47 protein-coding genes and 1 pseudogene (2 of these 48 running past the window's edge) are annotated in these 57,671 nt (G+C 39.0%); 27 read left to right on the top strand and 21 right to left on the bottom strand.

The features are described from left to right. On the bottom strand, positions 1-90 hold the 5' portion of the coding sequence (locus tag AC1M9A_RS08220; protein ID WP_035265329.1) for a 3'-5' exonuclease. The gene continues 732 nt to the left of window position 1, outside the view; the window shows 90 of its 822 coding nt (coding positions 1-90); its start codon is at positions 88-90; the stop codon falls past the left edge of the window. A 16-nt stretch (positions 91-106) separates the two neighbouring features. Continuing rightward, positions 107-1,027 (bottom strand): cysteine synthase CysM, encoded by a 921-nt coding sequence (cysM, locus tag AC1M9A_RS08215; RefSeq protein WP_035265328.1) that lies wholly within the window; start codon positions 1,025-1,027, stop codon positions 107-109. A 151-nt stretch (positions 1,028-1,178) separates the two neighbouring features. Between cysM and AC1M9A_RS08210 the strand changes: the two genes are divergently transcribed. The 6 genes from AC1M9A_RS08210 (at position 1,179) to AC1M9A_RS08185 (ending at position 7,807) form a co-directional block, all read left to right on the top strand. Then, positions 1,179-3,983, top strand: a complete 2,805-nt coding sequence (locus AC1M9A_RS08210; protein WP_481610008.1) for a GacS-like sensor histidine kinase — start codon at positions 1,179-1,181, stop codon at positions 3,981-3,983. 110 nt (positions 3,984-4,093) lie between these two features. Then, positions 4,094-4,882 carry a crotonase/enoyl-CoA hydratase family protein gene (locus AC1M9A_RS08205; protein ID WP_092768311.1) on the top strand — a complete coding sequence of 263 codons (789 nt, stop codon included), beginning with the start codon at positions 4,094-4,096 and terminating at the stop codon, positions 4,880-4,882. Positions 4,883-4,917: 35 nt separating this feature from the next. Further along, positions 4,918-5,793, top strand: a complete 876-nt coding sequence (locus AC1M9A_RS08200) for an NAD(P)-dependent oxidoreductase (RefSeq protein WP_481590400.1) — start codon at positions 4,918-4,920, stop codon at positions 5,791-5,793. 12 nt (positions 5,794-5,805) lie between these two features. Continuing rightward, positions 5,806-6,579, top strand: a complete 774-nt coding sequence (locus tag AC1M9A_RS08195) for a hydroxypyruvate isomerase family protein (protein WP_481610007.1) — start codon at positions 5,806-5,808, stop codon at positions 6,577-6,579. Positions 6,580-6,678: 99 nt separating this feature from the next. Further along, entirely contained in the window at positions 6,679-7,086 is a 408-nt protein-coding gene (rsfS, locus tag AC1M9A_RS08190) for a ribosome silencing factor (protein ID WP_481610023.1), read from the top strand. A gap of 103 nt (positions 7,087-7,189) precedes the next feature. Next, positions 7,190-7,807, top strand: a complete 618-nt coding sequence (locus AC1M9A_RS08185) for a GNAT family N-acetyltransferase (protein ID WP_481590354.1) — start codon at positions 7,190-7,192, stop codon at positions 7,805-7,807. 41 nt (positions 7,808-7,848) lie between these two features. On the opposite strand, the gene AC1M9A_RS08180 is transcribed toward AC1M9A_RS08185, so the two are convergent. Genes AC1M9A_RS08180 through AC1M9A_RS08170 form a run of 3 tightly spaced genes read right to left on the bottom strand, consistent with a single transcriptional unit; the run spans position 7,849 to position 10,760 of the window. Beyond that, positions 7,849-9,294 (bottom strand): NAD(P)(+) transhydrogenase (Re/Si-specific) subunit beta, encoded by a 1,446-nt coding sequence (locus AC1M9A_RS08180; RefSeq protein ID WP_481610006.1) that lies wholly within the window; start codon positions 9,292-9,294, stop codon positions 7,849-7,851. A gap of 3 nt (positions 9,295-9,297) precedes the next feature. Beyond that, positions 9,298-9,621 carry a proton-translocating transhydrogenase family protein gene (locus tag AC1M9A_RS08175; RefSeq protein ID WP_035265316.1) on the bottom strand — a complete coding sequence of 108 codons (324 nt, stop codon included), beginning with the start codon at positions 9,619-9,621 and terminating at the stop codon, positions 9,298-9,300. A gap of 11 nt (positions 9,622-9,632) precedes the next feature. Further along, the gene (locus AC1M9A_RS08170) at positions 9,633-10,760 is read right to left on the bottom strand and encodes a Re/Si-specific NAD(P)(+) transhydrogenase subunit alpha (RefSeq protein WP_035265315.1); all 1,128 of its coding nucleotides are present in this window, start codon (positions 10,758-10,760) and stop codon (positions 9,633-9,635) included. 798 nt (positions 10,761-11,558) lie between these two features. Between AC1M9A_RS08170 and AC1M9A_RS08165 the strand changes: the two genes are divergently transcribed. Beyond that, positions 11,559-12,482 carry a DMT family transporter gene (locus tag AC1M9A_RS08165; RefSeq protein WP_481610005.1) on the top strand — a complete coding sequence of 308 codons (924 nt, stop codon included), beginning with the start codon at positions 11,559-11,561 and terminating at the stop codon, positions 12,480-12,482. Between the two features lie 53 nt (positions 12,483-12,535). Here the strand turns inward: AC1M9A_RS08165 and soxR are convergent, their stop codons facing one another. After that, a complete protein-coding gene (gene soxR / locus AC1M9A_RS08160) occupies positions 12,536-13,036 on the bottom strand; it encodes a redox-sensitive transcriptional activator SoxR (RefSeq protein ID WP_035265311.1) in 501 nt (166 codons plus the stop codon). Positions 13,037-13,102: 66 nt separating this feature from the next. Here soxR and AC1M9A_RS08155 point away from each other — a divergent pair, with 66 nt between their 5' ends. The 6 genes from AC1M9A_RS08155 to AC1M9A_RS08130 all read left to right on the top strand — a co-directional run bounded on the left by AC1M9A_RS08155 (position 13,103) and on the right by AC1M9A_RS08130 (position 17,675). Continuing rightward, positions 13,103-13,555 (top strand): RidA family protein, encoded by a 453-nt coding sequence (locus AC1M9A_RS08155; protein ID WP_481610004.1) that lies wholly within the window; start codon positions 13,103-13,105, stop codon positions 13,553-13,555. After that, positions 13,548-14,750 carry an MFS transporter gene (locus AC1M9A_RS08150; RefSeq protein WP_481610003.1) on the top strand — a complete coding sequence of 401 codons (1,203 nt, stop codon included), beginning with the start codon at positions 13,548-13,550 and terminating at the stop codon, positions 14,748-14,750. Before AC1M9A_RS08155 ends, AC1M9A_RS08150 begins: the two co-directional genes overlap by 8 nt. A 152-nt stretch (positions 14,751-14,902) precedes the next feature. After that, positions 14,903-16,072, top strand: a complete 1,170-nt coding sequence (locus AC1M9A_RS08145; RefSeq protein WP_481610002.1) for a zinc-binding dehydrogenase — start codon at positions 14,903-14,905, stop codon at positions 16,070-16,072. A gap of 153 nt (positions 16,073-16,225) precedes the next feature. Next, positions 16,226-16,705 carry a GFA family protein gene (locus AC1M9A_RS08140; RefSeq protein ID WP_481610001.1) on the top strand — a complete coding sequence of 160 codons (480 nt, stop codon included), beginning with the start codon at positions 16,226-16,228 and terminating at the stop codon, positions 16,703-16,705. 150 nt (positions 16,706-16,855) lie between these two features. Next, on the top strand, positions 16,856-17,170 hold the full coding sequence (locus tag AC1M9A_RS08135; RefSeq protein WP_092768287.1) for a helix-turn-helix domain-containing protein: 315 nt from the start codon (positions 16,856-16,858) through the stop codon (positions 17,168-17,170). A 28-nt stretch (positions 17,171-17,198) separates the two neighbouring features. Then, positions 17,199-17,675, top strand: coding sequence for a transposase (locus AC1M9A_RS08130; protein ID WP_481610000.1), 477 nt, complete (start codon positions 17,199-17,201; stop codon positions 17,673-17,675). Between the two features lie 668 nt (positions 17,676-18,343). On the opposite strand, the gene AC1M9A_RS08125 is transcribed toward AC1M9A_RS08130, so the two are convergent. Further along, positions 18,344-18,610, bottom strand: coding sequence for a hypothetical protein (locus AC1M9A_RS08125; RefSeq protein WP_092768375.1), 267 nt, complete (start codon positions 18,608-18,610; stop codon positions 18,344-18,346). A gap of 116 nt (positions 18,611-18,726) precedes the next feature. On the opposite strand from AC1M9A_RS08125, the pseudogene AC1M9A_RS08120 reads away from it, so the two are divergent. Next, positions 18,727-19,588 (top strand): annotated as a pseudogene (locus AC1M9A_RS08120) (IS5 family transposase). A 176-nt stretch (positions 19,589-19,764) separates the two neighbouring features. Next, a complete protein-coding gene (dusA, locus tag AC1M9A_RS08115; RefSeq protein ID WP_035265303.1) occupies positions 19,765-20,775 on the top strand; it encodes a tRNA dihydrouridine(20/20a) synthase DusA in 1,011 nt (336 codons plus the stop codon). 55 nt (positions 20,776-20,830) lie between these two features. On the opposite strand, the gene AC1M9A_RS08110 is transcribed toward dusA, so the two are convergent. From AC1M9A_RS08110 to AC1M9A_RS08080, 7 genes are all read right to left on the bottom strand, one after another. Continuing rightward, positions 20,831-21,604: a tRNA threonylcarbamoyladenosine dehydratase gene (locus AC1M9A_RS08110; protein WP_481609999.1), complete on the bottom strand. Its 774-nt coding sequence runs from the start codon at positions 21,602-21,604 to the stop codon at positions 20,831-20,833. Between the two features lie 67 nt (positions 21,605-21,671). Beyond that, positions 21,672-22,505, bottom strand: a complete 834-nt coding sequence (locus tag AC1M9A_RS08105) for a TatD family hydrolase (protein ID WP_481610022.1) — start codon at positions 22,503-22,505, stop codon at positions 21,672-21,674. Positions 22,506-22,512: 7 nt separating this feature from the next. Further along, the gene (locus AC1M9A_RS08100; protein WP_481609998.1) at positions 22,513-23,460 is read right to left on the bottom strand and encodes an RsiV family protein; all 948 of its coding nucleotides are present in this window, start codon (positions 23,458-23,460) and stop codon (positions 22,513-22,515) included. 130 nt (positions 23,461-23,590) lie between these two features. Beyond that, the gene (locus AC1M9A_RS08095; RefSeq protein WP_481596249.1) at positions 23,591-24,415 is read right to left on the bottom strand and encodes a hypothetical protein; all 825 of its coding nucleotides are present in this window, start codon (positions 24,413-24,415) and stop codon (positions 23,591-23,593) included. Positions 24,416-24,498: 83 nt separating this feature from the next. Beyond that, positions 24,499-26,091: a peptide chain release factor 3 gene (locus AC1M9A_RS08090; protein ID WP_035265298.1), complete on the bottom strand. Its 1,593-nt coding sequence runs from the start codon at positions 26,089-26,091 to the stop codon at positions 24,499-24,501. Between the two features lie 120 nt (positions 26,092-26,211). Beyond that, on the bottom strand, positions 26,212-28,278 hold the full coding sequence (locus AC1M9A_RS08085) for a putative bifunctional diguanylate cyclase/phosphodiesterase (RefSeq protein WP_481593311.1): 2,067 nt from the start codon (positions 28,276-28,278) through the stop codon (positions 26,212-26,214). Positions 28,279-28,491: 213 nt separating this feature from the next. After that, positions 28,492-30,675 (bottom strand): carboxy terminal-processing peptidase, encoded by a 2,184-nt coding sequence (locus tag AC1M9A_RS08080; RefSeq protein ID WP_481609997.1) that lies wholly within the window; start codon positions 30,673-30,675, stop codon positions 28,492-28,494. Between the two features lie 196 nt (positions 30,676-30,871). On the opposite strand from AC1M9A_RS08080, the gene nagZ reads away from it, so the two are divergent. Together nagZ and AC1M9A_RS08070 are read left to right on the top strand one after the other, a co-directional pair. Then, the gene (gene nagZ, locus AC1M9A_RS08075; protein ID WP_481609996.1) at positions 30,872-31,891 is read left to right on the top strand and encodes a beta-N-acetylhexosaminidase; all 1,020 of its coding nucleotides are present in this window, start codon (positions 30,872-30,874) and stop codon (positions 31,889-31,891) included. 73 nt (positions 31,892-31,964) lie between these two features. Next, positions 31,965-32,810: a class I SAM-dependent methyltransferase gene (locus AC1M9A_RS08070; protein WP_481608971.1), complete on the top strand. Its 846-nt coding sequence runs from the start codon at positions 31,965-31,967 to the stop codon at positions 32,808-32,810. Positions 32,811-32,873: 63 nt separating this feature from the next. Here AC1M9A_RS08070 and AC1M9A_RS08065 read toward each other — a convergent pair whose 3' ends face one another. After that, positions 32,874-34,196, bottom strand: coding sequence for an alpha/beta fold hydrolase (locus tag AC1M9A_RS08065; protein ID WP_481591556.1), 1,323 nt, complete (start codon positions 34,194-34,196; stop codon positions 32,874-32,876). 287 nt (positions 34,197-34,483) lie between these two features. Between AC1M9A_RS08065 and AC1M9A_RS08060 the strand changes: the two genes are divergently transcribed. The 3 genes from AC1M9A_RS08060 (at position 34,484) to pta (ending at position 39,564) form a co-directional block, all read left to right on the top strand. Continuing rightward, positions 34,484-35,749 (top strand): glutamate-5-semialdehyde dehydrogenase, encoded by a 1,266-nt coding sequence (locus AC1M9A_RS08060; RefSeq protein ID WP_035265287.1) that lies wholly within the window; start codon positions 34,484-34,486, stop codon positions 35,747-35,749. Positions 35,750-36,134: 385 nt separating this feature from the next. Beyond that, positions 36,135-37,358, top strand: a complete 1,224-nt coding sequence (locus AC1M9A_RS08055) for an acetate/propionate family kinase (RefSeq protein WP_481591557.1) — start codon at positions 36,135-36,137, stop codon at positions 37,356-37,358. A 64-nt stretch (positions 37,359-37,422) separates the two neighbouring features. After that, complete coding sequence (gene pta, locus AC1M9A_RS08050) at positions 37,423-39,564, top strand: phosphate acetyltransferase (RefSeq protein WP_481591558.1); 2,142 nt, start codon at positions 37,423-37,425, stop codon at positions 39,562-39,564. A gap of 184 nt (positions 39,565-39,748) precedes the next feature. On the opposite strand, the gene AC1M9A_RS08045 is transcribed toward pta, so the two are convergent. After that, positions 39,749-40,579 carry an alpha/beta fold hydrolase gene (locus AC1M9A_RS08045; protein WP_481609995.1) on the bottom strand — a complete coding sequence of 277 codons (831 nt, stop codon included), beginning with the start codon at positions 40,577-40,579 and terminating at the stop codon, positions 39,749-39,751. 223 nt (positions 40,580-40,802) lie between these two features. Beyond that, positions 40,803-41,813 (bottom strand): AraC family transcriptional regulator, encoded by a 1,011-nt coding sequence (locus AC1M9A_RS08040; RefSeq protein WP_481609994.1) that lies wholly within the window; start codon positions 41,811-41,813, stop codon positions 40,803-40,805. Positions 41,814-42,222: 409 nt separating this feature from the next. On the opposite strand from AC1M9A_RS08040, the gene AC1M9A_RS08035 reads away from it, so the two are divergent. Continuing rightward, positions 42,223-43,749 carry a fumarate hydratase gene (locus AC1M9A_RS08035; protein WP_035265279.1) on the top strand — a complete coding sequence of 509 codons (1,527 nt, stop codon included), beginning with the start codon at positions 42,223-42,225 and terminating at the stop codon, positions 43,747-43,749. Positions 43,750-43,820: 71 nt separating this feature from the next. Further along, positions 43,821-44,363 (top strand): DUF2059 domain-containing protein, encoded by a 543-nt coding sequence (locus AC1M9A_RS08030; protein WP_035265277.1) that lies wholly within the window; start codon positions 43,821-43,823, stop codon positions 44,361-44,363. A 27-nt stretch (positions 44,364-44,390) separates the two neighbouring features. Here the strand turns inward: AC1M9A_RS08030 and AC1M9A_RS08025 are convergent, their stop codons facing one another. From AC1M9A_RS08025 to tig, 4 genes are all read right to left on the bottom strand, one after another. Further along, the gene (locus AC1M9A_RS08025; RefSeq protein ID WP_481609993.1) at positions 44,391-45,143 is read right to left on the bottom strand and encodes a DUF2846 domain-containing protein; all 753 of its coding nucleotides are present in this window, start codon (positions 45,141-45,143) and stop codon (positions 44,391-44,393) included. 138 nt (positions 45,144-45,281) lie between these two features. Then, on the bottom strand, positions 45,282-46,592 hold the full coding sequence (gene clpX, locus AC1M9A_RS08020; RefSeq protein WP_035265272.1) for an ATP-dependent protease ATP-binding subunit ClpX: 1,311 nt from the start codon (positions 46,590-46,592) through the stop codon (positions 45,282-45,284). Between the two features lie 33 nt (positions 46,593-46,625). Continuing rightward, positions 46,626-47,237, bottom strand: coding sequence for an ATP-dependent Clp endopeptidase proteolytic subunit ClpP (clpP, locus tag AC1M9A_RS08015; RefSeq protein WP_035265270.1), 612 nt, complete (start codon positions 47,235-47,237; stop codon positions 46,626-46,628). 192 nt (positions 47,238-47,429) lie between these two features. After that, positions 47,430-48,761 (bottom strand): trigger factor, encoded by a 1,332-nt coding sequence (gene tig / locus AC1M9A_RS08010; protein ID WP_180028337.1) that lies wholly within the window; start codon positions 48,759-48,761, stop codon positions 47,430-47,432. A gap of 266 nt (positions 48,762-49,027) precedes the next feature. Here tig and AC1M9A_RS08005 point away from each other — a divergent pair, with 266 nt between their 5' ends. From AC1M9A_RS08005 to metX, 5 genes are all read left to right on the top strand, one after another. Further along, complete coding sequence (locus tag AC1M9A_RS08005; protein WP_035265267.1) at positions 49,028-51,166, top strand: TonB-dependent receptor domain-containing protein; 2,139 nt, start codon at positions 49,028-49,030, stop codon at positions 51,164-51,166. Positions 51,167-51,447: 281 nt separating this feature from the next. After that, entirely contained in the window at positions 51,448-53,739 is a 2,292-nt protein-coding gene (locus AC1M9A_RS08000; protein ID WP_481609992.1) for a TonB-dependent receptor, read from the top strand. Between the two features lie 64 nt (positions 53,740-53,803). Continuing rightward, complete coding sequence (locus AC1M9A_RS07995; protein WP_481610021.1) at positions 53,804-54,487, top strand: Fe2+-dependent dioxygenase; 684 nt, start codon at positions 53,804-53,806, stop codon at positions 54,485-54,487. Between the two features lie 317 nt (positions 54,488-54,804). After that, entirely contained in the window at positions 54,805-56,502 is a 1,698-nt protein-coding gene (gene leuA, locus AC1M9A_RS07990; protein WP_035265262.1) for a 2-isopropylmalate synthase, read from the top strand. Positions 56,503-56,603: 101 nt separating this feature from the next. Further along, a protein-coding gene (metX, locus tag AC1M9A_RS07985) for a homoserine O-succinyltransferase MetX (protein ID WP_035265259.1) crosses the window boundary here: on the top strand, positions 56,604-57,671 show its 5' portion. The gene runs 93 nt beyond the window's last position; only the first 1,068 of its 1,161 coding nucleotides appear in the window; the start codon lies at positions 56,604-56,606; its stop codon lies off the right edge, out of view.

Genomic DNA, 57,671 nt, shown 5'->3' with positions numbered 1-57,671 from the left:
ATCTTCTGGTAAATCTAAGCCATATAGATGCGCTCCTGATTTAAGATCGGTCAATGTTTCAATATCAAACACTAAAACAGGTAAGCGCATATAGATTTACTCGAATTTATTGTTCATCTTCTACAGAGAATAACCCCGTAGAGAGATAACGATCACCACGATCACACACGATACATGCAATCACAGCACTAGGATGTTGTTCAGCGATTTTTATTGATGCCCAAACTGCACCACCAGAAGAAGTACCAGCACTAATTCCTTCCTTACGTGCCAATTGACGAGCCATTTTTTCAGCTTCAATTTGTGGAATATCCATAATTTGATCAACACGAGAAGCATCAAAAATCGTCGGTAAATATTCTTGAGGCCAACGGCGAATACCTGCAATATTCGACCCTTCAGATGGCTGTAAACCAATAATTTGAATATTTGGATTTTGTTCTTTGAGGTATTTTGAAATCCCCATGATGGTTCCCGTTGTTCCCATCGAACTTACAAAATGCGTAATTTTACCGCCAGTTTGTTGCCAAATTTCTGGACCAGTTGTCAAATAGTGTGCTTGGACATTGTCTGGATTACCAAATTGATTGAGTACTAAACCTAGACCATCTTTTTCCATTCGCAATGCGATATCACGAGCTTCTTCCATATTCTCGGATTCAATAAGCTCAGCACCATACGCACGCATTGCATCTTTGCGCTCTTGACTAGAGCTTGCAGGCATAATCAATTTCATTTTATAGCCACGCATTGCCGCAACCATGGCTAATGCAATACCTGTGTTACCGCTAGTCGCTTCGATCAGCGTATCACCTGGCTTAATGTCACCACGTTTTTCAGCTTGCATGATCATGTTATATGCTGGGCGATCTTTGACAGAGCCCGCTGGATTATTACCTTCCAGTTTTGCCAATACAGTCGCTTGAGTATGACTTGCCAGACGCTGTAACCTAACCAATGGGGTTTTACCCACATAGTGGTCTAATAAAAAATCGTCTGATTGAAAATCTACTTGTGTATTACTCATTATTTGCACCCATATTGAGGTGCAGGTATTGTATGAAAAAAAGTATCTCACTGCATCAATTTCAAAGGCTTTTTAATGAGGGTGATTAAAGCACCATCATTTTTTTAAAGCGTGCTAATATGCCCAACATGGGGAATGAGTCACTCTGCACATGTCGAATTTGAATAAAAAAATCTTCAATCGCTTAAAACTAAACCATGCTTATGGGCAATTGATTGCCCTCATTTTTGTACCCATTGCGGTACTGGCAAGCGTCGGCTCTGCACTGGTGCTCACAGAAACGTCTAATTCCGCAAAATCAGAACAACGCTTTGCCGCAAATGCAATTTTAAGTCGTTATAAATACACGACAGAAAACCTACTTATTGCGCTTGAAAAAAACCCCTCACAAGCGCAACAAGACCGCGCTAAAAGCATCTTACAAAAGATGTTTAATGAAAAATATTTACTCAGTGTCGCAGTCCTAGACCAACAACAAAAACCTTATTTTGGGTTAGGCTATCGCAATGAAAAACCTTGGCCTAGCTTCCCGACCAATGTACAAACATTTGGTCCGATTAAAGATCAACATAATCATATTTATGGCTTAGCATTAAATACGCCTGATCAAAGTAAAAAATGGCTTGTTATCGAGCTAGATAATCAACCTCTCGCCATCTCTCAATATCGTGTTTTCATTGTACTGATCACGACGGGTTTGTTGACACTTTTACTCTTATTACTGTGCTTGAACTTTTATTCACGACGTTGGATTGCACCTATGTACGAAATACGTATGCAATTACAGCGACTCAATGCAGACACACTCGACCAACACATGGTCATCAATAGTACTGGCGAGTTAAGGTTACTCCAACGTGATATTGCGAATGTCGTGAAGCGTCTACATTTCAGCTTTTTAGAGCTGAAGGAACATACCGAGCAGACCGAAGACGATTTAAGACGTACGCTTGATACACTTGAAGTGCAAAATATTACTTATAAACAAGCACGCGATCAGGCCATTTCATCCAATCAGGCAAAATCTGTTTTTCTTGCCAATATCAGTCATGAGTTGCGTACCCCGCTGAATAGTATCGATGGTTTTATTCACTTGTTATTGCGCCAAGAGAATCTCAGCAATGATCAAAGCCTGTATTTGCAAACGATTCGCAAATCATCAGCACATCTTCTAGCACTGATCAATGACGTCTTGGACTTTTCAAAAATTGATGCCGGTAAACTTGAATTAGAAACCGCATCATTTGATTTAGAAGAAGCGATCTTCGATGTTATGGACATGTTGTCGCCATTAGCCGCCCAAAAAAATATCGACATGGCCTTCTACTATGCCGATAATATTCCAAAGTATGTGATTGGCGATGCTTTACGTTGTAAACAGATTTTGACTAACCTGATTTCAAATGCCATTAAATTCACCCCTGATGGTGAAATTATTGTACGTGTTCGCATGGAGCATGACGATCTAGAACATTGCCTATTACATTTCAGTGTTCAAGATAGTGGTATTGGATTAAGTGGTACAGATCGGAAACGGTTATTTGAATCTTTTTCTCAAGGCGATGCTTCCGTCACTCGTCAATTTGGTGGCACAGGTTTAGGCTTAGCAATCTCAAAACAATTGGTTAATCTGATGCATGGCCAAATTGGCTTTGAAGATAACCAAGAACGCGCCCCAACTGAAAAGGGTTCAACATTCTGGTTTACTGCGAAATTTGCGGTTGATGAATATGAAATTATTCATCCGCAATTCCATGACATGCGTGTCATCTCCTATTTAGCCCACCCTGCAACTGCGAATGTTTTACGTCATTATTTAGAAAATTATGGTGTTGAACACACAGAAGCTCAATCCATTCTAGATTTATTCAGCCGTCTAAATGGTTTGACACATCAACCTGAAAATACGTGGTTGATTGTAGATCACAGTGGTGATCCAGAGGCTTTATTAAAAGAGATTCGCGGACGTTATCAAGGTCACTTAGCCGTATATGGCTATCAGATGGCGCTCGACCTCAACATGTTGAATGAATACAAAGCGAGACCACTGTATCAACCTCTGAGCCGTTCATCATTAATTCAGCTTTTGGAAAATCAGCCAATATTTGAAGTAGAACCTCATGATAACTTTAAAGCCCTTAATTTACATGTGCTTGCAGTAGACGATCATCTACCAAACTTAATCGTTTTAGAAGCTTTGCTCGGCGAAATTAATGTTCAAACAACTAAAGCGCAAAGTGGACAAGAGGCACTACAAATTTTACAACAACAGATTCAAAATGATGAAAAGCCGTTTGATCTGATATTTATGGACATTCAAATGCCAGTGATGTCTGGCATCGATACGACTCGTGCGATCAGATCGTTAGAATCCACCATCGAGGGACGTCACACACCAATCATTGCACTCACAGCACATGCTTTAGCAGATGAGAAACAAAAATTACTTAAAGTCGGCATGGATGACTATGTCACCAAACCAATCCAAATGGATCAGATTATTCAGATTCTGACCCATTGGAGCAGTGATAAGTTTATTCATCCAATTAAATCCCAAGAAAAAACTTTACGTATCGAAACCTTAGATCATCAGGTTTTAGATTGGAAACAGTGCGTTCAATTGGCAGCGAATAAAGACGACTTAGCACAAGATTTATTGAAGATGCTGGTGGACAGCTTCCCGAATGAACTTGCTGAAATAGAACAACTCATCGAACTTGAAGATTATCCGCAGCTCGAACATGTATTACACCGTTTATATGGGGCAACACGCTACGTCGGCACTCCGAATTTACAAAGCATCACAGGTGAATTTGAACAGTTCGTTTCAACGCTGCGTAAAGAGCGTAGAAAAGCAGATGAGCAATTTATTGAAAATGTGATGAAACGGCTGGATGAATTAAAACATGCGATTGGACAAGTGAAAGAAGCAGCCGAGTCTATTCTGAATCATTAATAGACGATCAACACACTGTATTAGGCAATACGTGATGACTCTACTGTCACGACAGTCTATTTTGGACATGTTATGCTTAAAACAAGGAACAATAAAATCGAGTCACAATAATGGCTGTAATACGTGTAGAAAAAAATAATGGAATTGCGACGGTTTTTCTGAATCGTCCCGACAAACGTAACGCGATGAGCTTTCAACTTTTGAAAGAGTTGGTGCAAGTCGCAAAAAAAATTAAATCTGATCGTACTATCCGCTGTGTGATTCTCACTGGTGAAGCCAACGTATTTAGTGCAGGTATTGATTTAACAGACCTGAATAATCCACAAAATCGTGCTTATGCCGCATGGGAACTCATCAAGCCTGGTCAAAGTCTATTTCAAAAAGCTTTTTTAATCTGGCAAGAACTCCCAGTTCCAGTCATTGCAGCTATTGAAGGGTATTGCTTCGGTGCAGGTATGCAATTGGCTTTAGCGGCTGATATTCGAATTGCTCACCCCAACACCCAAATGTCGATTATGGAAACCCGTTGGGGCTTAGTTCCAGATATGGGGTTAACACGCTCAATCAAAGGTATTATTGGAGTCGACCTAGCCAAAGAATTATCATTAACAGCACGTGTATTTGATGGTCAATATGCCAAAGAAATTGGATTGATCACACATGTTGATAACGCGCCGATGCAAAAAGCTCAACAGCTTGCCGACGAAATGTTGCAGCGCTCACCTGATGCCTTAGCTGCAGTAAAACAAGTCTTAGATGCGATGGAGCACGCACCCAAAAAATCACTTCGTCTTGAGAAAATTTGGCAACTCAAATTACTCCTTGGCAAAAACAGTCAAATTGCGCGTAAAAAAGATAAAAATCCAGATTTGGAATTTCTACCACGTCAATTCAAATAAATTGGTTTTCAAACTTAGATCAGGGATTAGCTTCAATAATGATTAACGGTCAAACTAAAATCGCATTCTTAGGTATGGGTTTAATGGGTAGCAGAATGGCGACTCGATTGATACAGGCTGGGTTTTACACTGCTGTCTGGAACAGAAGCCCCAACGCATGTGAGCCGTTAATCCAGCTTGGGGCACATCCCCTTCAACTCTCTGAGATAGCACAATTTGATCTGATCCTAACTTGTTTAGCCGATGACAATGCGGTAGAGGCTGTTTTTTCTCAAATTGAATCACTGATTCAACCCGAGCAGATTATTGTGGACTTCTCGAGTCTATCTGTGGATAAAACTAAAAATCTTGCACAACGTGCAACTGCTAAATCAGCGCATTGGATAGATTCTCCTGTGTCAGGTGGAACAGCTGGTGCTGAAAATGGCAGTTTAGTTATTTTTGCTGGCGGACCATCGAGCATCATCGAATCTTTACAACCAATGTATCAAGTTCTTTCACAACGTGTAACCTGTATGGGTGGAACTGGAACAGGACAAGCCACCAAAATTTGTAATCAACTCATCGTTGCTGCAAATAGCACACTCATCGCAGAAGCTGTTGCTTTAGCAGATCAGGCGGGTGTTGATACTCAACTGCTTGCACCTGCCTTAGCAGGTGGATTCGCCGACTCTAAACCTTTTCAAATTTTAACACCACGTATGGCAACGCATGAGTTTGAGCCTGTGCAATGGAAAGTTCAGACCCTGTCTAAAGATTTAAATAACGCCTTGAGTTTGGCTCGACAATTTGACCTTAATATTCCTGTCGCTCAACAAGCCTTAGAACAATTGAAAGCGCATCAATCCAATGGCTTTTCTGAATCAGACCTTGCCTCAGTCATTCTGCAAGTTGAACAAAACAATAAATAGGTCGCATTCAATATGAAGCTCGCTGTTAATTTATCGATGATCTTTACAGAAGTTCCACTCATTGAACGCTTTGCGCTGGCTGCTGAATATGGGTTCCAACATGTAGAAATTCAATTTCCATATGAGCTGAGTATTGAGCAAATTCAGCATGAACTTAATGAACATCAACTTAGCTTGTGTCTCATCAACGTTCCTGCCGGAGATTTAATGCAAGGCGGATGCGGATTAACAAGTATCCCAAGTAAAACTGATGAATTTAAACAAGCTGTTGACTTAGCGATTGAATATGCATGCTCACTCAATATACCTCGAGTGAATATTTTGGCTGGCAAGCAACCAGATAATGTTGAATATCAGGTCTGCTATGAAACCTTAGTCTCAAATCTTAAATTTGTCAGCGAGATCTTCACAGCGCATGGGATTCAACCCGTTTTTGAGATGATTAATGGCTTTGATATGCCCAACTTCATGATTCAAACAATGCATCAAGCCAAAGAGTTACTGAAAGACGTCAATCATCCAGCTCTAAAAATGCAATTCGATTGCTATCACATGGCTAGAATGCAAGAAGACCTGATTCTGTCACTCAAAGAAAATATGCAACACATTGGGCATATCCAATTTGCAGATGTACCAGGTCGCCATGAACCACTCACAGGGATAATTGACTATCCCGCTATTTTTGAATGCATTGCAAATAGCATGTATGAAGGATTTGTCGCAGCCGAATATCGCCCCCAATCTCATTCAACAGATTCTTTCGAATGGAAAAATAAACTTCTTTAATATCATCATATTGTGGTATAAAATTTGTTCAAAGTTTGAATTTTCAAGCAGAAAGCGCTATAGTAAAAGATGAGTTATAGTCAGGAAAATACACTTCTCATGAATTTAGAACCATCGCCCGGCGCTTCTAATTCTCACGAACTCTCTTTGAATTCTCCAAAACAAGACGTTCAAGCTTGCTTAAAAGTTGTTCAAGAAGCATTGCTTGACGTTAAAGCAAAAGAAATCACAACGATTGATGTTAGCGAAGTGAGCAATGTTGCAGATGCAATTGTCATTGCTTCAGGTACTTCTACACGTCACGTGAAAGCGCTTGCAAACAACGTCGCTGATGAAGCACGTAAAGCAGGTTTTCGCCCTATCGGTATTGAAGGCGAAAGCGATGCAGAATGGATCCTTGTTGATCTTGGCGCTGTTGTAGTACATCTGATGTTACCTACAGCACGTAAGTTTTATGATTTAGAAAACTTATGGCGTAATGCTTCAACTACAGAGTCTGTAGCATAAACATATTAAAGCGACCTTCTTGGTCGCTTTTTTATACTGTGCATTTTAAATTTATAACAATAAAGCCAACAAAAAAGAACTCACTAATTTGGTTTACCTTGATATGACCATGATAAAAGCCACAAGAACAGATCACGATGCATTAGTAGAAACATTAATGCAATCCTTTTGGAACGAAGAGTTTTGCAACTGGGCGATCCAAGCTGAAAAACTGAGTTTCCAACAAAAACATGAAAAACTAGAGCAATTCTTTAGTATTCAATTGAAAGATATCGCTCAACCATATGATGAAGTCTATACCAATCCCGATCGCTCAGTTGCTGCACTTTGGATTCCGCCAAATCAGTGGGATTTAAACCTCATTCAGCAGGTTAAACTACTCCCTCAATTAACGAAGATTATCGGTTTAAGACAACTGGTGAAATTTATTCACATCATTAATCTGGTGCAGAAACATCATCCCAGTGAGGCGCATTATTATTTACAACTCATAGGTGTAAGTCCTGACCACCAAGGACAAGGCTTAGCCAGCAAAGTTTTAACACCTATTCTCACCAAGAGCGATCAACACGGTATCCCATGTTATTTAGAAACTGCAACACCAAGCAATGTTGGACTCTATCGTCATTATGGATTTGAAGTGATCTTTCACCTTCGCGATCTGCCCTACGATGCACCTGAAATTTGGGGAATGTGGCGAAAACCTACACATGAAAAATAAAAAAACCACCCGAAGGTGGTTTTTTTAAAACAGTCTATAAATTAGTGACCTGTACCATTAATGGCTTTCGTCATATCTTCAACAACTTTCTTCGCATCACCAAAGATCATCATTGTTTTGTCGTTATAGAACAAGTCATTATCAAGACCCGCATAACCTGTCGCCATAGAGCGCTTGATCACCATAATGGTACGAGCTTTATGTGCTTCAAGAATAGGCATACCATAAATTGGCGAGTTTGGATCATCTTTCGCTGCAGGGTTAACGACGTCATTCGCACCGATGACCAACACCACATCTGTTGCTGGGAAGTCTGAGTTAATCTCATCCATCTCTAAGATGTCTTCGTACGGAACATCTGCTTCAGCTAAAAGGACGTTCATGTGACCAGGCATACGACCTGCCACTGGGTGAATCGCAAAACGTACAGTTACACCTTGCTCTTTCAATAAATTTGCAAGTTCTTTCACCGCATTTTGAGCACGACCTTGCGCCATACCATAACCCGGTACAATTACAACACTGTCTGCATTTGACATTAAGAAACCAGCATCGTCAGCAGAACCAGAACGGTAGTTGCGTTGAACTGCTGCACCAGCTGCTACTGTCGGTGCTGCAGCACCACCCATTGCACCACCAAACAATACGTTGATGATTGAACGGTTCATTGCTTTACACATAATATAAGACAGAATTGCACCTGACGAACCTACAAGCGAACCTGCAACAATTAACATGTTGTTTTCAAGCGTAAAACCAATCCCTGCTGCCGCCCATCCAGAGAATGAGTTAAGCAAAGACACCACAACTGGCATATCACCACCACCAACAGGCGCAATCCATACCCAACCAAAGGCTAAAGCAAGTGCTGTCATTGCCCAGAACGAGGTCATGTTACCCGTCAAGAAGAAGTGAATCCCTGCTGCTAGCATAGCAATAAAAATCAAAGCTTGAACAGGTTTAACCCATGCACCTGAAATCGTTTTTGCCCATTTCTTTGCCGCCAATTTACCATAAGCAAATACCGATGCAGTGAATGTAATGGCACCAACGAAACATCCTACGAATAATTCGAATAAATGTACGCGACTCATTTCATGGAAGTTCACACCATTTGCAGCCAGTAAGTCTGGCCCAAGCTCGACGAGCTTGTTGTTGTGAATAATTGCAGCGATCGCAATCAACACTGCAGCAAGACCCACGAGTGAGTGCATGAGAGCAACTGTTTCTGGCATTTGTGTCATAGGCACTGTACGAGCTCGAGCAATACCAACAATCGCACCCAATACCATTGCACCGACAATCATCCATACCACAGGATTATCAGCAACAAAGAAAGTTGTTAACACGGCGATTGCCATTGCAATCATACCGTAACGGTTACCTGCAATTGCTGTCTTAGGACCAGACAAGCCACGCAAAGTTAAGATAAAAAGAACGGCACCGATTAGGTAAAACCAATCCGCATACTCACGAATAAATTCCATGTATTAACCCTCTTTTTTCTTTTGCTTTGGCTTAAACATTTCAAGCATACGAGCGGTTACAGCGAAGCCACCGAAAATATTAATGCTTGCTAAGAAAACAGCGATCGCACCTAATACACTCACCACATTGATGGTTTGAAAATCAACAGCCCCCTCAACACCCATAACAGGTAGACCAACTGTTTGGATCATCGCACCGACAATAATAATTGAAGACAATGCATTCGTTACGGCCATCAGCGGCGTGTGAAGCGCAGGTGTCACTCCCCAAACAACGTAATAACCTACGAAGATTGCGAGGACAAAAATTGTAATAGTTTCAACCATGATCAGTCTCCTTAACCACGCTTCAACAGCACTTGACCACCATGAGTGACAAGCAATGCTTTTTGGATTTCATCTTCTTGATTAATGCTGTAGTTTTTGTCTTGATCAAAAAGCGTTTCAACAAAGTTATAAACGTTACGTGCATATAGCGCTGAAGCTTCTGTAGAAACGGTCGCTGGAATATTTGGAATACCCAAAATTTTCACGCCATTATCAGTCACAACAGTTTCACCGCATTTTGAGCCTTCAACGTTACCGCCAGTTTCAACTGCCATATCGAGGATGACTGAACCTGGTTTCATTTTGGCAACTGTTTCAGCTTTAATTAAGCGCGGTGCATCACGACCTGGTAAAAGCGCCGTCGTGATCACGATGTCAGCATTCGATACCGCTTTGTCTACAATTGCAGCTTGGTCTTTAATATATTGTTCACCAGGCATCCAACCATAACCATTTTTTGCAGCTTCATCGGCACGCGCTTGCTCTTCTGCTGACATTGGTACGTCTAACCATTTACCGCCTAAAGATTCAACTTGATCTTTGGCTGTTGGACGTAAGTCTGTCGCTTCAACAATAGCACCTAAACGTTTGGCTGTTGCAATCGCTTGTAAGCCTGCTACACCAACACCCATAATGACTACACGAGCTGGTTTAACCGTACCCGCCGCTGTCATTAACATTGGGAACATACGTTGGTACTCTGCCGCCGCAAGAAGCACAGATTTATAACCTGCCAAGTTTGCTTGTGATGACAACACGTCCATATTTTGGGCACGAGATAACGTACGTGGTAATAACTCAAGTGCAAATGCAGACACTTGCTGAGCAGCGAATTGATCAAGTTCCGTATTACGGTACGGATCAAACATCGCAACCACTGTGGTGTTTGGGGCTAATTTTTGTATTTCTTCGCCTTTAGGTGCGCGAACTTTTAAAACCAATTGACTGCCGGTATAAGCATCATCAACAATTTTTGCACCAACCTGTTCATAGGCACTATCAATATAAGCAGCTTTAACACCTGCATTACGTTGGATAACGACACTGTGACCAGCACCAATTAACTTCTTTACTGTTTCTGGTGTCGCAGCTACACGACTTTCACCAACTACAGTTTCGGTAGGGATTCCGATCTGCATGAGCATTCCTCAAGCTAATTTTTCTTAAAGTAGATATCGCATTCCTGCGATATACCCCTGGATGTATTCATGTGAATTTTTTGGATTCTAATTGAACTTTTTTAAATTACCACCCAATATTTATTTAATAAATACCCTCATTTTGAACTCATGATTCACGATCATCACAAAATTTCATGGTACTTGATCTATCATTTTCATAAAAAATAGTTCCAGTTTCGTTTAATTTTCGATCCATTTTTTAACAAAAAAGAAACTTTTTTCTAATTTATCGTCAGTATAGGGAGCTTGACTTTATTAAGCTTTGATCATTCTGACATTTTTTAGCTTTCTTTTTATCCCTTTTGATTGTGTTAAAGCGCCGTGCATGTCACATTTTTAGTTGCTTCTTTCATTCTCATAAATTTCAATTTGCCGAATTGACAAAAAATCAGACTAATCGATTCAAATTCTCACGACATTCTTAAAAATTATAAATAAGACAAAATTTAGATAAATCTAGGTTTACACATTGGGCTTAGATTTTGGCTTAAAGACGAAATACAAGATGACAGATTCTTGAAAAGAATGCTTACAAACCGTGCAAAAAAAATTTGAAATATTTTTTTGATGTATTTTTTGGGTTGATAGACCACTGTTTTTTTCATATTACGCACCACAATGATGCATTTAAACAAAAAATCAAAACTTCTTATGTCGCTAGGTAGGTGATTTAGCGAAAATTAGAGATTGAATTTTAGAGCTTACAATGAAGATTGGCTTATACTTCCATTACTTAAAAATTGATTTTTAACATTTATGGTACTTAAGCTGACTCCCACTCAGTTAGGGAGTTTATGTGCGCTGTTGGCAGCATTCTTGTTTAGTAGTAAAGCGATCTTAATCAAACAAGCTTATGCAGTTTCTGAAGATGTTGATGCAACATTGCTGGTTGCCTTAAGGATGCTCAGTGCCTTACCCGTTTTTCTTTTTATTTGTTGGTTGAACCGACACCGTAATCGTGGATTTTCAGCGCAGGATTGGGCCCTACTCCTCGTTGCTGGTTTGATTGGATATTATTTTTCAAGTTGGCTCGATTTTATGAGTCTGATGTACATCAGTGCCTCTTTGGAGCGTATTATCCTATTTCTATATCCTACCATGACAGTAATTGCATCAAGTGTAATTTTCAAACATCCTCTTTCACTGAAGACTATTTTTGCAATTGGACTAAGTTATGGCGGCACGCTTATGGTGATGCTCCAAGAACAAAGCAATGTGCCTCATGAAAGTAATTTTTGGCTAGGTGTGAGTTTAGTTTTCGCAAGCGCGATTTGCTTTGCGAGTTATCTATTGATGACTCCAAAATTAATTCAAAAATTTGGATCGTGGAATTTTACGGGCTTAGCGATGTCTATCGCCTGCTTAGGGACGATTCTTCACTATTTTATTGCTCAGCCAAGCCCTGTATCCAATATCCTTGAACAACCCATGGAAGTAATCGGATATGGTGTTGCATTAGGCATTGGGGTAACGGTGATTCCAACTATTCTCATTGCGCAAGGTATTGCTCGTTTAGGTGCTTCTCAAACAGCCATGATTGGTTCACTTGGTCCAATTCTGACCATTATATTGGCAACTATCTTTTTAGGGGAATCAATGAATATGATTCAATGGTTTGGTTGTGCGCTGAATATATTGGGTGTGATGATGATTACGCTTTCCAAAACTAAACTGAAATAAAGACAACATTAACCTCACAGTTCAAATTTCAAAATAATGCTTCACGATGAAACTTAGTCTTCATAGTGAATTTCTATTTTCCCTTGATCATCGTCAAATTTAATGTCGAGTGGAACAAAGTGGGACCCCGACGATGTAGACCCCATTTGATCATTTTCATTTCTTAGTGGGCATTCAGTTAAAGATAAGCACCCACAACCAATGCACCAATCCAGTTGTTGACGAAGTTGAAGCATATTTAAAATTTTTTGATCTAAAATTTTCTGCCACGCACTTGATAATGCGGTCCAATCTGATTTAGTCGCGGTTTTATTCTTAGGGAGTATGTTAAATGCTTGCTTCACTTCAGAGAGTGAAATCCCTACCTGCTGTGCCACTTTGATGATGGCAATCCTCCTCAGCATATATCGAGGATATCGCCGTTGATTTCCTTCCGTCCGCACACTCCAAATAAGTGCTTTGTCTTCATAAAATCTGAGTGCTGCGACCGATACACCACTTCGAGCAGCTAACGCGCCTATACTGAGCCACTGTTGTAATTTTTGTTCTTCCATGCTCTTGACCTCAAGTTAAGTTGAGCTTTCATAATTCTTTTCTAAGCTTAATCCAGAGAAGATAGAATGACAAAACCAAATAAGCCAACGTTTAGTTTAACCACTAAAAATCCGCCTCAGCTTTATTCTCCAAGGCAACTTGGATATAGCCACATCTGTGAGGTCAAACACTTCAACACAGTCGTTCATATATCAGGTCAAGGTGGTGAAAATGCCGACGGACATTATTCCACTGATTATGCAGAACAACTCAACCAAGTCTTCGAAAATCTCAAAATTGCTCTCAGCTATGCACATATCGACTTTTATAACATTGCTGTTCTAAGCGTATTGATTGTCAATTTTGACCAACAAAAACATCACCTGTTAAATCTGAAAATGAATACAATATGGAAAGATCAAAATTTCCCAGCATGCACACTAATCCCTGTGTCTCGCTTGGCATTAGACGCCATGCAAATTGAAATCGAAGCCACAGCTTACTGCTCCTCATCCTCTGAGCCATTTATTCATGTATAACGATCTTGACGATTTAAATAAAAAAGACATCACGAATGACACTGCTTTACTTTGGTTGATGGCCATTGCTTGTGGTATTTGTGCAGGCGCTAATTATTATTCGCAGCCCTTAATTCACTCTGTTCAACTTTACTTTAATGCCCCTGCAACAGATGTGGCATTAACTGTTACTTTGGCTCAAGTCTCTTATGCTGTCGGACTACTTTTTATCGTACCACTTGGTGATATTCTCAATAAAACGAAATTAATCCCATTTTTAATGTTCTTTGCAGCAGTGGGATTATTTATTTGTGCTTTTTCGCTCAACCTTTATATGTTATGGGCTGGCACAATTATCACTGGGCTTTTCTCGGTTGCAGCACAAATTTTGATTCCGTTTGCCACGATGGCGGTTCGACCAGAACGAACAGGCGAAGTCGTCGGGTTACTGATGAGCGGATTATTGGTCGGCATTTTGATTTCGACCAGTTTAGCTGGTTTGTTATCCAACTTATTTAATTGGCAGCTCATTTATATCGTCAGTGGAATTTTGATGTTAATGGTCGCTGTGGTACTTAATATTCGTCTGCCTTATATTCCTAGCTCTAAAATTAGTTATTTTGCTGTGTTTAAATCCATGGGGCTGCTACTCAAAGAAGAGCCTCGTTTAATTTATCGCTCTATCATTGGTGCCTTTGCATTTGCAACGATGAGCATCCTCTTCTCGACCATTTCTATTTTACTTAAATCCTCTTTTTCTCTTGAAGATGTCATGGTGGGTTTAGTCACTTTGGTTGGCGTATTTGGCGCCTTGTCCACCAAGAAAATTGGTAAGATCGCCGACCGTGGTTACGTCAAACAAATCACTTGGTTTGGCATTTTAATCCTAGGTAGCGCATGGATATTCCTTTATTTAGGTGGATTCTATTTAAGTTGCTATATCATCGGTTTTGGACTGATGAATCTCGGTCTAGCATTGGTGCATAGTAGCAACCAGAATGTGATTTTTAATTTAAGACCGGATGCTAAATCTCGTGTAAATTCACTTTATATGACCAGCTATTTTATTGGTGGCGCAAGTGGTTCCGCGCTAGGAATTTATGCTTGGGATCATGGTGGATGGGCAATGGCGTGTATCGTAGGATTAATCTTGGTCAGTTGTACGGCACTATTCACGCTAGTGGATCAACGTTATCATCGAACCCAACTCAGCTAGCTCATAAAATATGCATATTAAGCCTCTATAAATGGAGGCTTTTTCAATAATTTAGCCTCTGCAGTCATCATTCAGTCCTCTAAAGCTGTGTATCTCTTGTGCGTAATCACACACACTGTTCACTATCATTATAAGAATATTCGTGGACAAGAATGAAAGCAGTTGTATGTCATCAAAATGAATTAACACTTGAAGATGTCAGCCATCTAACACCATCACAAGGACAAACTTTATTAGAGGTTGTGCGATGTGGTATTTGTGGCAGTGACTTACATATGCAGCATAGTTGTGACCACATGCATGAACTTACGGCTAAAGTGGGTCTAAAAGGTGTTGCAAAGTCAACAGACCGTTTTGTCATGGGGCATGAATTTTGCGGTCGTGTTCTAGATTATGGTCCTAAAACCAGAAAAAAATTTAAAACAAATACCTTAGTTTGTGCAATGCCACTATTGAAAGTTGATCAGTGGGGTTATCAAGCGACTGGTCTTTCCCCTCAAGCTTCTGGTGGTTATGCCGAACAAATCTTGGTGCAATCTCAACTCATGTTTGCGGTGCCAAATGGATTACATCCCGATCTTGCGGCAATGACCGAGCCAATGGCGGTTGCTTTACATGCAGTACGTCGGAGCAGAATAAAGAAATCAGAACCTGCAATTGTTATTGGTTGTGGTCCAGTAGGCTTAGGTGTCATTTTAATGCTCAAAGCGATTGGTGTTAAAAAAATTATTGCCAGTGACTTTTCACCAAATCGCCGTCGGCTGGCTCAACTTTGTGGCGCAGATGTCGTCATTGATCCTAAACAATCATCGCCTTTTGAGAGTTGGAAAGAATACGGTTTATTGGGTGATGCTTCTGAAGCGATTAACTATGGGATCGGTATTTTTGAAAAGATTCAGTCTATGCATATTCCATGGTGGCATGCGTGGCGTGTGGCTGACAAATTAGGTGCTTTACCCAAACGTCCTGTGATTTTTGAATGTGTCGGGATGCCAGGCATCCTTCAACAGATTATTAACGGTGCGCCATTATTTTCTAAAATTATCGGTGTGGGTGTATGTATGCAATCCGACAGCATCGAACCCGCTTTGGCTTTAAACAAAGAAATCGAAATCCAGTTTGTGATTGGTTATACGCCACTGGAGTTCAGAGACGCGCTCCATATGATCGCTGAAGGTCAAATTGATTGTTCTCCTCTGATAACGGGCGTTGTAGGTCTTGCAGGAGTTAAAGATGCTTTTCAGGCCTTAGGTGATCCTGAACAACACGCTAAAATTTTGCTCGACCCCAAAAAGATCGGATCTGATATCAGTGCACTTTAGATATTCTTTAGGTTCTATACGATATCAGTGCTCATGGAATTTTAACTAGAAGATTCAGACTTCATCAGATTCCCTCATTCATCCTGCATGATACTCAATCGAACTTTAAATTTTTAATTTCATCTATGAATAGATCTTAAATAAGGAAGTTTTATGTCAAATTTAAATCACATGCCTTTCAATGTTGAAGCAAGTTGTTCTTGTGGCGCAAATACTTTTCGCTTTTCTCATGCCCCTATCGCACATTTTATTTGTCACTGCCAAGTTTGCCAAGAATATACAAGTAAGGCATTTTCAGATGTTTTAGTATTCTTGAAACAAGATGTTTGTGATTTAAATATTGAACAGACTAATTTTAAACGTTTGAAATCACCACCCAATATCCGTCGTGGGATATGCAAACAATGTCATTCCCCTTCTATTGAATTTGGAATATTAGATCAGTTGGTATTTATTCCTAAATGGAACTTAAAAGACTTCTCGCAAGTTCCCCCTGAAAATATGCATATTTTTTACCATCGTCGTGTGCAAGATGTAGCTGATGATTTGCCAAAATATAATGGTTTTATCCAGAGTCAAACTCAAGCAGCTAAGTTTATTTTAAAAGGGTTAACTAATAGAATCCTAAAATAAAATCACTAATAAAATATGACTTCACTTGAACACTGTTTAAACCAATGATTGAAAAATTTAAATTAGATCTCTTTCATAAATCAAAAAAAGATCTATCCTTTACTGATTATTTGTACCGAATAATTTTAAATATTCATACATAATTTGCGAATGAAATACATCGACTCAAAGAAGCTTTCTGAAACACATTTTAAGCGATATACAGGCATCTCATGGTCAACCTTTGATTTAATGGCTGAACAGCTAAAAATGCTTGTACCTGCTAAAGGCAGACCATCTAAGTTAAGTGTAGAAGATCAAATCCTTCTGTGCTTAAGTTATTGGCGTGAATATCGAACATTGTTTCATGTCGCAACAAGTTATGGTATGTCAGAGCCTACTGCTTCAAGAATCGTCCTCCACGTAGAGGATTGCCTGATCAAGTCCAATCTATTTAATTTACCCAAGAGTTTGCCTGAAGGCTAAGGTATCGACTGGAATGTGGTGATCGTAGATGCTACAGAAATTCCAATACAAAGACCTAAAAAAACAGAAGAAAAGCTATAGTGGTAAGAAGAAAGCTCATACTTTCAAAGTACAAGCCCTTATCCATTATAGAACACAGCAAGTTCTGAGCTTATGCACGAGTTGTGGTGCTGTACATGATTTCGAGCTTTTCAAACGCAACATGAATCAAATTCCTAAAGGGTCTTTTATCCTTGCAGATAAAGGCTATCAAGGGATTTATACGGTGTATCCAAATAGTCTATTTCCATTAAAAGCAAAAAAGTACTGTAAACTAGATCCCGAGCTAAAAGTTTACAATCAAGAAATCAAGAAAAGAAGAATTGGAATTGAGCATGTATTTGGGACTTTGAAGATCTTCAAAATCCTTGCTGAGCGATATCGCAACCGTGGCAAAAGATTGGGATTAAGATTCAGTTTAATCGCAGGGATTTATAATTTAGAACTGAGTAAAAATGATTTATGAAAGAACCCTAATATTTATACCAAGCAAAAAAATATAATAACCAAGAGGCTTTGTTTCAAACAATAATTCATAACCGCCTGATTCAAATCAATTAAAATAAAAAATTATATTTCCTATAATAAAGATTTATTCATATAAAAAGATTTATATAACAAAGCTAAAGCTTCTGATAATATTTAAATTAATATTGAAAATATCCAACCGCCTATAACATTGATATAAGAAAAAAAATACCATCTAATTTTAAGTAGAATTAATTTAAATAAAAAACTAAATATCCAAAAAAATGTATTTAAAGCAAAACATATACAAAAATAAGTGAGAATTAATGTTAGTTCCCCAAAAAATGAATTCTGATAGTGATCAAACAACAATTCAATACTGAGTACAAATGGAAGCGAGCCAATTACAATATTCCAGTTCAATATCTTTTCTCTTTTCTCTTTTAATTGCCAACCAAAGAGAGTCAATGTAGCCTGAAAAATAAAAAAATAAGTCAAAATGAGTAAAAAGTCTCCTGGGCTTTTAAAACCACTCATCATTTTGAAAACCCACATTTGGCTTCATAGCCCATATCCACACATCCTTTATCTATTCGATAAAGCAGTGTATTAAACTTCCTCAAAGTCTGGCTAAATATACCGTCCAGTTTAATACATGACGCTACATCACTTTGACCAATAAGTATTAAACATCTCTTTGATACCATCATCATCTTCCATATATTCCTCAGGTGATATTTTTAAAGCTACACCACTCAAATAAATTATTGCTTTCCATAGAAGCTCCTCTTCAGTAGGAGGATCAAAAAACAATTCATTATGGTCAAGCGCATTCCTCCTTATTCTTGCCCACTCTTCAGCTTCCTCTCGACTGATTTTATGGGTCAATAAGCCGCTGAATACTTGTTGTACATCTGATAAAAATATTTTCATAACACCATTTCCCAGTATATTTCCCATTCTTATCAAATAAATAATGTGTTTTAGTTCCATTAGGCTTTGTTTCACAAAGCTATTCTTAAGGGCTTCTTCAGCCATATAATTTTCAAATGAAGAAGCCTACACATAATCTACCGCACAACCAATTGGCCCGCATATAACCGAGCACTCATTAATCGCGGAAATATTGCCATTTGGTTTGATCCTACTACGCAATGGTATGCTCTATCAAAAGGCAAACAAGGACGAAATAAAACCTACTCCGACGCAGCCATCCAATGCTGCTTAATGATTAAATCCTTATTTCGTCTGTCTTTACGTATGGTCACTGGCTTTGTGCAAAGTCTGATTAAACTTTGCGGATTAAATTGGACAGCGCCAGATTACAGTACACTTTGTAGAAGACAAAAGTATATTGATATTGCAATCAGCTACCAAAAAAGTAGCTATGGGCTGCATCTACTCATGGACTCTACAGGCTTGATATTTCTAGGTAAGGGCGAATGGAAACGCAAGAAACATGGACCTGAATATCGTCGCCAATGGCGTAAGCTACATATTGCTATAGATGCTGAAACCTTTCAAATACGTGCTATACAGCTCACAACCAATAATATCAGTGATTCACAGGTACTAGGTGATTTACTTGATCAGATTCCACAAGATGAACAGGTTGACTCTGTTTATACCGATGGAGCTTATGACACTAAGCAATGCCGTCAGGCCATTGCAGATCGGCAAGCGCATGCGGTGATTCCACCTAGAAAAAATGCGAAACCATGGAAAGATACAAAGAGCAGCTCGCTAGAGCGAAGAAGTTTGGTTGAGACTAAAATGCACTGCATCAAATTATTAGGAGATAAACTCAGTGCAAGGAGCTTTGATAGCCAAGTCAATGAGGTTCATGCACGTGTAGCAGTCCTCAACAGGTTTACGGAATTGGGTCGACCACTTACCCAAGTTACGCCTTAAATTCGGCTCAATTAGGGGCTCTTTGCCTTTCAAATCTTTGTGCAACAAAGCCTTTAAAAATTAGAGATTCATTAACCTTTAGAAGCAGTATTCTTTAACACCTTCCTCAATGACCCATTTTTTAAATTATGGTAAGATGCCGAGCTTTTCACGATTTACTAAATCTAGGTTTCACCATGTCTGATATCCAATCTTTACAGCCTCGAATTTCCGTCGCACCTATGATGGATTGGACGACTCGTGATTACCGCTTTTTTGCACGCCTATTCAATCCAAATATCATCATGTACACCGAGATGGTGACCACAGGCGCAATTTTATTTGGCGATGCAGCCCGTCATTTAGATTACAGCAAAGAAGAACACCCTATTGTGTTACAGCTTGGTGGATCAAATCCTAAAGACCTCGCAACCTGTTCTAAAATGGCTCAAGATTGGGGCTATGATGAAATCAATTTAAATGTTGGTTGCCCTAGTGATCGTGTTCAAAACAATAAAATTGGTGCTTGCCTCATGGCTGAGCCTGAGCTGGTTGCTGAATGTATTGCTGAAATGCAAAATGCAGTTGATATTCCCGTCACGGTAAAACACCGAATCGGCATCGATGATATGCAATCGTATGAGGAGATGCTGCATTTTGTCGATACCGTTGCAAAAACGGGATGTCAAAATTTTATCGTGCATGCACGCATTGCTTTACTACAAGGTTTGTCACCAAAAGAGAATCGAGACATTCCGCCTTTACGTTATGAAGATGTCTATCGTCTAAAGCAAGATCGCCCAGAACTATTGATCGAAATCAATGGTGGGATCAAAACATTTGCTGAAACTCAACAACACTTACAACATGTGGATGGTGTCATGATTGGTCGCGAGGCTTATCACAATCCTTATCTACTGGCTGAACTAGGACAATTATGGAATTTGTCAGCACCTGACCGTTTTGAGATCATGCAGGAAATGATGCCATATATTGCAAAACGTTTAGCTGATGGTGCGCCACTATCAGTGATTACACGTCATATTTTAGGCTTATTTCAAAACCTTCCTGGTGCACGAAAATGGCGTCAAGCCCTGAGTGGCGGTAACGCGAAAACATTAAAAGATATTGAAAATGCCTTAATCGGTATGCAACAAGCCATTCAAAGACATGCTGAACAAGAAAGCTTAAAAATCAATGCTGAATAAACAAATAACATCAGTAAAAAGGTCTCTTGATAGAGACCTTTTTTGATAATCACTTTTAGGCTTGTTTTGCTTGAATCGAATCTAATCGTTTTAATACTTCAGCCACTGCTACCATTGCAAAACTTGATGTCACCACCACGGCTGAACCATAACCACCACATCTTAACCCAGCACTCGCACAAATATCAGCATTCGAAAAAGGATTATCCACCGAATAAATACAGGTGATACCGAACTTCTCTTTCGGCTTTTTACAGATACCTTTTGAGCGTAACAGACTTCTTAATTTTGCCAGCATCGGGTCGTATTCTGTTTTTGACAAATCTGCGACCCGAATTTTGAGTGGATCTAATTTACCACCAGCACCACCAGATACAATCAAAGGGACTTTATTGAAACGACAATGTAGCATCACTGCGAGTTTTGCTTTGACATCATCAATGCAATCCAACACAACATCTGGATTTGAACTCAAAATCTCCGTTACATTTTCAGGCGTTAGATAATCATCAATTAAATTGATTTTTATACGTGGATTAATTTGGCGACAACGCTCTGCCATCACTTCAATTTTTTCATGACCTAATGTTGATGTCATCGCAGGTAACTGACGATTAATATTTGACGCTGCAACAGAATCCATATCAACTAGTGTTAACTCGCCCAAACCTGTTCTAGCCAAAGCTTCGACAGCCCAAGAGCCAACACCGCCAATACCAATCACCATGACATGACTGTTTTCATAATGCTGAAAATTTTCTTCACCATAAATTTTGGCTACACCCGTAAAACGGCGTTCATATTCATCATCATGAACTAAGTCAGTCATATTGCTCTAACACTATTTGGAAAAGGCGTATTTTAGCAAAACTTCGGAGGAATAGAGAGTTTTGAACTCACGACAATTTCAGTTCATTTTTTAGGTTGAGTGCAGACACACTATTCTCCCAAACACGTTGCGCAATGTCTTCGACTCTTGTATTTAAACTATGTGCCAAACCTTCTAAAACATAAATTAAATTCTGTGGGGTATTACGGGTACGGTGTTCAGTTGAAGCTTGACAACATAATGGCGTCATATCAGGACAGTCTGTTTCAATGACCAGATGTTCAATACCAACATACTGAACTATTTGGTGTAATTTTTTAGCACTGGGATTGGTAATCTGTCCCGTGACCCCTAACTTAAATCCAAGTTGAATAAATGCCTTCGCTTCTTCTATCCCTCCACTGAATGCGTGGGCGATACCACCGTGAACAAATTGCTTTGCTTTTAACAGCCTTAATGCTTCAGCATGAGATTTACGAATATGTAACAGCACAGGAAGCTTAAATTGTTGAGCCAAATCGACTTGTTGCGCAAAAAAATCCTGTTGCTTAGCGAAAACTTCCAACTGCTTATGTTGCTTGAGAAAAGTATCTAAACCAATTTCTCCAACGGCGATGCATTGTTGTACTTCAAGAATTTTTTTTAGATCGTCTAGATGATGAGGCTGATGTTGTTCGATATAAAAAGGATGTAGACCAGGAGCGAGATAACTCCTCGGTGCCTGATCTAAACCATTTAACCAATGGTGTGTTTCAATCAATGTATGAAAGCGTTGGTGTTGAAACCCAATCAGTACAAGGGCATCCACTCCCTTCTGTTTAGCCTGATACGCAAGTTGCTCACGATCGAAGTCAAAATCTTCTACATCAAAGTGCGTATGCGTATCAAACAAACGTGGCATGGACATGTTATTTTGCTTCACCTGCAGCTTGAGGTACAGCAACTTGAACCGAAGGATGAACAGCCTCCAGCATTTCAGGTTTAATCACACCCTGTAGCTTTTCATAAGGAATCGTAAGTCTTGGCAAACCCACCACATAAGGACCAATTTCATATTCACCGTATTGAAGAATTAAACCCTTCTTACCCAAATAATAATTATCAGTGAGTTTAAATTTCCAAGCCTCTTCATACTCTTCAACGTTATCTGCTAACTGCGAATCTATGACCCATTTTTTAAATTCATCATGGGCCAATTGATTTAATTTATTCTTTTGGTCTTTCACTAAAATTTGATCTAGTGACACTTGTTTCTGCTGTTTCAAATCAAAATTAAAGTAAGTTTGTGAAGAAGAACCATGTGCACCTCCTAAATAGTTACTCGTATTCAATACGACGGTTGCAAGTGGTCCTTGTGAATTTAAAATTTTAGGACTAATACTCAAACTAATTTGATGTCCAACCCCCAAGTGCTTTAACTCTTTATCTAAACCCACAAAGTTATCAATAAAGGGCTGAATCTGCTCTGCAAGTAACTGCGCTGCAGTTTTATATTCAACAACTTCACTTGCGGCTTGAGTATCTTTGTCTTTAGGCAGCGTCTGCTCAGGTTCGAACAACTCTAGCGTTTCTTGTAAATTTTTGAAAATCGCTTGATCAATTAAGCCATCTAACACAAATTGATTCGTTCTCAATCGATCAATTGAAATTTCTGGACAATTGTTACCATCACATTCTACCAACCGAACAGGCACTTTTTCAGTTTCACCCTGAAGCACGAGTATCTGAACTTCCGATGCTGCTTGAGTTTGAGTGTCAGGTGACTCTTTAGGCCCGTCCCCTTTTGGCTGACATGCGCTCAGCGTAATTGCGGCAGTAAGTACAGATACAGTCCAAACTATTTTATTTTTTAACATCTCACAACCTTGAGGAGAAACGGTCATTTATCATTGATTTAAGCCTAACCCGATGAAATTGATAGCTCAAGCTTCGTTTGTATGGGTTTAACTGCAATTGTATATGCTACATTACAATATTTGTAATATTTCAAAACATCTTTTGAAAGATCTGCGGTACAACCACCTGCTTGGTTTGAGCATGATTCAAATAGATATCCAATTGCTCACCACCTTTGACAATTTCGTTCGCACGAATATGAACACCAATCCCTTCACCATCAAAGAACCATTCCTGATTTTGCCAGCTGAGATTCACTGGAGCGATACTTCTCACTTCACCACTCTGGGCCTTTAACCATTTTTGATAGGACACTTGAAGTATTCTTTCAAAATCATTTATTTGGTTCTTTTGAATCACATCCTGCAACTGTAAAACTTTTTTCTGCTTTCGATCCAATACCATAAAGTAACCACGATCTTTAACGATCACTTCAGCTTGTTTTGTGTTAACAATGAATTGGATCAACACATATTGATTTCGTTGGGTGGCGACTTGCGTCAGTATATCCAACTCATAAGGCTGATTCAGTGAAAACTCCTTCATCCATGATTCAGATCGACTTATATAGGTTTCGATGGATTGATCCAAACTCAATTTTTCTTTTTCATTGATTTGATCTTGAATCACAAAAGCCAAATGGTTGTTAAGTTGTTGATTGACCCACTGATCTGCTGTTTTTAGACTTAAAATTTCAATTTTTTCGCAGACCGATTTTGTACAATTTTCGCTCTTTATCTCAAATTGAAACGCGTCATCATTTAAGTATGGTAACACATCAGCGTTTTTAACTTGGGCAGACTGCCCTGACTTTTGTGTCGTAGACTCTGGTTGTTTTTCACAAGATGCCACCCCAATGACTAAGGTAGCAAGAAGAATACGCAATCGTTTTTTTTGTAAATTTAGAGTAATCACAAGAATCAACCAAAATTAAAGCATTGGTTATTCTGATACAAAAACAGCTTCACGAGGAAGCTGTTTTACATTTTCAAGCAAAATTAATGTTCACGTGTATTACGGAAAACAATATCAGGATAACGCTCTTGCATTAATTGTAAATTGACACGGCTAGGTGCTAAGTACGTTAAATGCCCACCACCATCAACTGAAAGTTGGTCATGTGCTTTTTTCTTAAATTCATTAAATTTTTTCTCATCTGGACATGAAACCCAACGAACTGTATTAATGCTCACAGGCTCGTAAATACAATCCACTTTGTATTCTTCTTTTAAACGATAAGCTACAACTTCAAATTGAAGAACACCCACAGCACCGACAATAAGATCATTACTGTTTTGTGGCATAAATACCTGAGTTGCACCTTCCTCTGAAAGCTCTTTTAAACCTTTTTGGAGTTGCTTCGATTTCAAAGGATCTTTTAAACGAACACGGCGGAACATTTCAGGAGCGAAGTGAGGAATACCTGTGAATTGCAAGTTTTCACCCGAAGTGAAAGTATCGCCGATTTGAATCGTACCATGGTTATGTAAACCAATAATGTCACCTGGCCATGCCTCTTCTAGATGCTGACGATCACCCGCCAAGAACGTTAATGCATCTGAAATACGCACATCTTTCCCAATACGCACATGCTTCATTTTCAAGCCTTTTTCATATTTGCCTGAGCAGATACGCATGAAAGCAATACGATCGCGGTGTTTAGGGTCCATATTGGCTTGAATTTTAAAGACAAAACCAGAGAAACCCTCTTCAGTCGCTTCAACTTTACGGTCTTGGGTAGGATGTGCTTTTGGTGGTGGTGCATATTCACTAAATGCATTTAAGACATGGTCTACACCAAAGTTACCCAACGCTGTACCAAACAATACTGGAGTTTGACGCCCTGCTAAGAATTCTTCACGATCAAGCGGTTCATTTGCCATTTGAACTAATTCTAGTGACTCTTCAAATGCAGCCCAAGCTAATTCACCGACTTTTTCACGAAGGTCAGCATGGTCATAACCGTCACGAATTTCGATATCTGTAATGGTTGAACCAAAACCTGCTTTATAGACATAGAATTTTTCTTCGATCAGATTAAAAACACCCGCGAAGTCACGGCCTGTGCCTAAAGGCCAAGTTAAAGGTACGCATTTAATTTTCAGGACGTTTTCAATTTCATCGAGTAGTTCAAGTGGCTCGCGAATTTCACGGTCCATTTTGTTAACGAAAGAAATAATCGGTGTGTCACGCATACGACACACATCCATCAATTTAATCGTACGATCTTCGACACCTTTCGCACCATCAATCACCATCAATGCTGAGTCTACGGCTGTAAGGGTACGATATGTATCTTCAGAGAAATCTTCATGCCCCGGTGTATCGAGCAGGTTGATCATTTTGTCTTTATAAGGGAACTGCATCACAGAGGTCGTGATCGAGATACCACGCTCTTTTTCCATTTCCATCCAATCTGATGTCGCAGCACGGTCAGATTTACGGCTTTTTACCATACCTGCAACTTGGATCGCTTGCCCCCACAACAATAACTTTTCCGTCATTGTGGTTTTACCCGCATCGGGGTGGGAAATAATGGCAAATGTACGTCGCTGAGCAACTTGCTCCGCTAACTCTTGCTTAAAGCTCATGAATAACACCTACTGCAGACATGCAGTTTAGAAGATCAAAAAAGATCAAAATAAAAATTGGCGATATTGTAGCAGATCAATACCGAATGTGAATGTGATGAATCAGAAACTGACCAGAAGTTAATAGTTCTTAAATGTGCTTTCTAAACGATCCACAGGTAATGGCATACCCAATAAATAGCCTTGTAATTGCTGACAACCTAAACGTTTTAAGATATCGGCTTGTTTTTGAGTTTCGACGCCTTCAGCTGTCACCACCAAACCTAAACGTTTAGCCAAGACAATAATACTTTCTAAGATAATTTCATCTTTTGTATTGGGTGAAAGATTTCGAATAAATTCACGGTCAATTTTAAGTTCATCTACCGGGAGATTCTTTAAATATAAGAAGCTTGAATGACCTGTTCCAAAATCATCAATCGCAAGCCCAATCCCCAGGTTTCGCAGGCTCTCAAAAGTACGAATACTGACATCGATATGATGCATTGCTGTCGATTCAGTAATCTCAATAATTAAATGGGCTGGATCGATCTGGTATTGCGTGATTAAACATCTTAATGTATCTACCAGCGCTTTATGTTCAAATTGTACAGCTGATAAATTTACAGCGATCGGACAGAAAGGCAATTTCTTTTTTTGCCAAGCTTGAATCTGTATACACGCTTGTTCAAGAGCCCAGTAGCCCATTTTAATAATAAGACCTGTTTGCTCCGCACCCTCAATAAACATATTCGGTGCTAGAAGTCCTAGACTTGGATGCTTCCAACGAATTAAAGCTTCAACGCCACAAATTTTAAAATCTGCTGTGAATTTCGGCTGATAAAATAAAATGAATTGTTGTTCTTCAACAGCACGATACAAATCATTGATAAGTTTTGATTGGCTACGTGCGACTTCTTGTTGATCTAATGAATAGTTAAACACACTATAAGTATTGCGACCTTGCTCTTTGGACATCAGCATTGCAGCATCAGCATTCACCAACAAATCATGTAAATCAGCACCATGATCTGGATAATAGACCACACCTAAACTTGCTGAGATATTGATTTCCTTCCCCGAAATCACAAAGCCTTCTTGGATTTTACTCAATACTAGATTGGCAACTTGATCAATTTGGTCTGTAGAAAAATCTTCAACAACCAATAAAAACTCATCACCACCAATACGAATTAATTTTTGGTTTTTTTCGAGTAATGCATGGAGTCGATGCGCTAAATTCACTAAAAGCTGATCACCAATATGATGTCCAAAAGCATCATTCACTGCCTTGAAACGATCCAAATCAATATAAATGAATGCAACTTTATGATCTTTAGATTGGTGAAGTGAAAATAATGAAGTGGTGTAATCAAGCAAAAAAAGTCGATTTGGAAGTTTGGTCAAATTATCTTGAAGGGCAAGGCTTTCCAATTCCTTATTCATTTTGATTAGTTGTTGATTTCTCTCTTCAAGTCGTAATTCTAAAATAGCGACAAAAAAACTGACCACTAAAACCAAGCAGGTGACAAATATAATGACAAAAAGTAATAAACCTTGACCTTCATGGAGTTGATTCAATGCTGCATATTTGGCATCCACGGGTTGGAAAGTCGCAGCCGCCATACCAATATAATGCATTCCCACAATACTAAAAGCGATCATGAATGCCACGGCAAGCTTGAAAGCCAATTTATTGTGATAGGTACGCTTATATTTAAACATCAGCCAGAATGACAATCCTGAACCACATACAGCAATCAGTACAGAAAAAATCACCAAAATGGTGTCATAACGAATAATGTAGTTGGGAACGATCAATCCCGCCATTCCAGTATAGTGCATACCTGAAATACCGAAACCCATCAGAAGTGCACCCAAAACCAATCTAGCCAAAGGAAGTGTAGATCTAGTCGTGAGCCATATGGCAAAAATTGAAGCGAGAGCTGCGATCACATAAGAGAATAGCGTTAAACCTATATCGAAACTATGATCTTCGGGTAAATGACAAGCCAGCATTCCAACAAAATGCATGACCCAAATCGCAAGACCAAATATCATTCCACTTACACCGAGCAGCACTTTTTGACCAACTGGGTTTTTGTGGGTACTAATGAGTTGTTCAAATGAAATAGCAATAAAGCAGACGATCACTGCCGCCACAGCAGAACCCGCCACCATTGCATAATCGTAACTCATATGAATCATATAGAGACTTATCCGTACCTGAACCTGTTTTTATTTTATTTAAACCCCAAAAGTACAGCAAATAAATGTAAGAAGGTTCAACTTTTTAATGAGCATTTGTCGCCTACAACAATATCACCATCTCATTGAACGTCAAGTTGTTTTTCGGATATCCATAAAAAATGGCGTATCGAAATACGCCATTTTTTAAGTAAAACTTAACAATAAATATTTTTATTTTTGCAAGGCAATGTAATCGAGCAAGATATGAGCTGATTCAGTGACAAATGCCTCTTCTTCAGGTAAAGGTGGGCGTTGATTAGTTTTCATCTTAGCACGCGATTCAGCCAAAGCTTCCATCGATGCCTGATAACTTTCCCAATTTGGATAAGCAGTTTTACCCATTGCTATACGGCGTTTATTTTCTTCTGCCAACGTTTCTTTTTCCAAAGCGATGAGTTCAGCTTTACGTTGATCGATATCCAACACGATTTGTTTATTCTCTTTAGCTTTCTGCGAAATCGCTTTACGCGCTTCTAAATACTTAAATTGAATATCATTCGCAACACGCTGTTTTGAATGAGCAGCTAATTTTGGTACAAAGGCTTGCACTTCTCCCTCACGTTTGAAAGGAGCTGTAGGGATGGTATCCCACTCTAAAGCATTCTTAGCTTTACGCTCCCCAAACTCTTCATCGTAGATATCAACCAATTGAATATCAGGCACAACCCCTTTATTTTGTGTGCTTCCACCAGTAACACGGTAAAACTTTCGTTGCGTCAATGTCGCTTGACCATACGCTAAGCTGTCCAATTGAACTTGGGCTGTACCCTTACCTGTCGTAGTACTTCCAATCACAATCCCACGACCATAATCCTGCACAGCAGCTGAATAGATTTCACTTGCTGATGCAGAAGCCAGATTCACCATGACAGCCAATGGACCTGCGTAGGTTTGAGCGCCTCCATCACGATCTTCGAAGACACTGACGTTACCATTCCCATCCCGAATTTGAACCACTGGACCAGATTTAATCACTTGCCCAATCATTTTTGCCACTTCTTCGAGTGAACCACCAGGGTTATTACGAAGATCAACGATAATGCCATCGACATTTTGCGCAGCTAAACTTTTCAATGCATTATTGGTATCTTCAGATACTGAACGATAGCTTTCACCAGCACGACGGGCACGGTAGTTGTAATAGAACGATGGAATTTCGACTACTCCAACTTTATTTTTCTTGCCATCACGTACAATTTCAACTGTTCTTGAACGTACACCCGCATCCTCTTCTTGAATCACATCACGTACGATAGTTACGGTACGTGCCTGACTCATAGATGCTCCAGGTCCGAGCAATTTAATGGTGACTTTAGTCCCACGCTTACCTCGGATCAATCCAACGATTTCAGAACTGGTCCATCCAATGACGTCGACCATTTTGTCACCGTCTTGCGCGACACCAATAATACGATCACCAGACTTGACCTGCCCCGTCTTAAACGCAGGACCACCATCTACGATCGTCTCGATACGCGTATAGTCTTCATTCCCGCGTTCTGGGCGGATCGACACACCAATCCCCTCAAGCTGCAATGTGGTCTGACGATTTAACTCAATCGCATCGATTGGTGGGAAATAATTACTGTGCGGGTCATAAGTCGCTAACATAGCATTGAGCGTTTTTTCTAAAACGTCATCGCTTTTTGTACGCTTCATACGTTCTAATTGACGCATATAGCGCTTGGTCAAAGTCTGAACTGGCGTTAAATCTTCAGCTGAAGTGAGATCTTGTCCTGCTGCTAAAGAAGGATCATCTTTCAGCGCTTTTTGCTTAGCCAAATCTTCTTCTTTAGCAATCGTTAAATTGATTAACTGAGACACCAACATTTTGCGCCATTGATTTTCTTGCTCAGCTTTATTTTTGAAAAATGGAGCCTTTTCACGATCAGACTCGATAAACACATTAGGTTGATTTAGGTTTTGCGGTTTTTTTAACTCCGCCAACATAAACTCATAGAATGACTTTAAACGATCACGATATTGAGCGTGAATGGCATAAGGTCCTTCAAGGTTACCCGCTTTGAGCGCCGCTCCAAAAGTTGGTCCGTATTTTTTCTTATAGTTTGCCACTTCATCTGCCAAGAAAAGGCTATGGTCAGGATCAAGACTATCAATATACATATCAAAAATACGTTGTGAGGTCGTAGCATCTAAACGCATATTTAAATAGTGCTGACGATCCACCAAAGTTGCTAATTGTCTTGAAACTAAAGCTTGTTCTTGTGTGGGCTTTATATTCTGAACCTGTTGAACCGCTGGTTCATTCGCTGCGATCGCAACATTAATTGTATGACCAAAAAATAAACCACCAGTGGCAATGGCTACCGCGCAAGCGATTGTTTGAAGTTTCATAACGAATTTGTCTTTCCTTGGATAAACCAAATTTACACTATTGTTTTCAGATAGAAATATTAATATTCAAAACCTTAAACAACTTTTTTATTTCTGCCGTATAGTTTTATCATAATCTGTACGGAGAAAATGTAGCAAATCATTGCAAAATTCGGGTATTGTTTTCTCTTTTAAAATTAGAATCACGGATTCCACTATGATTGGCGCATTGATGCTTGATATTGAGGGCACAACACTTAATCAAGAAGATATTCAACTCCTACAATCTCCACAAGTTGGTGGAGTCATTTTGTTTGGAAGAAATATTGAATCACCTCAACAAGTTCGCGCCTTAACGGATCATATGCGCCAAGTTCGCCCCGATATTTTAATTGCAGTCGATCAAGAAGGCGGACGCGTACAACGTTTAAAACAAGGCTTCACTCTCCTTCCTGCCATGGGACGTTTCGGTGAGCTCTATTTAAGTCAGCCAGATCGAGCAATTGAATTGGCTGAACAATGCGGTTGGCTCATGGCTACCGAAGTCCTTGCAGTCGGGATCGACTTTAGCTTTGCACCTGTATTAGACCTTAACGACATCAGCGATGTTATTGGTGACCGTGCTTTTGCTAAAAATATCTCAGATATCATCCCTTTAGCCCAAGCCTTTATGCAAGGTATGAAACGCGCTGGTATGGCAACCACGGGGAAACACTTCCCTGGCCATGGCTCGGTTAAAGCAGATTCACATATTGCGGCAGCTGTGGATACACGAAGTTATGCTGAAATTGAAGCTCAAGATATGCAAAGCTTTATTCAACTCCAACCTCAACTTGACGCACTCATGCCAGCACATGTGATTTATGAAAAAGTAGATCCAAATCCTGCAGGTTTTTCTCAGTATTGGGTTCAAAAAGTACTTCGTGAAACACTTCAGTTTGACGGTGTCCTGTTTTCTGATGACTTAAGTATGCAAGCAGCTTGTGTTGCAGGTGGTGCAGATGCCCGCATCAAAGCCGCGCTTGAAGCTGGCTGTGATATGGGCTTAGTCTGCAATAATCGGGAATCTGCATGTGTCGCGCTCAGTGCCATAGAGAATTATCCATTGCCGAACCAAGAACGCTTAGAGCGTATGCGCGGTAAGATTCAAGAGATTCGCATTGGTGAACAACTTGACTTAGGCAACGAATGGAAATCTGTCAAAAAGGTCATTGAAGATTTTAGAAAATCATTTTAATAATACAGGGAGCATTATTCTAATGCTCCCTTTATCTTGACCAATCCAATAATAATCATAGCCAAGGATGTGTATGTCTCAATCAAAACAATCAAAGCACCGTCATATTTCGTTTACTGCTCACTACACTGGCTATATTTGGTACCAAATGGGTATCTCTCACGAAGCATTTGCGACTTCGAAAGGTAAAGCCTTGGCGCAATTCGCTCACCCTTTTGAAAGTATAGCTGAGAAGTTTGTCGGTGGAAGTATGCGTTCAACCCTGAAGACACGACATACATTATTAGACGACCATTTAAAATTATTAATCAAACAATATCCAACCCTGCAAATTTTAGAAATTGCAGCGGGACTTTCACCTCGTGGTTGGTGGTTTAGATCTCATTATCCCGAAATAGATTATCGCGAATTAGATTTACCAGACATGGCTACCACAAAACAATCCGCTTTAAATAAAATCGATCCCGAAAGCCCTAAAGTTTTATCAGCAGACTTATTCACGGATGATTTCAAAACAGCTTTTGACGAATTCGACCCAACACGACCGCTAGTGATTATCAGTGAAGGATTAATCAATTATTTTAATCAAGATTTACTCAAACAATTGCTGAATTCAATTGTACGTTTTGGTCAACCATTCCAAACGCTTCATTATTTAACTGACCTTTATCCCGAACCTGTCCAACATAAACTGGCTAACTTAATTTGGTCGAGCAGCAAATTACTCAAATACGCTTCAAGAAGTGCATTTACATTCCACTTTAAAGACCCTTTAGAGGTACAGCACTTTTTTAAACTTTCAGGTTTTACTGAAGTTGAAGTCATTCAACCTCAACTGTATTTTGAAAAAAATAATCAAAATATGGATACAGATCAGCATCTTGGTGATCTAGTATGGATGATTCATGCAATAAAATAATGAATCGTTCGTAGCAATATTACGAAGTATCTCTTTTTTGATTCAAATGAATTCAATGACAGCCTAATCAACGCTGTCATTGTGTTTATGGGTATCTATAAATTGAAGTAAGCGATCAGCCACTTCAAAATAACCATGCTTGAATAATGCTCTTACTTCATTTCCAATAAAATCGAACATTAAACATTCGACAGCAAAATGTCCTTGCTCATCCTCAAATTCAATTGCAAAACTTCGAGCATCTTCCTGTAAGACTTCAACTTGAGATGGATCATCCAAAAAGAATGATACACCAAAGTAATTCAGGTCTTTAATTTCAACTTCAAAACGTTGTGCATTTGTTTGATGAATTAAAACAGAATGTGCATTTTTAAGGGCAAATCGAACTTCCCCTCTGCGATCCAATGATTGCATTTGGTCTTTATCTAAATAAATGATCCCATCTAGATTATGAATCGATTCGCCTTTTAAGAAACTGGTAAAAAGATTCATGGTTTCTTTTCGGCGTTGCAGTTGAGGCACATGATCCGCATTTGCAATCATTGCAAACTCAACATCAGGACATTGCAAGGCAAAATTCGCATTCTCAAATGGCAAAGTAAAACTATCGAATTGACCACATGCTACTAATGTTTTACACATCGGAATTGGAACATGGGAAAGACGCAATAAACGATTACAGTTGATTTCATATCGCTCACGCTCAGCGATATCAAACTCAGACATCTGCTTATAAAAGAGTCGTTTAGCTGTTGGAGACATACGCGTTTGATCTAATTTTGCATGATTCACCAAATACAAAATGACAGCCTGACCAAACTCATCCATACGTTGCTCTTGCATCAATATTAATGACTCTTCAAGCAACATACGCCAGCTTTTACGCGTCTTCTGCATGACGCCCATCAGAATTAATCGATCTACCAGTTCTGGACGATAATGAGCAAAACAGGAAGCAACCACAGAGCCTAATGACATCCCCATAACAGAGACTTTCTTAATCTCCACCAAATCCAACCATTGACCTAACATTTTTGAAAGCTCTGGTAGCTCTAGAGTACCAGCAGAAATTCCAGTATCACGATTGTGGATTTGTTGATTTGAACCTAAAGATGGTAAGTCAATTAAAATAACAGGTCCTTTCTCGAAGAGCTGTTCAACGCAATATTTATATGAATTAAAATTTTGAAATGCGCCTCCGACAATCAGCGTTGGCGTCTGATGCAGTGTTTCTGGCGATGCGATCGCCATATATTCAATTTTCCACCCATCAATCCATGTGGTTCGTGGCGGCTCTTTAAAACTATTTTTATGGTACAGATCAAAAAAATGAGTGCTGTCTTCAGCTGAATAATCTTCAAGCTCCATTTTTATCATGGAATTCATTCCCTTATCTCCATTTGGCTTTATTGTTTTGTTTTCACAGCCGTTAATTTGATCATACTCTCAATTCGTTATGATTATGCAACATAATTAACATTCATTTCATTTTATACAGATGCATGAAATCTGCGCAATGCAAGAATTCACCTTTTATCTTTTTTAACTACCGTTAGGTTCTAAAAATAGTTACAAGTTTTATCAACTTAGCTTTTTTCGCTTATAAACATAGATTGTTGTCATCTGCGCTGCTACTATTTGAATGAGATTTTAAAATGATCAGTTAAACTGCTATGCAAGACTCCATCGAACAGTACATGCAAGTCGTCGGTCAGAATGCGCGTGAAGCTTCACGCTTTTTGGCTGGCTCTTCGACTTTTGAACGAAATAATGCTTTGACGGCAATCCATACCGCTTTGGAAGACCATCAAGCTCAAATTCTAGCTGCGAATAAACTAGACATGACTCGTGGTCATGAAAACAATTTAGACAGCGCATTACTCGATCGTTTGGAACTTACACCCACACGCTTCAGTGGAATGTTACAAGGTCTTAAAGATGTCATCAGTTTAATTGATCCCATTGGTGAAATTACTGACCTAGCTTATCGCCCGTCTGGTATTCAGCTTGGAAAAATGCGAGTGCCTTTAGGTGTCGTAGGTATGATTTATGAATCACGTCCTAACGTCACTCTAGAAGCAGCCTCTTTAGCGATTAAGTCTGGCAATGCCATCATTCTTCGCGGTGGTTCAGAGGCATTAGAGTCAAACAAAGCCATTGCTACCGCAATTCAAAAAGGTTTAGAGCAAGCTGGTGTACCAGTTAACGCAGTCCAAGTTGTCAATACAGCAGATCGTGCTGCAGTTGGGCAATTGATTACCCTCTCTGAGTATGTTGACGTTATTGTTCCACGTGGTGGCAAAGGCTTAATTGAACGTATTACACGTGAAGCGACTATTCCTGTAATCAAACATCTTGATGGTAACTGTCACGTCTTCGTTGAGGCCCAAGCTGATCTACAAAAAGCATTGCCAATTGCGTTAAATGCAAAAACTCATCGCTATGGCGTATGTAATGCCATGGAAACGCTGCTGGTTGATGAAAAAGTTGCTGACGACTTTCTGCCTCGCATTGCTGAACTTTATGCTGAAAAACAAGTTGAATTGCGTGGTTGCTTGAAAGTCAAAGCAATTTTAGGTGAACAGATTAAAACTGCGACCGAAGAAGACTGGTATGAGGAATATCTAGGACCTATTTTAGCGGTTAAAGTAGTCAGTGGCGTTGAAGAAGCAATTTTGCATATCAATAAATACGGATCGCATCACACTGATTCGATTATTACTGAAAACTTTAGCACGGCCCGAAAATTCCTTACTCGCGTCGATTCAAGTTCGGTCATGGTTAATGCCTCTACTCGTTTTGCTGATGGTTTTGAATATGGTTTAGGTGCTGAAATCGGCATTTCAACAGATAAAATTCATGCCAGAGGTCCAGTCGGATTAGAAGGACTCACCTCACAAAAATGGATTGTTTTAGGCGATGGCCAAATCCGTCAATAAACCTAACTTAAAAAAACAAAGCCCTTTTGAGTAAAGGGCTTTGTTTTTGAGTGATTCAACTCATCATAACGAAATAAAAAACGTATAAATTAAATCAATTACAAAGCAGAAGTGGTATATAAAAAATACAATACATGCTATGTTTTACACATACAATTTAATTAAAACATAACCATTATTTATTTTATAAATGAATAAAGAAAGACTATAAATTTTAATTATTATTGCCTTAGTGGTCGATAGTGCTTAAGTCTAATCACCTAAAGTCTATCTAGGACAATAAAAAAACGCATGTTACAAATGCTTCACGATCAAGAAATAACATTTTTTGTTCATTTGGAAGAAAACAAACGAAATATTAAAATTGCCAGTAAAGGAACACACCATGCCCCATTCAGTTCTTATCATCAATTGCGGTTCTTCTTCGATCAAGTTTGCATTATTACTTAAAGATCAAGATTTCCGAATTCATGGTCTTGCTGAAAACTTAGGTACGCCAGAAGCGCGCATCAAAGGCGTGACTATAGGCAACGAACCAGTTGATATTCGTATTCCAAATGCAGACCACAAAGAAGCTCTTGAAGTTGGATTATCTCGCTTAGCGAATCACAAGCCTGATGCCATTGGTCATCGTATTGTACATGGTGGTTCTTTAACTCAAGCAGAGTTAATCACCGATGAAATTATTGAAAAAATCCGTGAAGCAACACCTTTAGCTCCATTACATAATCCTGCACATCTCGTTGGGATCGAAGCGACTAAACGTTTGTTCCCAGACTTACCGCAAGTTGCAGTGTTTGATACAGCGTTCCATCAAACAATGCCAGCGCATGCCTATCGTTATGCGGTACCAAAATTTTTATACACTGAACATAATGTTCGTCGCTATGGATTCCACGGCACAAGCCATGCCTATGTATCAGATCGTGGCTCTGAGCTTGCTGGTAGTTTCCGTGAAGGTGGTTGGCTCACCGCTCATTTAGGCAATGGTAGTTCTACTTGTGCAATTTGGAATGGTAAAAGTGTTGATACCTCTATGGGATTAACGCCACTCGAAGGTTTAGTGATGGGTACCCGTAGTGGTGATGTAGATCCAAGTTTACATAATTTTTTAGCCAAAAACCTAGGATGGGACATTTACAAAATTGACAGAATGCTCAATAGCCAATCTGGTTTATTAGGACTTTCAAACCTGTCAAACGATATGCGAACACTTATCGAAGCTTCAGAAGAAGGCAATGAAGATGCTGCACTTGCTATTGAAGTATTCTGCTATCGTCTTGCTAAATCATTAGCAGCACTCAGCTGTGGTTTACCTCGTCTTGATGGCTTATTCTTCACAGGTGGTATTGGTGAAAACTCAGCATTTATTCGTGAAAAAACATTATCTTATTTGCCACATTTTGGTTTTAACTTTAGCAAAGAAAAAAATAACCAATTAGCTCGCGGTACTGAAGGTCGTATTGATAATGGTACTGGTCCGCAAATTTGGGTCATTCCTACAGATGAAGAAGGACGTATTGCACAAGAAACAGAACATGTGGTGAATCAAATCGGAGATGTGAATTCATCTGAAAAAAAGTCTGAACTTGAAACCGCGACTGCTTAAGTAGTCGCCCGCTCAGACATATTTACATATTTCTTTTTTATTTTTAGATATAGATTTTGATGATATGAAAACAATTGTACTTGTTCCAACTGGTGAAGGTGTAGGTCTGACATCAGCGTGTTTAGGCTTAATTTATGCACTTGAGTGTCAAGGTGTAAAAGCTGGTTTTGTTAAGCCATTTTCACAAGAAGTACATGCTGAAAATTTCGATCGCACCACAGCGTTATTCCGCCATGTTTCTCAGAACGAAACAGTTGAACCAATCTCATATCAAAATGTAGTTCAGCAATTAAATGCTGATGAAAGTGATGAGTTATTAGAAGAAGCTGTTCGTCTACATCGTCAAATTGCTAAAAAACATGATCTTATTATTGTGGAAGGGTTAGTTCCAAATAGTCGTGATAGTTTTGCATCTGAACTGAATGCTCAACTTGCTCAAGCACTAGATGCGAAAGTCATCATTGTGAGCAATGCTGATATCAAACAACCAGCCTATACTGCAGAAAAAGTAGAAACCCAATTACGTAATTTTGGTGGAGCAAACAGCAACCGAACAGCTGGTGTGCTTTTCATGCGAACCAAAGGTCTGTCCGAGGAGTCTGCACAGATTCCAGTGACCATTGATCCAAGTCTGCGTCTGACACAAGAGACTCAACAATTTGTTGGGGAAATTCAAAAAACACATCCACTGATTGGTTCCGAACAACTTCCTGTTATTGCATTAGTACCATTTAGTAATACTTTAAGTGTGCCGCGAATGTCTGATATCGCGCAACATATTCAAGCAGAATGGATTAACTTAGGTGAGGCTGCACAACGTCGTGTTCTGCATAGTAGCCTGATCGCTTCAAATATCGAGCGCGAACTGCACAAATTCACGGCAGGCGAACTGATTATTAGCGCATCAGATCGTATTGATGTCTTACTTGCAAGTAGTTTAGCAAGCAGCAATGGTATCCCTCTTGCTGGTTTAGTATTGACTGAACATTATGCACCTAATCAACAAGTACTGGCTTTCTGCCAAGCAGCAATAAAACAGGGCTTACCTATTTTACACACACCATTGAGCACCTTTGAAACGGCAACCCAACTGGCTAATTTAAGTAATGAAATTCCTGTAGATGATACTGCTCGCGCTGAACAAGTCACTCGATTTGTATCTAGCCATATTGATGCGGATTGGGTAACGCAGTTGCTGAATGGTTCATACCAACCACGTCTTTCTCCATCTGCATTCCGTCATGAGTTGGTACAAAAATCAATTGCAGCGAAGAAAAGAATTGTTCTTCCTGAAGGTGATGAACCTCGTACGATTCAAGCAGCCGCGATCTGCCAATCACGTGGTATTGCTCACTGTATCTTACTGGCAAAACCAGAAGCAGTTTTAGATGTAGCCAAAGCTCGAGGGATTGAATTACCTGATGATTTAGAAATCATTGATCCAGACCTCATCCGCGACAATTATATTGCGCAAATGGTAGAGTTGCGTAAAGGCAAGTTAAATGAACTGCAAGCGAAAGAACAGTTACAAGATACAGTGGTTCTTGGAACGATGATGTTAGCACTAGATCAAGTGGATGGATTAGTTTCAGGTGCAGTTCATACCACAGCCAATACAGTTCGCCCTGCATTTCAGTTGATTAAAACGGCACCTGATTACTCTTTAGTTTCGTCTGTTTTCTTTATGTTACTACCAGATGAAGTGTATGTTTATGGTGACTGTGCAATCAATCCAGATCCTAATGCAGAGCAACTTGCTGAAATCGCGATTCAATCTGCCGATTCAGCAAAAGCGTTTGGTATTGATCCACGTATTGCCATGATTTCATATTCAACAGGAACATCTGGCACAGGTGCTGATGTTGAAAAAGTTGCTGAAGCAACACGCATCGCAAAAGAACGTCGTCCAGATTTATTGATTGATGGACCCCTTCAATATGATGCTGCCTCTGTAGAAAGTGTAGGTCGCTCTAAAGCACCTGACTCTCAAGTGGCGGGTCGTGCCAATGTGTTTATTTTCCCTGACTTGAATACTGGTAATACCACCTATAAAGCAGTTCAACGCTCTGCCAATGTGGTCAGTGTCGGTCCAATGCTCCAAGGTTTAAACAAACCTGTAAACGATTTATCTCGTGGTGCATTGGTCGATGATATTGTCTTTACCATTGCTTTAACAGCGATTCAAGCTGAGCAACAAGCCCAATAATTTGATTTGCATATGAGTTACCATCCTCGCGAAAGTGAGGATGGTTTTTTCAATAAGTCCCTTAGAACACTCAGATCTATGATTAACTCCTACGTGTTGTAACTTAGAATCATGAGGTTAACTAAAGACTTATATAAAAAAACAAGAACTCTTAAAGAGTTCTTGTTTAAGACAAGATCGAAAATTAACTTTGAATAAATGCAAGAAGATCAGGGTTAATCACGTCAGGATTAATAGTGAGCATCCCATGTGAATAACCTGGATAAATCTTTAAAGTTCCATTTTGTACCAATTCAGCCGATAACTTTCCTGAAATATCAAGAGGAACAATTTGGTCATCATCACCGTGTAAAACTAATACTGGCACTGAAATTTTCTTAAGGTCTTCTCTAAAATCAGTTTGGGAGAAAGCCACAATCCCATCATAGTGTGCTTTAGCAGAACCCATCATCCCTTGTCTCCACCAATTTTGAATCACTGGTTCAGACGGCTTCGCATTCGGACGATTAAAGCCATAAAATGGACCTTCAGGTACAGCACGATAGAATTCAGCTCGATTTTTAAATAACTGAGCCTGCATATCATCAAAAACAGCTTTCGGCAATCCATTTGGATTATCTTCGGTTTTCACCATATAAGGTGGTACAGAGCTCACAAGAACAGCTTTAGAGACACGTTCCTCACCATATCTTGCTATATAGTGTGCAACCTCTCCACCGCCTGTTGAATGACCAATATGAATCGCCTTTTTAATGCCCAAATGCTCTACAACAGCCGCAACATCATCAGCATAATGATCCATATCATGACCTTCAGACACTTGAGAAGATCGTCCATGACCACGGCGGTCATGCGCCACCACACGATAACCTTTGTCTAAAAAGTAAAGTATTTGTGCATCCCAATCATCAGAACTTAAAGGCCATCCATGATGAAAAAAAAGGACCTCACCATCGCGTGGTCCCCAATCTTTATAAAAAATTTCAACACCGTCTTTAGTCTTTACATAACTCATTTTCAACTCCTTAAATTGGTTGAATAATAATTGAATATGAAATCAAATTAATTCCTAAGCAATTGAATATTTTTTAAAATTTAATTCGATTTATTAGGATTAGAACTTCATTAAAAACTTAAATGTGTCAAAAACCAAGTAACCATTTAGAGTGTTAAAACTGTTCTACCTCAGATTAAAGTAACGGATTTGGCATAAGTTTAATTGACTCAGATGATATAGTTTAAGTATCAATTGAATCATTTTTTGTACTTTTTCTTTTTCGGTATTGCAAAGGTGTCTCACCCGTCCAACGTTTAAATGCTCGTGAAAAAACAGAACTCTCTGAGAAACCGAGAACGCTGACAATATGACACATGGAAATCTCTTTGGATGCTAATAATTGCTTTGCAGTCCGAATACGATAATGAGTTAGAATTTTCTCAAAAGAAGTGTCAATATCGTTTAAAGATGCACGCAAGGTGTTGACCTTCATATTTAACTTGTCTGCCACATGCGTTAACTGAACATTGCCTGATTCGAGTAAACCATCAGCTAGAATTTGTTCTATATCAGAAATAAGTTCATATTTTTCAACCTGTCTCATCTGACGTTTTGCATAAGTTTCATGGATGGCAAATAATTCAGGCTCATACCAGTCAAATTTTAAATTCAACAACGCTGCATCAAATATAATTTTCCCATCCGGACAGCCCAACTCAACTTCACATCCCCATACGCGCTTGTATTCTATTAATGTCGCACCATATTCATAGGGTAAATAAATTTTAATTGGGCGGAATTGATCATCTGTAATGAATTTCAAAAACTTTAAAATCACACTGATTACAATCTCTAAATAATGCCGAACAGGATGATTAAACCCTTGAACTCCAGCAACATGCCCATTTGTGAACAGGCTAAAATGAAAAGCTGAAGAAAGTAATTTTTGGTAATTTAAAGCTTTCTCTAGTCCAACTTTAAATCCCGAACTACTCAAAAATAGATACTCAATCAATGAGCCTCTAATTACAGGAAAATGCTCTCCTACATGTAAACCAATATCTCTGTCATTAGAAACTTTTTGCGCTGTATTCCAAAATCGGTACTGACATGAATTATCTCTGCGAACTGTCTTATCAGGCAAATGTGCGGGCAATCCTACATCTTCTAAAATTTGCTCTACATTTAATCCCATCTTTTGCATTGTGATATAGGCATAACTCAGAAAGACTCCAGCGTCACTTGACTTCATATTTAATTAACTTCTAGATTTTATGAAACATATAAATAATATTGATTTTTAATTATATAAATATTTACTTAATACTTTCTATTGAAAATCTTAACAAAATTTAATTTCACAAAGTCAATGTATTAGAATTATTGATGACTAAAATAGTGAAATTTCACCCATTTAATCTATAAATATTATGAGATAAATTTGAAAAAAATTATTGTTATTTATAAAAAAGCTTAAACAACTTATTACGTAAACGTATTTCCATCTAAAAAATTAATTAGCAAATATTAATTTTAACTTTTCTATGAATGAATCTGCTCTCTTAAACTTTCGCCCAATTCCTCAGCAAAAAAGCCACAATTGAATCATTTTGTCTTATAATTTAGCCCGCTAGCTATCAGCCCGCTCAAGAGATATTTGTATGACAACTATTATCAAGCAAGACGACTTGATCACATCCGTTAAAGATGCGCTTCAGTTCATTTCTTACTATCATCCACAAGACTTCATCCAAGCAATGAGTCGTGCGTATGACCGTGAAGAAAACAAAGCTGCCAAAGATGCGATCGCACAAATCTTAATCAATTCACGTATGTGTGCCGAAGGTCACCGTCCGATCTGTCAAGATACTGGTATCGTCAACGTATTCGTTGAAGTGGGCATGGACGTTAAATTTGATTTAACAATGAGCTTAGACGACGCGATTAACGAAGGTGTTCGCCAAGGTTACTTAGAAAACTCTAACGTACTTCGTGCATCTGTACTTGCTGATCCTGCTTTTGGCCGTAAGAATACGAAAGACAACACCCCTGCTGTGATCTACCATAAACTTGTTCCAGGTAACAAAGTAGATATCACTGTTGCAGCAAAAGGCGGTGGTTCAGAAAATAAATCTAAACTTGCAATGTTAAACCCATCTGATTCAATCGTGGACTGGGTACTGAAAACTGTACCAACCATGGGTGCAGGCTGGTGTCCTCCTGGTATGCTCGGTATTGGTATCGGTGGTACAGCTGAAAAAGCCATGATGCTTGCTAAAGAAGCATTGATGGAAGAGATCAACATGGACGAGCTTCTTCGTCGTGGTCCACAAAATAAACTTGAAGAACTTCGTATCGAAATCTTCGAGAAAGTAAACGCGCTGGGTATTGGTGCACAAGGTCTTGGCGGTTTAACCACTGTTCTAGACATCAAAATTAAAGACTACCCTTGTCACGCTGCGGGTAAACCAGTCGGTATGATCCCGAACTGTGCTGCGACTCGTCACGCACACTTCACACTAGACGGTACAGGTGTTGCGAATATTATTGCACCTAAACTTGAAGACTATCCTGAAGTCACTTGGGACTCATCTTCTTCTAAACGTGTTGACTTAGATAACATCACACAAGAAGAAATGAACTCTTGGAAACCAGGTGATACGCTTCTTCTTAACGGTACAATCTATACAGGTCGTGACGCTGCGCACAAACGTATGGTTGATATGTTAAACAACGGTGAAGAGCTTCCTGTAGACCTTAAAGGTAAGTTCATTTACTACGTTGGTCCTGTTGATCCAGTGGGTGACGAAGTTGTAGGTCCTGCAGGTCCAACAACTGCAACACGTATGGATAAGTTCACACGCCAAGTTTTAGAAGCAACTGGTCTTTTCGGTATGATCGGTAAAGCGGACCGCGGTCCTGCTGCGATTGAAGCAATCAAAGACAATAAAGCAACTTACCTCATGGCTGTAGGCGGTGCTGCATATCTCGTATCTAAAGCAATTCGTGAAGCGGAAGTTGTCGCTTTTGAAGATTTAGGTATGGAAGCAATCTATAAGTTCGTGGTTAAAGATATGCCTGTATCTGTTGCAGTAGACGTTAACGGCACATCAGTTCACGCAACTGCACCAAAAATTTGGCAGGCTAAAATTGGTAAAATTCCAGTTGTAGATGCAGCTGCACAATAAATAATATTCGACTTGTCTCAAGTTCAAAAAGCACTCTATCATTAGGGTGCTTTTTTATACCGAGAATACTCATGAAAATTTTAAGAACATTATTTTTGAGCGGATGCATGATCTGCTCACCTGCGGTTATGGCAGCTCAAGCGACTGATCAACAAATCGAAAAACTCATACAAGTATTGAATTTAGATCAGCTCTTACAAAGTACGCTTAAACAAATCCGACCTCAAATTGATCAACAGGCCTATAGCATTGTTCAAAATATTGTTAAGGCCGAAAAATTAACACCACAACAACAAGTTATTGCCAATGAACTGGCTGATAAAATTCACCAAGAAAATATTAAGCAAACTTCTTGGGAAAAACTTAAACCGATCTATCTCAAAATTTATAAAGATGTCTATGATGCCCAAGAAGTTCAAGCCCAGATCGACTTTTATTCCTCTCCAACAGGTCAATCCATTTTAAATAAAGGTCCACTTGTTGCTCAAGAATCCATGAAAATCCTGAATCAACAACTTGCAGGCTCTTTACAATCTACAGAAAAGAATTTTGCTGAAGTCCAAAAGAAATTAGAACAACTACAAAAACAAAGTATTCATACTGACTCGAAATAAGCTAAAAACCATTCTGCTGAATCAGAGTTACCATGTGCGTGGATCATATATCTTAAAAGGTTCTGTTAAGCGCACATCATCACTGGCTTTATATTCTTTATTTTTAATTTTTTCTTTTGATTTTTGCAATGTTCCGTTCGGTTGAATAACGGCAACATAGTTAAGCCCAGGCGTTTTCAACTGAGTCATGCCAATTTCTCTTAATGCCTGTTTTGTTGGCATTTGCATCAATGGTCCAACTCTGAGGAGATCTTCACTACCATTTGGTCCACCTCGAAACTGTTCTTCTTCATATTTTAAGAAATACTGCTGCCCCGCTTTAACACTAAAACTTGCAACCAAAGGTTTTTGAAAATGCATCACAGTTAAAGGTCGACTGATACTAAGTTGATAATCCCCTTCAGCCAGCTCTATCCAATAATAATGATTGCTGATTAAACTCGGAATGCGCTTACCATTTAGAAAAAAACTCGGTGCAATAATTTCCTGACGATTCCACTTACTATCAAGACGGTACAGATACAACACTGCGGCTTGCTGATGTTGAGGTTTTACACGGCTGAAAAACTGTCCTGGTTTTTGATTTACCCATGAGCCCAGATCAAATCCTGCAACTTTATATTGAGCTAGCTTCTGAGATACAAAAGTTTTTTTCTCACTAAAATCTACCGGTTTTAACGTTGAAACCACATGAGTTTGATTATTTTCGTTAAGCCCTTTATGTGTCTGACATGCCACAAGAAACAGACTCAAAGCACACACTGCTACGGTTGATCGCATGATTATCCCTCATCACGAATACTTTTTTTTCTATGTCATATTTTTATTATCGTTAGATTATCACCTCAATCCGAGATTAAAAACAAAAAACGCGCAAAAAGTGGGACTTTTTACGCGTTTCAGATGAATTACAATCAATTAAGCAGATTTAGTATCTAAAATCTTTAAATCGACCTTTTCTTCAACTTGTTGTTCTTGTTTAGGTTGGCGCTCAGTTCGATATTCTGGTTCAGCATTTTCATTGATCACAGCTTCATTGATCACAACAGTACCAATATCAGAGCGACTTGGTAAATCGTACATCGTATCGAGTAAGACGTTTTCAAGAATTGAACGTAAACCACGTGCACCTGTATTACGCTCAAGTGCTTTTTTCGCAACAGCTCGCAATGCTGAATCTTCAAATAATAGATCAACATCTTCCATTTCGAACAAGTATTGATACTGACGCGTTAATGCATTTTTTGGTTCAGTCAAAATTTGCATTAATGCTTCTTCGTCCAATTCTTCGAGCGTTGCAATCACTGGCAGACGACCAATGAATTCAGGGATTAAACCAAATTTCACAAGATCGGCAGCTTCTACCTGACTAAATAATTCAGATAACTTCTTAGAGTCATCTTTAGTCTTCACGTCAGCAGTGAAACCAATTCCACCTTTTTCTTGACGCTGTTGCACGACACGCTCCAAACCAGAGAATGCACCACCGCAGATGAACAGGATATTAGACGTATCAATTTGAATGAACTCTTGCTGTGGATGCTTACGACCACCTTGAGGTGGAATTGAAGCTACCGTGCCTTCGATCATTTTTAAAAGCGCTTGTTGAACACCTTCACCTGAAACATCACGTGTTATTGAAGGATTTTCAGACTTACGGGTAATCTTATCGATCTCGTCGATATAAATGATACCCTTCTGTGCTTTCTCAACATCGTAATCTGCTTTTTGTAGCAATTTTTGAACGATATTCTCAACATCTTCACCAACATAACCAGCTTCAGTTAATGTCGTTGCATCAGCCATCGCAAATGGCACATCTAATAAGCGCGCTAAAGTTTGCGCCAACAAAGTCTTACCCGAACCTGTTGGTCCTATGAGTAAGATATTGCTTTTAGCAAGTTCTACACGATCTTCTGACTTTGCAGTTGATTGAGTCACTTTAAGACGTTTATAGTGGTTATATACCGCAACAGAGAGCGTTTTTTTCGCAGTGTCTTGACCAATCACATATTGATCTAAAGCTGCACGAATTTCATGCGGCTTAGGTAATGGACGAGTTGCCCATTCACCAGTTTCGACTTGCTGGCTCGTCTGAACTAAATCTAAGCATACATCTACACATTCATTACAAATGTAAGCGTCCTCGCCTGCAATGAGTTTACCCACTTCAGACTGCGTTTTACCGCAAAATGAACAATGCTTTTGTCCTTGAGGATTTTCAGACATCTTCACTCCAAATAAATTTCTATGCTTTACAGCTTAAAGTTGCGGACGTTTCGTTAAAACTTCATCGACCAAACCATATTCTTTTGCAGCTTGAGCGGTCATAAAGTTATCACGGTCTGTATCACGTGCAACAGTTTCATAATCTTGGCCACTGTGTTCAGCCATTAGACGGTTCAAACGCTCTTTAATAAATAGAATTTCACGTGCATGAATTTCAATATCTGAAGCTTGACCACGGAAACCACCCAATGGTTGGTGAATCATAACACGAGCGTTTTCTAAGCAGTAACGTTTACCCTTAGCACCAGCATTCAATAAAAAAGCGCCCATTGAGGCTGCTTGGCCCATACAATATGTCACGACATCTGGTTTGATGAATTGCATCGTATCGTAAATTGCCATACCCGCAGTCACTGAACCACCAGGTGAGTTAATGTACAGATGAATATCTTTTTCTGGATTCTCAGCTTCTAAGAACAACATTTGCGCAACGATTAAGTTCGCCATATTGTCTTCAACTTCACCCGTTAAGAAAATTACACGTTCGCGCAAAAGACGCGAGAAAATATCAAAAGAACGCTCACCACGAGATGATTGCTCTACGACAACTGGAACCAAAGCATTATCAATTGTTGGAACATACATACGTTATTTATTCCTGAATTTTTTGTCACTCAATACATTTTCACAATATGAGGGATAATTGTCGAAAATGCAAAATATTCACCATTAAATATCAGATATTTTTTAATTAGGCTTTGTGAATACAGGACAAGTTGATCCATATTTTTTACAAGAAAAAAGGCGCGTTAAGCGCCTCTTCCTTCGGATAACCGATTAGCCTTGTTGACGAGCTTGTTGTTCTTTCAACAATTCTTCATAGCTAACAGCTTTATCAGTTACTTTAGCAGACGCTAAGATGTGATCTACAACTTGGTCTTCTAAAACAACAGCTTCGATTTGTGCACGTTGTTGCTTATCATTTTTGAAGTATTCAATAACTTCAGTAGGATCTTCATAAGAAGTCGCCATATCTTCGATATAAGCTTCTACACGTGCTTGATCAACTTCGATTTTTGCTTCAGCAAGAATACTGCTCACCAAAACACCTAATTTTACTGATTTTTCAGCTTGCTCTTTGAATAATTCATCTGGAAGCATGCTTGAATCAAATGCTTTAGCGCCTTGAGCACCAAACTGTTGAGTAAACTGTTGGATCATTTGTTGACGTTGACGGTCAATTTCTTGAGACAACATAGATGCAGGTACTTCGATTTCATTTGCAGCTACAAGCGCATCAAAAGTTGCACCTTTCACTTGATTGCGAAGACCGTTTTTCACTTCACGTTCCATATTTTTGCGAACGTCAGCTTTTAACTTCTCAACACCTTCTTCTTCAGTTAAACCAAAGATTTTTAGGAATTCAGCATCTACGTCAGGAAGCTTTTGTTTTTCAACAAGCTTAACTGTGATTTTGAATTGAGCTGATTTACCTGCAAGGTTTTCTGCTTGGTAATCTTCAGGGAAAGTTACATCAATTACTTTCTCTTCGCCTTTCTTCATACCAACGATACCGTCTTCGAAGCCAGGGATCATACGACCAGAACCTAATACAAGTTTGAAGTCTTCAGCAGAACCACCTTCAAATTTTTCGCCGTCAATAGAACCTTCGAAATCAAAAGTAACTTGCATGTCTTTTTTAGCCATGCCTTTTGTTTCAGTCCAAGTCGCGCGTTGCTTTTGAAGATTTTCGATCATTTGATCTACATCTTTATCATTTACTTCAGTAGATTTACGTTCAACTTCTAAACCGTCAAACTTAACTGAAACTTCTGGGTAAACTTCAACAGTTGCTTCATAAACTAAAGCATCTTCTTTGTTTTCAACTTTTTCAATGTTAGGCATGCCTACAGCATTGATTTTCTCTTGTTGAATTGCTTCGAATACTGTGTCACGAATAACATCATTTACCACTTCTTGGTAAATGCTCGCACCGTATTCACGACGAACAACATTTAAAGGCACTTTACCTGGACGGAAGCCGTTGATCTTAACTGTTTTAGCAGTACGTTTTAAACGAGCTTCGAATTGCTCATTAACACGGCTCGTCGGTACAGATACATTTAAACGACGGGCTACGCCCGAAACCGCTTCAGAAGTTACTTGCATGGCTTCCTCGATATAGAAATAGTAATTGCAATTTTTAAAGTGCCACATTATATGACAACAATCAAAGATATACAAAATACCTTTTTCAAACCATCTTTTTTATGAACCTGAGAATATTTTTTTTGCTCACAAGGTTTGACCATATTCAATTCATATTTCTTAATTATTGTTTGTTTTTTATTGCAAATGATAAAGTTTATCATTAATATTTGCATCAAATTTGATCATGCCCTCAAGCATCACTCATACCAGCGGAAGAACATAATATGAGTAAGTTTAAGCTTCAACCTCTTACAGTTGCATTATTCGCTTTGTCTAGCGGTGTAACATTTGCAAATACCACAAATGAAAGTAGTGCTCATCAACTTTCGACAATTGTCGTTTCTGCTGCGGGTTTTGAGCAGGATATTAAAAATGCACCTGCATCTATTAGTGTTGTAACTAAAGAAGATATTGAAAAGAAAAATGCGACAAGCATCGCTGATCTTTTATCAGATGTCCCTGGTATTGATATTCGTTCTGGAGTTGGGAAAACATCTGGCCTTAACGTTAAGATGCGTGGTCTTGGTAATGACTATAGCTTAGTTCTTATTGATGGACGCCGTCAAACAACCTCATCAGATGTAACACCTAATGGCTTTGGTGAAACCTCTAATAGTTTTTTACCACCTCTAGCCGCTATTGAGCGAATTGAAGTTATCCGTGGACCAATGGCTACTCGCTATGGTTCAGAAGCAATGGGTGGTGTGATCAATATCATTACTAAAAAAGTTGCAGATCAGTGGTCAGCAAATGTCACAACGAGTGGCAACATTATGGAAAGTAATGCTGAAGCAGACTCTTGGAAATCTAGTTTTGTGATTAATGGTCCACTTATTAATGACCGCTTAGGTTTACAATTAAGAGGTAGCTATTTGGATCGTCAACGTTCTGAACGTATTGTTGAGGGTTCGACTAGCCGTGATCCACGCCCAAGTAAAGCAGATAATTATGATTATGGTGCAAAATTAGACTTTAAATTAGATGAACAAAATGCTTTATGGATCGATGGTTTTTATTCTAGCCAACGCTATGACAACACAGATCAACGTTTAGGAAACTTTATTTCTCGTGGTGGTATCGCAGGCTATAACGATGAGCTTGAGTTCAATCGAACTCAATTTGCACTTGGTCATGATGGTAACTATGATTTTGGTTTGTGGAAAACTTATCTAAGCCATAACACAACAGAGACCCAAGGTCGCACCATTCCAACAGATGCATTCCCAGAGTTAGCAGGTCAAGCTCGAAAACTCGAAAATAAAGATCTTGTGATTGACTCTCATATTGTTGCACCAATCAAAAGTCATAAATTGACAGTTGGTACTGAATACAAAGATACAACCATTGCAGATGATATTGCAGGTATAGGAAAAGAATTTACACAGGATACTTGGTCTCTCTACGCTGAAGATGAATGGCAACTCAAAGACAACTTATTTTTCACATTCGGTGGTCGCTTCGAAGATCATAGCGGATTTGGTGGACAATTTAGTCCGCGGGCTTATTTAGTTTGGAACACCAATGATGCACTAACGATCAAAGGTGGCGTAAGTACAGGTTATAAAACACCATCTGCTAAGGATCTTTACGACGGAATCAATGGTTATAGTGGTCAAGGTGCTACACCGAGTCTTGGAAATCCAGATTTAGATCCTGAAACATCAATCAACTATGAGCTTGGATTTAATTATCAACCTTCTGATAATTTTAACCTTACAGCAACTGCATTCTTCAACGTTGTTGAAGACAAGATCGTTTCTAGAACGTTCAGTTGTAACACCAATGATTGCTCTAATCTTAGTGATAAAGCAACTTCTTATAGCAAGAGTTTCAACACGGATGAAGCAGAAATTTATGGTTTAGAGACATCCCTAAATTATCAAATTATTCCAGAATGGAGCTTAAAAGCGGCTTACACCTATACCGATTCAGAAATAACTAAAGGTCAAGACAAAGGATATGCTTTAGAGTCTACTGCGAAACATTTAGCTAGCCTAACATCTACTTGGCACATTAATGACTCTTTAGACCTATGGTTACAACATGAATATCAATCTGGTCGTCCTCGATTTACTAGTGAACCTACAGACGCTGGCTCAATTAGTATTTTGGAACAAACCAATAACGAATTTTCTGGTTATAATTTATTTAATCTTGGTGCAAGTTATCAACTGAACGATAAAATTCGTATTAATGCTGCAGTAAACAATCTATTGGATAAAGACTTTACTCAAAATATGGAATATGTAGATATTAACGGCGATCTTCAACAAGCTTATAAATATCTTTCAATTGGACGTAGCTCTGAAGGCACATACTTAGCTGGTCGTAACTACTGGTTATCTATTTCATATGATTTCTAATTCTAGGTAGATTCTCTCTAGCAAAACCCTGCGCTAGCAGGGTTTTTTATTTTATTAAAATTTAATTCCCTATTAAAAATAGCCATACAAAAATGTAGAAACTTTAATTTTTCCAATATTATTTAAATTCATTTACTTACACATAAAATATTACATTATTACATTTAAGCTTCCGTTATTTAGTTTAACTTAAATCGCAAATATCAATTTTAAGACCCGTTAAAGCTAAAAAAGAATCATTATTATTCTCAACCTGAAAACAAATTCATATCAGGTTAAACATGGCCTTTATCACAACACGTAAAAAAATCGTTTCATCTGCTATAGCAACGTCATTGGCTGTTATTTCAGGTCAAACTTTTGCACAAGAAGATACAGCGCATTTAGAAACAATTAAATCAGAGGCTCAATCAGAGCAGTCATTTAAAGTCGACAAATCCTCAAACGCTAAATACATTGCTCCCCTACTCGACACCCCAAAATCAATCTCTGTTATTTCTCAAAAACAGATACAAGATACTCAAGTGACTACGCTGTCTGATGCTTTAAGAACTGTTCCAGGAATTACGCTTGGTGCGGGTGAAGGCGGCAACCCAAATGGTGACCGTCCATTTATCCGTGGTTATAACTCTGAAAGTTCAATGTACGTTGACGGTGTGAGGAACTCTACTTCTCAAAACCGAGAAATGTTTGCCGTTGAACAGGTTGAAGTCACCAAAGGCTCCGCCTCTACTTTAGGTGGTGGAGGTTCTACGGGTGGTAGTATTAACCTAATTTCCAAATTAGCCAAATCTGGAGATGCTTTCCAAGGCTCTGTTGCTGGCGGTACTGATGCTTATGCACGTATCACATTAGATGCAAATAAAGATTTTGGGAATGGTATTGCGACTCGTGTCGTGGCAATGGGTCACCAGAATGAAAAAGCGGGACAACATAATGGCGCTGAATATGAACGTGCTGGTATTGCACCAAGTATTAGCTTTGGGTTAGACACGCTCACTCGAGCGACACTAGCCTACTACTACCTAAAGTCTGATGATAAGCCAGATTCAGGTATTCCATATAAATACGACACTGACAGAAAAGCGACCGTCGGCTCACCCGTTGATGTTAAACAGGGTACATACTACGGTTGGTTAAATCGTGATTTTCAAAAGCAAGAAAATCAAAGTGGGACCCTTAAGCTAGAGCACGATTTTAGCGAAAATCTAAGCTTGATGAATACTGCTGTCTATAGCAAATCAAAAAATAATTACTTATGGACTCAACCAGATGACAGTCAGGGCAACGTCGCAAATGGAAAAGTTTGGCGTCGTCTAAATACCAACCTAACAACCACTGACAGTTTTACAGATCAACTCGCATTAACAGGTAAACTCCAAACAGGCATCATAAAACATAATTTCAATTTGGGTGCTGAATACAGTAAACAAGATTCTGAACGCGGCACAAACATTGTAACCGCCCCTAATACCACGTTAATAGGCGGTAGTGGTGCTAATAATGCATGCTCATTAAATATTTCAAATGGTTGGTGTACTGATCTTTATAACCCCAATTCGAATGATGCTTGGCTAGGTAAAGTTCAAGCTAATCCAAATGTCATGAAGATTAAATCTGAAACACAATCAGTATATGCCCTAAATAATATTGAGCTTAATCCTCAGTGGCTCCTTGACCTTGGTATTCGCTGGGATGAATTCGAAACTGAAATGAAATACAATCAAGATACTGGTTCAGGCACTTCAGCAATTCAATCAGGAACAAAATATAATTCAAAACACGATTTCTTCAATTATCAAGCTGGATTAACCTTTAAACCAAGAGAAAATGGATCAATTTATGCAAGCTATGCGACTTCAGCTAATCCCGTTGGAATCGATGCTGGTAATGGTTCAGAAGGGTTAAGTGTCCCAGGACGAAATACGACTGATGCACAAGCAAGAGCAATTAACAACCTCAAACCTGAAGAAGTCAAAACCTATGAAATCGGAACCAAATGGGACCTTTTGAATAACAGAATTAATCTCACAGCTGCTATTTTCCGTACAGAAAAAGAAAATACTCGCGCTTTAGATAGTGATGGATTTACAAGAAATATTGGTGAGACACGTGTTGATGGCGTTGAATTAGGCTTAAACGGCAATATCACAAATAAATGGGCTTTATCTGCAGGATACACATATTTAGATAGTGAAATTGTTGATGCAGGTTATGTCAAAAATAGCGATGGAAGTTATTCGGCTAGCCCAACTAATGGTAACCAAGTCCAAAATGTCGCAAAACACTCTGCCACTTTGTGGACAACTTACCAAGTTCTCCCTAAATTACAATTAGGTGCTGGTGTTTTAGCTATGGATCGAGTGTATGGAGATGCTGCAAATACCAAATTTGTACCAGGCTATGTTCGTTATGACGCCATGGCTCGCTATCAAGTAAATTCAGATATTGATCTTCAATTGAACGTCAATAATCTCTCAGATACACGTTATTTCACGAAAGCTTATGCTTCGCATTATGCAACTGAAGCTGAAGGTCGAAATGCTGTATTGTCTTTAAATTTCAAGTTTTAATTTCATTTCAGCATAGGTCTATACAAGCTATGCTTTTCATCACCTAAAGCAGTGAGTGATCGTAGTGATTCATCATATTCCAAATATTCTAAGCCCTGAACAAGTTCGATATTTTCGTGAAGAAATGTCTAAAGTAGATTGGGTCAATGGAAAGGTAACAGCTGGAACACTCTCTGCAACAGTGAAACATAATCAGCAACTTTCCAATGATCATCCCCTGACCAAACATCTAGGTGATATTATTTTAGAATCCCTAGGTCAACATCCTTTATTCTTATCAGCAGCAATTCCACTAGATATCATCCCTCCTCTGTTTAATCGCTATGAACAGCATCAATCATTCGGTTTTCATGTCGACAATTCGATTCGCAGAGTTCAAGGCTCACAAGAACGCTTGAGAACAGATTTATCTTGTACTTTATTCTTGAATGATCCGCACGAATATGATGGCGGTGAATTAGTCATTGAAGATACTTATGGATATCACGAAGTCAAACTCCCTGCAGGAGATTTGATACTTTATCCATCTACTAGCTTACATGAAGTCACTTCTATCCAATCGGGTTGTCGCTTGGCATCATTTTTTTGGGTACAAAGTATGATTCGAGATGATTCAAATCGACATATGTTATTTACTTTAGATCAATCTATTCAGCAACTTCGTATGGAATTAGGGGATCAACATGAGCAAGTCATCAAACTCACGAGCCTCTATCACAATTTAATTCGAAAATGGGCAGAACTATAATTTATTTTTCACAGTTAATTTTTATAATGAAAAATATTATTAAAAAAAAATATATTGTGAAAAAAAATTTCACATTCATCATACTTTGATCTAAATCAGGGAATAATTCTCTTGAAGATCGCACTATAATAAAAGAAAGAATTTACAAGCACTGTGACGGTATAGCTAAGCTCTATATATTCAAAAGATTTTTAGAGAATTCAGCAAAATGATGCAGTAAGCCACTTGTAAATTGATAGAATAGACACAATCGATATAAATAGCGCAGTGCCCTTACACAAGACCCAAGCATGTTGTGCTATGAAAGGAGTTATCTCATGATGTTGGCTGATCCAAGCAAAAAATACCGTCGCATGTACCAACGTGTAGACTTACCTGACCGTCAATGGCCAAATAACGAAATTAATAAAGCGCCTATCTGGATGAGCACCGACCTTCGTGACGGTAACCAAGCTATTTTCGAACCAATGAACATTGAACAAAAGTTCAAGATGTTCCAAATGTTGGTGAAAATTGGTTTCAAACATATTGAAATTGGCTTTCCATCTGCCTCACAGATTGATTTTGACTTTACCCGTAAATTAATCGAAGAAAATCATATTCCAGATGATGTCTATATCGAAGTATTAGTTCAAGCTCGTGATCACTTGATTCAACGTACATTTGAATCATTACAAGGTGCAAAACGTGCAATTGTGCATATCTATAACTCAAACTCACCAACATTCCGTCAAAAAGTATTGAATGTTGATGTAGCGGGTGCGAAAGCCTTAGCGGTGAATGCGGCTCAAAAAGTGAAAGAATATGCAGCACAATATCCTGAAACTGAATGGGTGTTCCAATACTCTCCTGAATGCTTTACCGCAACTGAATTAGAAGTTGCAAAAGATGTCTGTGATGCAGTCACTGAAATTTGGGATGCTCGCCCAGATAATAAAGTTATCTTGAATCTACCCGCGACTGTTGAAGTTTCTGGGCCTCATGTTTACGCTGACCAAGTTGAATGGATGCATCGCAACTTACAACGCCGCGATGGTGTCATTATTTCTGTACACTGTCACAATGACCGTGGATGCGGTATTGCAGCATCCGAGTTAGCGATCATGGCTGGTGCTGATCGTGTGGAAGGTTGTGTATTTGGTAATGGTGAACGTACAGGTAACGTTGACGTTGCAGCGATTGCATTAAATATGTATACCCAAGGTGTCGCTCCAAATCTAGATTTTTCAAATATTAATGAAATCATTTCTACTATTGAAGAATGTACAGGTATACCCGTTCATCCACGTCATCCATATGCGGGTGATTTAGTATTTACTGCATTTTCTGGCTCACACCAAGATGCGATTAAAAAAGGCTTTGAGTTCCAGAAAAACGAAGAAATTTGGGACATGCCTTACTTACCAATTGATCCTAAAGATTTAGGACGTGATTATGATGCAGTCATTCGTGTCAATTCACAATCAGGTAAAGGTGGTATCGCATACTTGTTAGAGTCGAACTACAACGTCGTATTACCACGTCGCTTACAAATTGAGTTCTCGCAAGTCGTGCAACAGGTAGCTGACGAAGAAGGCGTAGAAGTTTCTGCTGAGCAAATTTGGAGTTTATTCCAAAGTACATATGTAAATCAGAAAGATAAACATTATGTCGCGAAAAACTATCGATTATCTGATGAAAATGGCAATCAAGTCATTGAATTAGATATTGAAGTCGGTGGTCAAGTTCAACATCTACGTGGTGAAGGCAACGGACCAATCTCTGCAATTTTAGATGCTTTACAGTTGCCAATCGATGTTGTGAACTATGAAGAACGTAGCATTGGTTCTGGTGCAAATGCTAAAGCGTTGGCACTAATTGAACTTCAAGTCAAAGGTACAGGTAAATCAGCATTCGGTGCTGGTGTACATGACAACATCGTGACTTCATCTATTGAAGGAATTATTGCATGTACAAATCGTTTAATTGATCAAGGTGTTTTGAGCACAGATCAAGTGATCGCTGCGGCAGTATAAATATTAGCAATAATATTTAGCACGAAAATGACTTTAGAAGGATACCCTCAAGTGGTATCCTTTTATTTATTCATACTTAAGATTTTAGGCGAATTTATCCTGTGTCTTTTCCAGCTGACTCAGTGGGCATTGTTGTTCCACAAAAGTTCCAATTTGAAGAACCACTCGCATTAGAATGTGGCCGCGTTTTACCACGTTTCGAATTGATGGTCGAAACTTATGGCACACTCAATGCAGATAAATCTAATGCAATTTTGATCTGCCATGCGCTTTCTGGTCATCATCATGCTGCTGGTTATCACCATGAAGATGATAAAAAAGCAGGTTGGTGGGATGCTTGTATTGGGCCAGGCAAAGCAATTGATACCAATACATTTTTTGTGGTGGCATTAAACAATATTGGTGGTTGTAACGGATCAACAGGACCAACCTCCCCAAATCCTGAAAATGAAAATCGTCCTTATGGTCCAGATTTTCCATTAGTGACCGTGCGCGATTGGGTTAAAACTCAAGCAATGCTGTCTGATCGTCTTGGTATCACTGTTTGGCACTCTATTATTGGTGGCTCTTTGGGAGGCATGCAGGCACTTCAGTGGTCTGTAGATTATCCTGACCGATTAAATAATTGTGTCATTATTGCCAGTGCACCTAAACTTTCAGCGCAAAATATCGCGTTTAATGAGGTCGCGCGCCAATCCATTTTGTCTGATCCTGATTTTCATCATGGTCGCTATTTAGAAAAAGACAGCTATCCTAAACGTGGTCTTATTCTAGCGCGGATGGTAGGTCACATTACCTACCTTTCTGAAGAAGCCATGAAACAAAAATTTGGTCGTGATTTAAAATCTGGCAAATTCATGTATGGTTTCGATGTTGAATTCCAAGTTGAAAGTTATCTTCGCTATCAAGGTGAACAATTTAGTCGTAACTTTGATGCGAACACCTACTTGATCATGACTAAAGCTTTGGATTACTTCGATCCTTCTCGTGAGTATGAACAATCTTTAGTTAAAGCAATGTCGAATACAAAATGTAAATTCCTTGTGATTTCATTTACTACGGATTGGAGATTCTCTCCTTCCCGATCTGTTGAGATTGTGGATGCATTGATTACCAATCATAAGCCTGTGAGCTATGTTGATATTGATGCAGAACAAGGTCATGACTCG

The sequence above is a fragment of the Acinetobacter sp. ANC_7634 genome (assembly GCF_056779875.1).
Note: the sequence above shows the minus strand (reverse complement) of the source record. Positions and strands in the feature narration are given on the sequence as shown.

What these genes read in the sequence shown, in the direction of transcription:
- leuA (WP_035265262.1), top strand. Translation starts at nt 54,805, where the DNA reads ATGATGTTGGCTGATCCAAGCAAAAAATACCGTCGCATGTACCAACGT.
- AC1M9A_RS08170 (WP_035265315.1), bottom strand. Translation starts at nt 10,760, where the DNA reads ATGCAGATCGGAATCCCTACCGAAACTGTAGTTGGTGAAAGTCGTGTA.
- AC1M9A_RS08055 (WP_481591557.1), top strand. Translation starts at nt 36,135, where the DNA reads ATGCCCCATTCAGTTCTTATCATCAATTGCGGTTCTTCTTCGATCAAG.
- AC1M9A_RS08140 (WP_481610001.1), top strand. Translation starts at nt 16,226, where the DNA reads ATGTCAAATTTAAATCACATGCCTTTCAATGTTGAAGCAAGTTGTTCT.
- AC1M9A_RS08135 (WP_092768287.1), top strand. Translation starts at nt 16,856, where the DNA reads ATGAAATACATCGACTCAAAGAAGCTTTCTGAAACACATTTTAAGCGA.
- AC1M9A_RS08070 (WP_481608971.1), top strand. Translation starts at nt 31,965, where the DNA reads ATGTCTCAATCAAAACAATCAAAGCACCGTCATATTTCGTTTACTGCT.
- AC1M9A_RS08005 (WP_035265267.1), top strand. Translation starts at nt 49,028, where the DNA reads ATGAGTAAGTTTAAGCTTCAACCTCTTACAGTTGCATTATTCGCTTTG.
- AC1M9A_RS08125 (WP_092768375.1), bottom strand. Translation starts at nt 18,610, where the DNA reads ATGAAAATATTTTTATCAGATGTACAACAAGTATTCAGCGGCTTATTG.
- tig (WP_180028337.1), bottom strand. Translation starts at nt 48,761, where the DNA reads ATGCAAGTAACTTCTGAAGCGGTTTCGGGCGTAGCCCGTCGTTTAAAT.
- AC1M9A_RS08155 (WP_481610004.1), top strand. Translation starts at nt 13,103, where the DNA reads ATGACAAAACCAAATAAGCCAACGTTTAGTTTAACCACTAAAAATCCG.
- AC1M9A_RS08080 (WP_481609997.1), bottom strand. Translation starts at nt 30,675, where the DNA reads ATGAAACTTCAAACAATCGCTTGCGCGGTAGCCATTGCCACTGGTGGT.
- AC1M9A_RS08035 (WP_035265279.1), top strand. Translation starts at nt 42,223, where the DNA reads ATGACAACTATTATCAAGCAAGACGACTTGATCACATCCGTTAAAGAT.
- AC1M9A_RS08100 (WP_481609998.1), bottom strand. Translation starts at nt 23,460, where the DNA reads ATGTTAAAAAATAAAATAGTTTGGACTGTATCTGTACTTACTGCCGCA.
- AC1M9A_RS08180 (WP_481610006.1), bottom strand. Translation starts at nt 9,294, where the DNA reads ATGGAATTTATTCGTGAGTATGCGGATTGGTTTTACCTAATCGGTGCC.
- AC1M9A_RS08090 (WP_035265298.1), bottom strand. Translation starts at nt 26,091, where the DNA reads ATGAGCTTTAAGCAAGAGTTAGCGGAGCAAGTTGCTCAGCGACGTACA.
- AC1M9A_RS08025 (WP_481609993.1), bottom strand. Translation starts at nt 45,143, where the DNA reads ATGCGATCAACCGTAGCAGTGTGTGCTTTGAGTCTGTTTCTTGTGGCA.
- AC1M9A_RS08175 (WP_035265316.1), bottom strand. Translation starts at nt 9,621, where the DNA reads ATGGTTGAAACTATTACAATTTTTGTCCTCGCAATCTTCGTAGGTTAT.
- AC1M9A_RS08040 (WP_481609994.1), bottom strand. Translation starts at nt 41,813, where the DNA reads ATGAAGTCAAGTGACGCTGGAGTCTTTCTGAGTTATGCCTATATCACA.
- AC1M9A_RS08210 (WP_481610008.1), top strand. Translation starts at nt 1,179, where the DNA reads ATGTCGAATTTGAATAAAAAAATCTTCAATCGCTTAAAACTAAACCAT.
- clpP (WP_035265270.1), bottom strand. Translation starts at nt 47,237, where the DNA reads ATGTATGTTCCAACAATTGATAATGCTTTGGTTCCAGTTGTCGTAGAG.
- AC1M9A_RS08085 (WP_481593311.1), bottom strand. Translation starts at nt 28,278, where the DNA reads ATGATTCATATGAGTTACGATTATGCAATGGTGGCGGGTTCTGCTGTG.
- cysM (WP_035265328.1), bottom strand. Translation starts at nt 1,027, where the DNA reads ATGAGTAATACACAAGTAGATTTTCAATCAGACGATTTTTTATTAGAC.
- soxR (WP_035265311.1), bottom strand. Translation starts at nt 13,036, where the DNA reads ATGGAAGAACAAAAATTACAACAGTGGCTCAGTATAGGCGCGTTAGCT.
- dusA (WP_035265303.1), top strand. Translation starts at nt 19,765, where the DNA reads ATGTCTGATATCCAATCTTTACAGCCTCGAATTTCCGTCGCACCTATG.
- AC1M9A_RS08150 (WP_481610003.1), top strand. Translation starts at nt 13,548, where the DNA reads ATGTATAACGATCTTGACGATTTAAATAAAAAAGACATCACGAATGAC.
- AC1M9A_RS08045 (WP_481609995.1), bottom strand. Translation starts at nt 40,579, where the DNA reads ATGAGTTATGTAAAGACTAAAGACGGTGTTGAAATTTTTTATAAAGAT.
- pta (WP_481591558.1), top strand. Translation starts at nt 37,423, where the DNA reads ATGAAAACAATTGTACTTGTTCCAACTGGTGAAGGTGTAGGTCTGACA.
- nagZ (WP_481609996.1), top strand. Translation starts at nt 30,872, where the DNA reads ATGATTGGCGCATTGATGCTTGATATTGAGGGCACAACACTTAATCAA.
- AC1M9A_RS08065 (WP_481591556.1), bottom strand. Translation starts at nt 34,196, where the DNA reads ATGAATTCCATGATAAAAATGGAGCTTGAAGATTATTCAGCTGAAGAC.
- AC1M9A_RS08195 (WP_481610007.1), top strand. Translation starts at nt 5,806, where the DNA reads ATGAAGCTCGCTGTTAATTTATCGATGATCTTTACAGAAGTTCCACTC.
- AC1M9A_RS08185 (WP_481590354.1), top strand. Translation starts at nt 7,190, where the DNA reads ATGACCATGATAAAAGCCACAAGAACAGATCACGATGCATTAGTAGAA.
- clpX (WP_035265272.1), bottom strand. Translation starts at nt 46,592, where the DNA reads ATGTCTGAAAATCCTCAAGGACAAAAGCATTGTTCATTTTGCGGTAAA.
- AC1M9A_RS08110 (WP_481609999.1), bottom strand. Translation starts at nt 21,604, where the DNA reads ATGACTGACTTAGTTCATGATGATGAATATGAACGCCGTTTTACGGGT.
- AC1M9A_RS08130 (WP_481610000.1), top strand. Translation starts at nt 17,199, where the DNA reads ATGCTACAGAAATTCCAATACAAAGACCTAAAAAAACAGAAGAAAAGC.
- AC1M9A_RS08030 (WP_035265277.1), top strand. Translation starts at nt 43,821, where the DNA reads ATGAAAATTTTAAGAACATTATTTTTGAGCGGATGCATGATCTGCTCA.
- AC1M9A_RS08145 (WP_481610002.1), top strand. Translation starts at nt 14,903, where the DNA reads ATGAAAGCAGTTGTATGTCATCAAAATGAATTAACACTTGAAGATGTC.
- AC1M9A_RS08000 (WP_481609992.1), top strand. Translation starts at nt 51,448, where the DNA reads ATGGCCTTTATCACAACACGTAAAAAAATCGTTTCATCTGCTATAGCA.
- AC1M9A_RS08165 (WP_481610005.1), top strand. Translation starts at nt 11,559, where the DNA reads ATGGTACTTAAGCTGACTCCCACTCAGTTAGGGAGTTTATGTGCGCTG.
- AC1M9A_RS08205 (WP_092768311.1), top strand. Translation starts at nt 4,094, where the DNA reads ATGGCTGTAATACGTGTAGAAAAAAATAATGGAATTGCGACGGTTTTT.
- AC1M9A_RS08060 (WP_035265287.1), top strand. Translation starts at nt 34,484, where the DNA reads ATGCAAGACTCCATCGAACAGTACATGCAAGTCGTCGGTCAGAATGCG.
- rsfS (WP_481610023.1), top strand. Translation starts at nt 6,679, where the DNA reads ATGAATTTAGAACCATCGCCCGGCGCTTCTAATTCTCACGAACTCTCT.
- AC1M9A_RS08105 (WP_481610022.1), bottom strand. Translation starts at nt 22,505, where the DNA reads ATGCCACGTTTGTTTGATACGCATACGCACTTTGATGTAGAAGATTTT.